Below are 57671 nucleotides of genomic sequence, written 5' to 3'. Positions count from 1 at the left end.
TGCGCGGGCGTTGTTCGGTCAGCACGAATTCGCCGCCGGTGAAGTCCTTGGCGGGTTGCGACAGCAAGATCGCCATTTGCAATGGAAAGACGTGCTCGCCATACAAATCCTGATGCAGGCAGTTGTAGTCGCCGACACCGTATTTGAGCAGCAGCGGTGTTGCGCGCAACTGACCGGCGGCATGACAGCGATCGAGGTATTCCTGATGCGTTTTCGGGTAGCGCACGTCGATGCCCATGGCGTCGTTCCATCGATTGGCGATTCCGGCTAGCCGTGGATACATCGCCGTTCGGAGCGTCTGAATGATGTTCGGCAGCGGGTATGCGAAATATTTGTATTCACCGCTTCCGAATCCATGCCGGCCCATCACGACGCGACTTCTGAAATGGCGGTCGTCGCCGTACATCGACGCCAGTGCTGCGCATTCGTCGGCGCTCAGCAAGCCAGAAATTGTGGCGGCGCCGAATCGATCGAGGTCCGCAGCAAGGCGAGACTCGTCCAGCGCATCCCACCGATCATGCAGGGACGACGTTGTGGCAAGGGCAATCGCGTGACTCATCCAGGCATCCTTCGAATCGTTGAACGTCATCGTCACTCTACAAATCGCATCGACGCATCACACTCCGAATATTGCGCAACGACACATCGTGCACACAGCAACAAGTCGAAATTCACGCATCATTCCCGCTAAGCGTAAGGCTCGCGAAACTGCAAACATGACGCCGCACGCCTTCATAGATGATTTACTTTGCGGAATGAACAAGCGCCACAACGGTTTGCGTGTAAACATTCCGTTGGACTGCGATGTATTTCTGCAACGGCAGTGAAACCGCGTCATCGCCGCTCAGCTTTTTGTCGCGCGACATGCGATAGGTTCCTCTCACAGCGTCACCCAAAGAGGAGCTTCCATGAAACGCCACGCTTTGATGCGTAAAGCCGCGACACGCTGCGGCACCCTGGTTTTAGGCGCGTTCGTTCTCACGGCCGGATCGTTCGCGCTGATGACGACACCCGCGCATGCCGACGTTTCGATCGGCGTTTCCATCACAGTGGGTTCGCCGCCACCGCCGCTGCCCGTGTACGAACAACCGCCGATTCCTGCCGTCGGCTATATCTGGACGCCGGGTTATTGGGCGTGGGATGGCGAAGAATATTATTGGGTGCCCGGCACCTGGGTGCTCGCGCCGTTCACCGGTGCGTTGTGGACACCGGGCTACTGGGGCTGGAGCGATGAAGGCGTTTACGTCTTCCATCAAGGTTACTGGGGCGACCACGTCGGCTTCTACGGTGGCGTCAACTACGGTTACGGCTACGGCGGCGAAGGCTACGAAGGTGGCCATTGGGGCAACGGCGGCTTCTACTACAACCGCTCCGTCAACAACATCACCAATGTGCATGTCACCAACGTGTACAACCAGACGGTGATCAACAACACCACGATCAATCGCACCAGTTACAACGGCGGCAACGGCGGCATCAGCAGGCAGCCGACGCCGCAGGAAGCATCGTATTCGCGCGAGCAGCACACGCCGCCTGTGGCCTCGCAGCAAGAACACATGCAGATGGCTCGCCAGAATCCCGCGATGCGCGCATCGGTGAATCACGGTGTTCCGACCATCGCGGCAACCGCACGTCCCGCTTCGTTCTCCGGCGCCGGCGTGGTGGCTGCGCATAACGCTCCGGCGTCGGCCGCCGAGCTGACGGCGCGCCCTGCTCCGCACGGTGGACAGCCTGCGCAAAACCCAGGATTGCGCTCCTCGGGATTCGCGCCGCACCCCAATGCGGAACCTGGACGTGAACCGAATCGCTCAACCAATGGCGGAGCACCTGAAAACAACGGCGTGATGCATGCGCCTCGTCCGGAATCGCGTCCGGAAGCCACGCCTGCCGAACGCAATGCGCCGTCCGAGCAACCACGCCCGATGGAACAGCCGCGCCCGTCGGAGCAACCGCGTCCAATGGAACAGCCGCGTCCGGAAGAACAACCTCGCCCAGCGGAACAACCGCGTCCGGCGGAGCAATACCATCCGATGCCGCAGCCGCGTCCGTCGGAACAACCTCGCCCGATGGAGCAACCGCATCCGGCGCCCGCGGCGCATCCTCAAGAACGACGCCCGCCACCGCCTCAACACGAGCAAAAGAAGGATGAGCAACATCCTCCCGGCGGTTGAGGAATCCGCGTAAAACAAAACCCCGGCAGTACAAACTGCCGGGGTTTTGCATTGGGAGGTCGCGATCGTGTTTGCGAAACTCGGCTACATCGTCTCGCGCGGCTTCACCAACAACGCCAGCATCGTCAGCACGGCCGCCGCCGACAAATAATAACCCACGTACGCCAGGCCGTAGGTTTTGGCCAACCACGTCGCGAGATACGGCGCCAGCGACGCGCCGAAAATACCGGCCATGTTGAACGCCAGCGATGCGCCTGTGTAGCGCACGGCGGTCGGAAACATTTGCGCCAACACCGTACCCAGCGGACCGTAGGTGATCCCGACCACGCACATGCCCACCACCATAAACAGCATGCCGCTGTGTTCAAGCAACGGCGCGTAAGCAATGCCGAACGCAAAAATCAGCACGGTGGCGACCATCATCACCGCGTGACCGCCGCGGCGATCCGCCAACCATGCGGAGACCGGAATCAGTGCGGCGAAGAACAGCACGCCAACCATCTGCACGATCAAAAACGAATCGCGCACATAGCCCAATTTGGACGTCGCCCAACTCAGCGCGAACACGGTCATCAAATAAAAGATGACGAAGGTCGCCAACGCAGCGAACGTTCCCGCAATCAGCATCCGCGTGTGATGCGCAAACACGCTGAGCATCGGCACCTTGACGCGTTCATGCATCGCCATGGCGCGCGCAAACGCCGGCGTTTCGGTTAGGCGAAGACGCATCCACAAGCCGACGATCACCAACACGGAACTGGCGACAAAGGGCACGCGCCATCCCCACGCAAAGAAGGCGGTATCGCTCATGCCATGATCGAGCGCCACAAACAAACTGGTCGCGAGCAGGAAGCCAAGCGGTGCGCCGAGCTGCGGAAACATGCCGTACCACGCGCGCTTGCCCGGCGGCGCGTTTTCGGTCGCCAACAGCACGGCGCCGCCCCATTCGCCGCCGAGACCCAACCCTTGACCAAGCCGGCACAGCGCCAACAGCGTCGGCGCCATTAAACCGATCTGCGCGTACGTAGGCAGCAAACCGATCACCACCGTGGACAAACCCATAGTGAGCAACGCCGCGACTAGCGTCGCCTTGCGCCCGATGCGATCGCCGAAGTGTCCGAAGATCGCCGAACCGATCGGCCGCGCGATAAACGCCAGCGCAAAGGTGGCGAACGATTGCAACGTCGCCGACGCCGGGTCGCTCGCCGGAAAGAACAACTTGGGAAACACCAGCACCGCCGCGGTGGCGTAGATATAAAAATCGAAGAACTCGATCGTCGTGCCGATCAGGCTTGCGAACAAAACTCGGCCGGGGGTATTGGCCGGAGTGGTTACAGCATCACGCATGTTGGGCTTTCCCCGCAGGAGGAAGCCCGATTCTGCCAGATATCTATTCGCGCTTGGCGCTTACTAGGGATGCCTGACGATCCTGCAGGAAACGGCGCACAGCGGCGTCACGGGTGAGACCGATCGCCATTTCATACGCGTGATGCGCGTCGTCGCACTTCCCCATGCGTGCAAGCAAGGCGGCGCGTGCCGCCCAGTAGGGTTGATAATCGGCCAGACGTTTATCTGAGGACAACGCATCGACGATATCCAGCGCCGCCCGCGGCCCCTCCAACTCCGCGATCGCCAAAGCGCGATTGAGCGCCACCACCGGCGATCCGGTTAGCGCATACAACGCGCCGTAAAGTTCGACTTCCGGCGTCCAATCGATACGGCCCGAACGACAACGTTCGATGTGCGCCGATTGCAAAGCCGCTTCCAACTGATATCGGCCAATGCGCCCGCACGCGCTTGCACGCTGCAGCAACGCTTCGGCTTCATCGATCATGTCGACGTCCCACTGCGACGTGTCCTGCTCCGCCAACGGCACGTATTCACCCTGCGCATTGCGCCGCGCGCGACGTCGCGCTTCGGCGTAAAGCATGCAGGCAAGCAAGCCGAATGTCTCGGGCTCTTTCGGCAGCCACTCCGTCAACAAGCGTGCGAGAAAAATCGCTTCGTCGACCAGATCGCGGCGAATCACATCCGCATCGTCCGGGTCGCCCCAGCCCTCCGCATAGGTGGCGTAGATCGCATCGAGCACGGCGTCCAATCGCTCGCTCCACGCCTCGCGCTCGGGGATCGCGAAGGGAATGCCAGCCTGCCGTATTTTCTGTTTCGCGCGGCCGAGCCGTTTGCACATCGCATCGGGCGACACCAGAAACGCCGAAGCGACGGTTTTCGCATCCAGTCCAAGCACCGTTTGCAGCATCAACGGTGCGCGGATATTCACGTCGATGGCGGGATGCGTGCACGCAAAGAGCAGCGCGAGACGGCGGTCAGGAAGCACATCGTCGTCCGTGACATCGACGCATTCGGCATGCGCATCCGCCATGTTCTGCAACTGCACCGTAGCGGCTTCGCCGGAGCGACGCCGGCGCGCGCCATCGATGCCTTTGCGGCGCGCGACCGTCATCAACCAAGCTTCCGGATTGCCGGGGCATCCATGCACCGACCAATCCGCCAGCGCGGCGGCGAAGGCTTCCGACAACGCATCTTCGGCTGCCGACACGTCGTGCATGTCGGCAGCGAGATACGCCAGCAGCTTGCCGTAACTGCGGCGCGCGACGTCGCCCGCCGTCGCTTGCGCGGGCGCGTGATCGATCACGCCGTTTCGTACTCCGTCACCGGCCATACGGGGCGCACTTCGATCGTGCCGTGACTGGCGCCGGGGCAACGCGCGGCCCAACTAAGCGCCGCATCCAGATCGGGCACATCGACCAAGTAATAGCCGCCGAGCTGTTCCTTGGAATCCACATAAGGCCCATCCAGCACCTGCGATTTGCCTTCGACCACGTGCACCGTCGTGGCGGTACCCACGTTTTGCAGACGATTGGAACCCACCCAGACGCCGGCGGCTTTCAAGGCTTCCGTATAGGCGCTGTAGGCGGCGACGCCGCGCACCTGCTCGTCCCTCGACATGCGGCCCCAGCCGCTTTCGTCCGCGTAAAGCATAAATAGGTATTGCATAAGGATTCTCCGTTGTGGGAGGCGGAACCAAGCGCCGCCATATCTGTGACGCGCGGACCATCGCAAATCGGACATCCATCGAGAGGATAGCCACTCTGCTTTACCGGAGCATGCGCGCAACATGCAACCAAGGGATTGCGCAATGCGCAAAGCATGCCTAATATGCAACCTGGAGGTTGCCCATGAACACATCGACAGATCGCATCGAACGACAGATCCATATCAAAGCCCCGCGCTCGAAAGTGTGGCGTGTACTGGCCGACGCCGAGTCCTTTGGCAACTGGTTCGGCGTCGCCCTGAAGGGCAAACGTTTCGTAGCCGGCGAACCGTGCGAAGGAAACATCACCTACCCCGGCTACGAACATTTGCTGTGGCAAGTCGTGGTCGAACGCGTCGAGCCCGAACGCCTGCTGTCGTTCCGCTGGCATCCGTACGCCATCGACACCGAGCACGACTATTCGAAAGAGCCACTCACGCTGGTGCAATTCGAGTTGGAAGAAACCGGCGACGGCACGCTGCTGCGCTTGGTGGAATCGGGTTTCGACAAAATTCCGCCCGAGCGACGAATGGATGCGTTTCGCATGAACAGCAAAGGCTGGGATGCCCAGATGGTGAATATCGACAACTATGTCGCCGCGCACTAATCCAACGACCCGAAACGCAAATCCGAAACATCCATGGCTGCGCAAAGCCGTACCGGTTTTCGCGGCGCTTGGCGACGAAACGCGATTGCGGATCGTCGCCCTGCTCTGCGCGGGCGGCGCATTGTCCATTGCGCAATTGACCGCCGATACGGATATCACGCGTCAAGCGGTCACCAAGCATTTGCAAGTGCTGGCGGATGCCGGGTTGGTGCGCGATATCCGGCAAGGACGCGAACGGCTTTGGGAGTTCGAGCCGTCGCGGCTGGACGAAGCGCGCCGCTCGCTCGACACGATTGCGCAGCAGTGGGATCAGGCGCTTTCGCGGTTAAAAGCGTCGTTGGAAAAATAAGATCTGCTGGGACCCGCAAAAGATATCCAGCGATCCGCCATGCATAGTTCCGTCGCCCCGGCGAAAGCCGGGGCCCAGCGACTTTAGGCCCCAAAGACGAAAGACACCGGGCCCCGGCCTTCGCCGGGGCTTCGGTGTCATATCGATTGCTTCGCTGATGAAGTTATCGCGCTTACGCACGTCCACTCGCTACTATCCGATCAACGCAAACGCGATTCGATCGAGACCCTCATGCTCAAGGCGATCACGACGGCACGTCCTTTTGTCGGTTGGCTGACGGTAGCGCTTTTTCTGATCTTCGGCTCCCAATGGTTGGTCGGTCTCAGCAGCCCACTACTGGCGTCCGCCCTGTTCGCGTGGTTGTTCATCGTGATCGTATGGGTCGCCTTCGGCGTCGTGCACGAAGCGGAAACGCTGGCGGAAATGCTGGGCGAGCCGCTCGGCACCCTGGTGCTAACGCTGTCCATCGTGGTGATCGAAGTCGTGTTGATTTCAGCGGTAATGCTGAGTTCGCCGGGCAGCTCGACCTTGGCGCGCGACACCATGTACGCGGTGCTGATGATCGTGCTCAACGGTGTGGTCGGACTTGGTTTGTTGATGGGTGGCATTCGTCACTACGAGCAGGCGTACAACTTGAAAGGCGCGTCGGCGTATCTGTCGGTGATCATTCCGTTGACGATCATCGCGCTGGTGTTGCCGGACTTCACCACATCCACGCATGACGGCTCGCTGGCCCCGCCGCAGGCGATTGCATTCTCGCTACTCACCATCGCGCTGTACGGCGCTTTCCTATGGCTGCAAACCGGGCGGCATCGCGGCTATTTCGTGGCGACCGATGCGCAGCCGGCCGAGCCCGCGGACGCAACGCTTCACCCTGCCGTGCGAATCGACAAGAAAAAACTGCTGCTGCATTTCGCACTGCTGCTGGTCAACATTCTGCCGATCGTGATTCTTTCAAAAAGCATGGCGAAGATTCTCGACTACGGCATCGCCGCCACCGGCGCACCGACCGCGCTCGGCGGTATCGTCATCGCCATTCTGGTGTTCGCGCCGGAAGGCATTTCCGCCTTGAATGCGGCGCGCGCCGACCGTCTGACGCGCGCGATCAATCTATGTCTTGGCGCAGTAACATCCACGCTCGGATTGACCGTACCTGCCGTGCTTGCGATCGGTCTTTACACTGGTCATCCCGTGTTGCTGGGCGTACCGCCGTCAGGCATCGTGATGCTGATGGCGACCTTGCTGCTCAGCGCGATGACGTTCTCCAACGCGCGCACCACGATGCTGGAAGGCGCTGTGCACCTGTCGCTGTTCGTCGTGTTCGTCGTGCTTGTATTCAGCCCTTGAACGCGAGATCAATTGCGGTAGAACACGTAGACGGCGCTATACGGCACACGAAATTCCATGCCGACTTGGCCGGCATCGCAGCCATTGGTTGGCGCCCTGCCGCCCTCGGTGCGCATGCGGACGATGTAGCGGACATTCGCCATCATGCCGTTGCCGTAATGCGATTTGGCGCGAAGGACGAGCCACGGAATCGCCCCCGAATCGGGCGATGAAGATGCCTCCAGCGGCTCGCCCACCACAACGCTACCGTCGACCGCTTTCCAGCTCGGCCCGGCATAATGTTGGCCAAGCACGCGGCCCTGTGCATCGCTGATCGTCGCGTCGGGCGCCTTTAGCGTCCACACGTAATTGCCGCGAGCGCGTTGGCAGGTGTAAATCTGCACCCCTTTACCGAATGCCTCGATCCCGGCCGATCTATTTGCATGGGGGCCTTGCGCGTGCGCAATCCCAACAAACGCGGCCATTGCAACAACGGCAGGTCGGGCGAGTTTATGCATGGTCTTCTCCATGTCGGATGGGGTGGACTTTCTGACCATTCGTCGAAGGCAGTCGTACTCAGCGTGGCAAGATGCCAAGCGCTTTGTCCAGTTTCCGTGATGCAGCAATAGCTCGCCGGCGATGGACTAAAACACGCTAACGGCGCTGTATGTCGCTTTCGCGACGCGTTCGGCAAAAACGCATGAACCGTTCCCGAAACGCGATGAGCTCGTGAATCAACCTGCACGGTATTTGTCATACACTCCAAACCCGGCGTTCCGCGATGACGTGCCAGACAGCAAGTCTTTGCGATCGGTCGCTTTCGCCACATCCATCTTCGCAAGCATTCGAAGCTGGCCCGATGCATGCGACAACCGCTGCATAGTGAGGAGGGTATATCGATGACTCGCACCTCTCGCATTCCGTTACATCGGCTACTGATCATGACCACCTTCGCGGCCATGGTCGTCGCCGCGCCGCTGTCCGCTCAAGCGCAATACCGCCGCGACTATTACCGCGGACGCCCGGTTCCTCATCGGCCGTATCGACCCGAGCCGCGTCGCGGCAACGATGGCGGCGCACTGATCGCCGGCGCACTGCTTGGCGTTATTGCGGGCGCGGCAATCGCCAACTCGTCCGCCTCCGCCGCCGCACCGCCGCCGGGCGTGGTCTACACCCAAGCGCCACCGCCGCCTCCACCTCCGGGCGTGGTCTATTACCAGAACGGTTATCCGCCGCCGCCACCGCCGCCCGGCTATTGATGCCTGCGCGACCGCTTCAGGCCGTCGTCGATCCGCCCTCATGAATTGGAGCTTCCCGTCATGAAAAACGCCATTCGTACCGCTGCCGTACCGTTCGTGCTGTCGCTCGCCCTGTTGGCCGGCGCCGCTGTCGCGCAAAGCACCGCACCGGCTTCGTCCGGATCGTCGTCCGCTGCACCTGCCGCAAGCAAAACGCGCGCGGAGCGCAAGGCCGACATGGTGGAACAGCAGATCACCGATCTGCACACCAAACTGGAAATCACCGACGCGCAATCCAGCGAATGGAATGCGTACGCCGACGTGATGCGCAACAACGCGCGCAGGGCTTCCGAAGCGTTCCAGCAACGCGCGCAGAAAATGTCATCGATGAACGCCGATGACGTAATGAAATCCTACGCGCAACTCGCACAGATGCATGCCGAAGACATGCAAAAACTATCGGACGCATGGAGTGCGTTGTACGCGAAGTTGTCGCCGGAACAGAAAGAGAATGCCGACGCTCTGTTCGAGCAAAAGGCGATGAAGCCGCATGGCAAACACAGCATGCCCAAATCCAGCAAACCGGCGCCCGGCTCATCGTCAGCCGGCGCATCGGGCACCTGAGTCCAACGCACATCCACAAAGGCCGGCGATGCGGTCCACGCATCCCGGCCTTTTTTATGTGCGCTGTTTGAGGCGCCCGCTTCGCCCCCTACCCGTTGCCCGGCGGGTGGATTAAGCTGAAATCGCCTGGTTCCCCGCATTCTGCCGGGCGCACATCGACAATCGCACGCTCGCTAAGGAGGAAGATATGGCTTTCTCTGCTCGTGTATCTCGTGACGTGATCGCCCAAATCAATGTCACGCCGTTGGTCGACGTACTGCTGGTCTTGCTGATCATTTTCATGATCACCTCGCCGGTCGTCATGCATAAGGCGACGATGGATTTGCCGCAAAATGACTCAAAATTCACCGACCCGTCCATACCGATCCACCTGGCGATTCGCGCCGATGGCGCGATGTACTGGAATGACGCTCCGGTCAGCCGGGATCAGCTCACGATGCAATTGAGCATCCTGGCGACGCGGTCTGCACAGCCGGCTTTGGAGATCGATGCGGCCGACGGCGTGGCTTACGACGCTGTAGCCAAAGTACTCGCTCAAGCCAAGGCCCAGGGCCTGACTCGTATCGATATGCTGGGTACGCGCTAGACGTGCAAGGGCGCCGGCTATGGCGCCCTTGTTTTGCCCGCCATGGAAGGGGCGACCGCCTTGTATAATCTCACCATGCAAAATCGCACCGATTCGAACGCCGCCTCATTGCTCGATGCAGTGAGGCGCGATGGGTTTTCGTTTGTCACCGCGGACGTGATGCAGCCGTTGTTGCGATCCGTGGGCGGACTGTCCGACTGGCATGCTTTTACAGCTAGTTGGAATGAACTAGGCCCGGACCCTTACCTGGCCGCGAAAGGACGTTTTCGCCGTCGCCGCCACGCGACTTACATTGCAACGGCATCGAGCAAAATCGAGTTAGCGCCGCATCAGCCGCATTACCAATCGTTGCAATACAACGCATTGCAAGGCGATATGGAGCGATGGTTCGAACCCATCGTTCCGGCGATTGCAACGGGCGAAAGCCTGCGAACGATACTTTTGTTCTGCAACGGTTTTTTCAGTACGTTGGCGCCCGGCGTTGCTCAATGGCATGTGGAAGTGCATCAGTTTCGCATCGAAGCAAGCATAGACGCGGCAGGCGAACCCACGCCAGAAGGCAGTCATCGCGATGGCGTGGATTTCGTGCTGGTGTTGTTGATAGACCGTCACAACATCGCCAGCGGCACCACCACCATCGACACGCCGGATGGAAAGCCGCTAGGCGATTTCACGCTGACCCATCCGTTCGACGCGGCGTTGATCCACGATCCGCGCGTGTTCCATGGCGTCACGGCCGTGACGCCGTTGACGCCTTCCGAGCCGGCACATCGCGATGTGTTGGTGGTGACGTTTCGCGCGAAGCCGTAAATCCAGCGTGCAACGCGCCGTTATTTACGACTCGCCTTCCACGCCGCCAACCGCTCCTTGATGTACCGATCATAGTCGTAATCGGTGACGAGCTGCGGCTCCGGACGATGCGTACCGTCCGCGGCATCGGGCACCGGCAAGCGCGAAACCAGATCCGCATAAACCTCTTGCAAATGCGACGGCTTGTTGGCGGAAGGATTGATGCCTTTCGATTGCGGCACAACCACGCCTGACAGCGGATCGTCGGTACGAGGCGTCGTGAGACTCAACGCAGCACCCACATCGGGCGCCGCGGCATCGCGCGCGGTCAAGGCCGGAATGCCCCAGCGCAACTCCACCGTTTTCAAGATCGAGGTGTGATCGAAGGGCGTAGATCCGGATGCGCGTACGACCGAACCCGCCGGAATCAGCGGAGAGATCAGCAACGTCGGCACACGCGGTCCGAAGCGCGTGAAATCGAATCCAAATTCCCCGGCGGTGCTATCGGGCGGCACGGCGTTGGTCGGCGGCGGAACGTGGTCGTAGCAACCGCCATGCTCGTCGTACGTCACGATCAATAACGTTTGATTCCACTGCGGGCCGTTGCGTAACGCGTAGTAGACGTCGTGGATAAATTGTTCGCCAAGCGACACGTCGTAGTTGGGATGCTGGCTGTTGCCTTTCGAACCCCAGCTCGGCTCCAGAAATGAGAATGACGGCAACGTACCGTTCGCGGCGTCGGCCTGGAAATCTTTGAACTCGCCGAAATACGTATCCGCCAAATTGGTGATATCGGTAAACGTATGACGCGTTAGCGGATCGACGTCGTAACCGTAGATTTTCCAGCTGACGTTCTGTTTGCCGAGCGCGCCATAAATACTCGGCGCGGTGAACGTTTTTGTCTTGTCGTCCATATGACCTTGCGACGTTCCTGCATTGACGAACGCGCGATTGGGCAAGGTTTCAGTAGGCGCCGAGCCGAACCAGTGATCGCACACCGCAAAACCGCGCGCCAGCGCGCTGAGCACGGGCAGCGTTTCCGGCGTATGCATGCCCATGATGTCGTTGGCGACGGTTCCCGGCAGAATCGAATAGCTCTTGTCTTTCGATTCCCAACTCAAGGTGTACGCAAAATTGCTGATAAAACCCTGATTGGTGGCGACGGGCGGTGTCGGCGCGGTGTTGCTGCCAAACAATTGCGCATTGGTCGCGGTGTAGCCTTCGCCGGGATCGGCGCCAGGCATGAAATACGTGCTAGTGGTGCCGGCTTGAATTTTATAAACCGGCACGGGCGCGTTGTTCGTGCCCATGTTCGATTCTTTGCCGGTCAACCCTTCGAACGGCTGCCCCGTGGGCGACACATTGCCTGCGTCGGTGTAGAGAAAACCCAGCATGTGATCAAAGGAGCGGTTCTCCAGCATCAACACGACAATGTGGTTGATCGCAGAGAGCGAGTTGCTGGAAGTCGGCATAACGGGCGGCCTCGAGTAGGGAGGAATGCGCCATTGCGCCATATCGAACATTCAGCTGACGTGTTCGTCTACACGCGAATGGCGATTTCTACCTTAAGGAATCCTCATGACAGTTTTTCGCAATGGCGTCGCGTTGTTCAGGGAGCATCCAAATACGGCGCGAGATGACTCGCCAGCCACGTCATGAAAACCTGCACGCGTGCCGATAGATTGCGTCGCCGCGCGTAAAGCAGCGAAGCAGGCATGGGTTCCGCACGATACTGCGGCAACACTTCCACCAAGCGTCCCGCTTGAATCAAATGCAAAACGCCTGAACGCGGCACCTGGATGATGCCTAGTCCCGCAACGCACCCCGCTTCGTACGCTTCCACGCTATTGACGGTGAGCACGCCTTGCATGGGCGCGTAACGGCATTCGGAACCTTCCATATATTCGAAGCCCGCTGGACGCTGCCCGAGCGTCGATACGTAATGGATCAACTGATGATCGGCGAGATCCTCCAACGTCTGCGGCATGCCGTGTTGCTGCAGATACGCGGGGCTCGCGCAATTGACGATGCGGAACTGCCCAAGCGGACGCACGATCAAGCTGGAGTCGGCTAGCGTGCCGACGCGCACCACGCAATCGAAACCTTCCGCCACGACATCCACGCGGCGATCCGAGCTGCTCAATTCGATTTGAATGTGCGGATGCTCACGCAAGAACTGCGGCAAATGCGGCACGACATGCCGAGCCATGCCGGTGTTCATATCCACGCGCACACGACCGCTCAACGCCTGCGGCGCTTGCTGGAACATGCTGTTCAACTCATCCAGATCCGCCAGCACGTCTTTGCAGCGTTCGTAGAAACGCTGGCCGTCGTGCGTCATCTGTACGCTGCGTGTGGTTCGATGCAGCAACTGTGTGCCGAGCTGCGCCTCCAGCTGCTGGACGGCCGTGGACGCGCTGGCCTTCGGCAGCCCCAGGCTGTCGGCAGCCTTGGTGAAGCTGGCCAGTTCCGCAACCCGTACGAAGGTATGCATGGCTTCGATCTGATTCATCGTCCGCCCTCGATTATTCGGATTTTATGAACACATAACTCATGATCGGACGATTTATGCGGCAAGTACAGACCAATATCCTGAGCGCCGTTGGTTCCCATTCCCTGCACTGAGGAGACACCCATGAGCACGACGACCCCTATCGCCCTGATTACCGGCGGCAGCCGCGGTCTGGGCAGGAGCATGGCCCTGAAGCTGGCCGAACACGGCAACGACGTGGTGCTGACCTACCGCTCCAATAAGGCCGAAGCAGAGGCCGTGGTCGAAGCCATCACGAAACAGGGCCGTCGCGCGGCCGCTTTGCAGCTCGACGTCGGCAAGGCTTCCACCTTCGCCGCGTTCGCCGACCAGTTGCGTTCCGTATTGAAGAACCATTGGCAGCGCGACCGCTTCGACTATCTGGTCAACAACGCGGGCATCGGCGTGCACGCCAACTTTGCGGAGACCACCGAAGCGCAATTCGACGAATTGGTGAACATCCATCTCAAGGGCGCGTTCTTTCTCACACAAACCTTGCTGCCGTTGATCGCCGATGGCGGACGCATCGTGAACATCTCCAGCGGCCTGGCGCGCTTCGCCCTGCCCGGCTACGCAGCGTACGCAGCGATGAAGGGCGCGATTGAAGTACTGACGCGTTATCTCGCCAAGGAACTCGGCCCGCGCCGCATTGCCGTCAACACGCTTGCGCCGGGCGCCATCGAGACCGATTTCGGCGGCGGCGTGGTGCGCGACAACGCGGATGTGAATGCCTTCGTCGCTTCGCAAACCGCACTGGGACGCGTGGGTTTGCCGGACGATGTCGGAGGCGCCATCGCCATGTTGTTGTCCAAAGACAGCGGCTGGATCAACGCGCAGCGTATCGAAGCATCCGGCGGCATGTTCATCTGAACGTAACAAACCAGCATATCTTCCTCTCACTTCTGGGAGAGGAAGACATGTGCATATGGGTGTACCTTCTCTTCTTCGACAATAGGGAGAGAGTCGTGGTCCGGTATAGCCCCAACCATCCCGTTCCCAGTCGCGAACAAGCGCTGCATGCGCTGTATGAGGCTGCGGAACTCGAACATTGCTTGATGTGCACCTATCTCTATGCGGCGTTTTCGTTGAAATCGTCGGTGGAAGAAGGCGTCACAGCGGAGCAGCTCGAAGCGATCACGCGTTGGAAGCGCAGCATTCTGCAGGTGGCGATCGAAGAGATGGGTCACCTGATGTCGGTGTGGAACATCACCGTCGCATTAGGCGGCGCGCCACGCGTGGGACGCTCCAATTTTCCGCTGGATCCTGGCTATTTGCCTGCGGGCGTGGTGGTGAAACTCGCGCCGTTCAATATGGCGACGTTGCAGCACTTCATTTTTTTGGAGCGCCCCGCCGACTCCTCCGAACCCGATGGCGCAGGCTTCGAACCCGAGCGTCAATTCGTACGCGGCGCGAGTGGCCCACGTCTCACGCCGATGGGCTTGAATTACGACACCGTCGGCGAGTTCTATCAAACGCTCGGCAATGGTTTGCGCTTACTGGTCGAAGCGCACGGCGAAGATGGCGCGATGTGCGGCAACGCGGCGTTGCAGTTGTCGAGCGCGGAAGTGTCGCTGCCCGGCGCACACAAAGTGATTTGCCTGAAGACTGCGCTGGCCGCGTTCGAATCCATCATCACGCAGGGCGAAGGCGCGCAGGAAAACACAGAAAATTCGCACTACCAGCGTTTCGCGGCAATACGTTCGGAATACCAGGCGCTGCTTGCTGCCGATCCGTCGTTCAGGCCGGCTTTTCCCGCCGCAACCAATCCGGTGCTGCGTCGACCGCCACGTCCCGAAGGCCGCGTGTGGCTGGAAGATCCCGACGCCATCGCGACGGTGGATCTGGCCAACAGCGCTTACGGTTTGATGCAGCGCTTGCTCGCATACACGTATGCGGTGCCGACATCGGATCCGGACAAAATGCTTTCGCTCGATTTGGCGATTGGCTTGATGCATGCGCTATCGCCCTTGGCCGAGCGCGCCGCGCGATTGCCGGCCGGACCGTCGAATCCGGATTGTCATGCCGGCGTTTCGTTTATCACCTTGCGCGACACGGCGGCGCTTCCACCCGGGCCTGGCGCGCGACGCTTTTTCCGCGAACGTCTGCAGCAGTTGGCGGAAGCGGCGGTGCGTTTGAGCGAATCGGGCGATCCGCGCACGAAGGCTGCGGCGTCGATACTTTCCAGTCTTCAACAGCGTGCGGACCAAGAGTTCGATCTCTCTCGGCCTGCACCGTGGGCCGCCGCGCCCGCCGCGCCTGTCGCCACGACAGCCGCAGCAACCGCAGCGGCGCCGCCCTCTTCCGTGCAAGACGGCGTCGAAGTCGTCGAAGGCGAAAAGCTCACGTTGATGTTCGAAACCAAGCGCTGCATTCACGCGCGCTTTTGCGTGACTGGCGCGCCGAAGGTCTTCCTCGCCAACGTGCAAGGCGCGTGGATATTTCCCGACGCGATGGAGGTCGATCGATTGGTCGAGATCGCGCACGCCTGCCCATCGGGCGCAATTCGCTACGCGCGTCGCGACGGGCATGCTGACGAGCCCACGCCGCCGGTCAATCTCGCCTCGACGCGCGAAGCGGGCCCGTACGCCTTCCGCGGCGATCTGCGCCTCAACGGCAAGCCCATCGGATTCCGCGCCACGCTGTGCCGCTGCGGCGCGTCGAAGAACAAGCCGTTCTGCGACAGCTCCCATCACGACATCGGCTTCGACGCCAGCGGCGAGCCACCGACCGGAACCGCCATCGATGCCCTGGCCGTGCGCGACGGCCCACTACAGGTCGACCCGCAGCTCAATGGGCCACTGCGCGTGCGCGGCAATCTGGAGATCATCAGCGGCACCGGCCGCATGGTGGCGCGGGTTACCAGCGCCTACCTGTGCCGCTGCGGGCACAGCCAAAACAAGCCGTTTTGCGACGGGAGCCACGCCAAGGTCGGGTTTATCGCCGACGGGACCTAACTTGGCGATTCGCTCCCTGCGGAAGCGCATGGTCCCTCTAGCCGTTTAGAATGGCGTCTTTGTTTCGACGTGAGGGTTCTGCGTGATCATCCATCCCAAGGTTCGCGGTTTTATCTGCATCACGGCGCATCCGGTCGGCTGCGAGAAAAACGTGATCGATCAGATCGGCGTCACCCAGGCCAAAGGCACGTCCGCGTCTGGGCCCAAGCGCGTGCTGGTGATCGGCGCATCCACGGGCTACGGGCTGGCGACGCGCGTGACGGCCGCCTTCGGCTACGGCGCCGCGACGCTGGGCGTGTTCTTCGAGAAGCCCTCCAGCGAAGCCAAGCCCGGCACGGCCGGCTGGTACAACTCCGCCGCGTTCGACAAGCTAGCCAAGCAGGCTGGTCTGTATTCGCGCTCGATCAATGGCGACGCGTTCTCCAACGAAACGCGCGCACGCGCCATCGACATCATCAAAAACGAAATGGGCGGCCCGATCGATCTGGTGATCTATTCGCTCGCCTCGCCCGTGCGCAAGATGCCCGATACTGGCGAAGTGGTGCGTTCCACGTTGAAGACCATCGGCCAGCCGTTCACCGCATCGTCGGTGGATACCAACAAAGACTCCGTGGTGCAGGTGACTGTTGAGCCGGCCAACGATCAGGAAATCAAAGACACCGTCGCTGTCATGGGCGGCGAAGACTGGGCGCTGTGGATCGATGCGCTAAGCAAGGCCGGGGTGCTGGCGCAAAATGCAGCCACCGTCGCGTACAGCTACGTGGGCACGGAAATCACCTGGCCGATCTACTGGCACGGCACGATTGGTCAAGCCAAACAGCATCTGGACAACACCGCGCAGGAACTCAATCAGCATTACGCCGCGCAAGGTTTGCATGCGTACGTGGGCGTGATGAAATCCGTGGTGACGCAAGCCAGCTCAGCCATTCCGGTGATTCCGCTGTACGTCTCCATGGCGTTCCGCATCATGAAGGAAAAAGGCCTGCACGAAGGCACCATCGAACAGGCCAATCGTCTGTTCCACGACTTCCTCTATCGCAACGACGGCACGCCACCGACCACCGACGAGGAAGGCCGTTTGCGTCTCGACGATTGGGAATTGCGCGACGACGTGCAGCAGGCGTGCAAGGCGCTGTGGCCGCAAGTCACCACGGACAATCTGTGGGAGCTGACCGATTACGCCGGCTACAAGCAGGAGTTTCTGCGTTTGTTCGGATTCGATCGCAAAGATGTCGACTACAACGCCGATGTGAATCCGGATGTGAGTTTCGACGTCGTGCAGCTCTGATCGCTCAGCACCGAACAGATAATAAAAACGGCGCCTCGCGGCGCCGTTTTTATTTGCATCACCGCATGATGCCGGTGTGGCCGAGCGAGAAGCGCCCCGGCTGCGGCCAAACGGCCAAACCGTGCGGCTCCATGCCGACCTTGATGATCTTCACCTTGCCGGTCGCCGTATCGAACGCGTACACCACGTCGTCAAATCGACCCGACAGCCACAACCATTTACCGTCCGCTGTGACATTGCCCATATCGGGGCTGCCGCCGCCTGGAATCGGCCAATTGGCGACCACTTTGCGCGTTGCGAAATCGATCACCGACACGCTGCCCGGACCATTACGCGGGCCGTGCACTTTGTTCGAACCGCGATTGGCGACATACAACTTGGTGGCGTCGCGGCTCGGATACAAACCGTGCGTACCCACGCCCGTCTTAAGGAAGCCGATCTGCTTGAAGCTATCGCCGTCGATCAAGTAAACGCCGTCGGCCATCATGTCGGCCACGTAAAACACCTTGCCATCCGGCGACACACGAATGTCTTGCGGCATGCCGCGCTTGCTCAGCGCCAAATAGCCCATCACTTTGCGATTCAGCATATCGATCTTCACCAGCTTGCCGGTGAACTCGCAGGTAAAGATGGCGTACTTGCCGTCGATCGAGAAATCCGCGTGGTTGATGCCTTTACATTCCGGCGCCGACAGACGGGACTTCAACGCCATGGTATGCGGATCGCGGAAGTCCAAACGCGCGAACGCTTCGGCGACCACAATGGCTTCTTTACCGTCCGGCGTGAAGTACATGTTGTACGGATCGTCGACCGGATCGGCGTTGCCCGGCTTGCCGGTCATCGGATCGATCGGCGTAAGGCTGCCATCTTTGCGACCTTCGGCATTATTGGTGACCCACAGCGTTTTCAGATCCCACGACGGCACCACGTGCTGCGGGCTACGACCGACCGGAAATTTGTCGACCACTTTGAACGTGGTCGGATCGATCACATACACATCGTCGGAGCGAAGATTGGGTACGTAGATGCGCTGCAACGCACCGGCCACCGCCGGGCTGAACATGTTCGCACCCGCATTGCTGTACATGTCGTTCGCGTTGGATACCGGCGGCATACCGGGAACGGTCTGCACCGTTTGCGCGACGGCGGCAGCGGTAATGCAGAATCCGGCCAGCACCACGCCGGCACGCAAGGCAAGACGCCCAAAACGATCACATTTCACGGCAAATTCCCGTATTTATAGTTGAAGGTTTAAAAGAAAAACGATCTGTTCCAACGGTTCGATCAACGCCCCGCAGTTTCTTTCCGGATGGCGTCGACAGTGCGCGAAACTATAGCATCCACGCCGATCTGCCCAAGCTCCGCCGATGAACGCCGCGGATCGCCGCCGTATACGCCGTCGGCCTCGCTGGGCTTGGCCGCATTGCGCAGCTGATTCAAGCGCACCATCTGCGGTGCAACAGCCAGTTGCAACGATGTATCGGCCACGCCTGCATGCGTGCCGATTTCGTCATCGCGAATACCATGCTGACGCAGGATCTGCGCATAGCCATCCGATTCTGTGCCGTAGTACTCCGGCGGCAGAATCGCTTTGGCATTTTTGCCGGCCCAGGTTTTGTTGAGGTGCGCCACCACCAGCTTCAAATCTTTCTGGTAACCGCCGTGATCGCCCAGAAACACGATGTTGCGAAACCCGTGTACGGCGAAACTGTTGGCCGCCGACTCCAGCAGTTTTTCGAACACGTCGTCGGGAATGGTGATCGTGCCGGGAAAGCGCATATGCGAGGTCGGCGGCGCGTAACCGCCTTCGGGCACATACGACACGACCGGCGCGACCAATGCGTTGCCAAGTTTCTCCGCAATTTTTTCGGCGAGAACTTCAGCGCGCACATTGTGCTTGCCCACGGCGATGTAAGGCCCGCTCTGCTCGGTACCGCCGATGGGAATGATCACCGTGGTTTTGCCGGCGCGAATCTGATCGCGCAATTCCGTCCACGTGTAATTTTGCAATTGCGCCGTTTGGGGCGTTTGCGCAAATGCCGTCTGCGCGGCGATAACCAAAACGGCGGCCGCGATAAAACGTCGGTAGGCGTGGCGCATCATCATGGGCTAGGCGATAGGGAGAAAGATGGCGGCATATGGTTGCACGCCATCTTCGCGTTCGCATCACCCGACCATCATTTGCCCGCGTTTTGCCTCATTCGCTCTCTTGGGGAATGGCCCGGCGGAATATTTCCTCCCAATAGGCCATGCGCTCCGAATACGCCTCGCGCACGGATTCCGGTTGATCGTTCTGCAAGCTGCGCACGTGCGTCATCGGTAAGGTGGCAGACGCCATCTGCCGCCACATGTCAGCTGCCGTTCTCAAATGGGAATGGGAGGACAGCAACGCGGCGATAACCTGTTGGTCCACCATTTGTTGCGCACTCAATGTCATCAAACCTTCAAGCGCGATATCGGTACGCTCGGAAAGGAACGCGACGGCCTCACCCCAATTGTTGAAGCTGACTTCCATAGACGGCTCCTTGGTGGTTTGCGGGCACGGTTAAAAGCCTAGCACCAAGGTATGTACTGCTCTGTCTTCGGAATGTTTACGCCCCGCAAACGATTTTTGCGGATTTTGTGAACGCCTTGTGCCCCGCGCGAAAGAAGTTTGACACGCGGCGCATGACTCAACCCGGAAAGCCGGAATCCGGCACGTACAAACGTACGGAATTCCGGCATAGGGTTTCGCCAACCGGTCGTTTTTTACGCGACTTCGGGCTGCCGCACCGGCTCCCACGCATGTTCGGGATAAAACCTTTGCATCATTCGTTCCACATACGTGACCAAGTTGGCGCGCCCAACCACCGCATCGCGCAGCGGCGTATCGAAGAAAGGTGTAAGGATCGCCGCAAGCACACCGAATGCCATCGCATCGACGGCGCTCGGCCGATCGCCCATCAAATACGGCTTTTCGCCGAGCAGCGTGCTAACGGCGTCGATTGAACGCACGCCGAGCACCGCGATTTCCGCGGCCGAGTGCCGGCCGATGCCGTGACCGCGCAATTCGCCGTCTTTGCGCGCCTGCATCTGGCGACGCAAGGCCTCGCGCTCGGCTTGCGGGGCGAAATCGGCAAATCGTGCCGGCCCTTTGGCGAAGTTCTCCGGCACGATCCAGCGAAACCACACCATCGCGAAATACAGGTGGTCTTCAAGCAAGCGCTCGATCGTCCACGATTCGGCGCGCTGCTGCGCCGTCAAACCTTCGTCCAGATCGACACCGTATTTGCGTTCGATATGTGCGCGAATAAACGTGGAATCGGGAACCACAACGCCCTCGTCCTCGATATACGGCACTTTGCCCTTGGGCGCCTGTGGAGGAATGGTGGATTCCCGCGCATACGACAAACCCGCCATCTTCAACTGCACTTCGGTTTTGATGACGAACGGGCTGGTATCTGGCAGGCCAAAACCAGGGCGGCTGGCGTACAGCGTGATATTCGACGTGGGCATGTCCCTAGATCCACACACAGAGAGGTAGGCGTAGCCTGTTGCCCCTCTACTGACAACGTCATGTCAGCAGCCGGCGCTAGCCTTACGTAAAAAGTTGCGTTGCGCCATCGCAGGAAATCGCTGCATACTAGGCGATCGCGCGCGGCGGCAGCCATCGCGCAAGATCCATCCCTACCGCTTGGCACGCATCGAACGTGTCTTTCATCGAAGCGGCATAGCGTGGGTCGCAAGACTCGGGCGGCAGATTGGCCTCTTGCCACGCGATCATGTCCAACATGCGAGAGGACCACTCGTAAAGCTGGTCCGCGCGCTCGGCAAAGTGGCGATGAAGCCAGACGCGCAACGGCGCATGTAGCGAGTAACCATAACGCTCCACCGTGCGCCGCACGAACCCGTCCACCTCGCCCGCAATGCCGCGAAACCATTCGGTATGGCCGCCGGCCGCCTCCGACACCAGCAAAGGCGCCGAGGCGCGATGCTCCGGCCAGCGTTCGATCAGCAACCGCTCAAGACGCCTCGCATCGCGCAAACGTCCAGTCTGGACCAGCATGCCGCGCTCCAGATCGAACAGCGCGAAAAAGCGTGGATGAAAGCTGCGGAAGCGCTGAACGGGATCGTGGGTGAAGCCGACTTTGGTCAGATCCTCGCCAAAACATGGCAGCACGTAAACGAACGTTCGTCCCCGATGCGCCAGGCGCGCGATATCGAAGAACTCGTGTTGGTCATGTTCTTGCAAGCGAATCCCTTGGTTCCAGGCATGTGGATAGTCAATACGAGCGGTCACGACGTCACATTGTCTCTGCGCAAGTCCCTCGCGAGCGTCACATTGAGGGAATTCTCACCTAAATGGCTGCCTGAACCGCATTCGGTCGGAGCATCTGCCCCCTCATAAGGTCGTCGGGCCACCCCTTAACGCCAGCGGCAAGCCAACCTCGTAATATCCGCCGAATGCCGTATCCGCCGGGGGCATACAGGCAAGCATAAATACGCTCACCATGACGAATGTCGGCAAAAGCCGTGGCAAAGCTCAATCCGAAACAGGCCAGCAGTCCTATTGCGCCATGTTGCCAGGATATGATCTCGTCGCAGTGCTAAAGGCTGCGATGTTATTTGCACGAACACCAATAGGGGGAAGCTCGAATGTTGAGCGTGATTGAATTTCTAGAAAAAATGGGCAGCGATGCCCAGTGGCTCAACGCATCTCAGGAAGACGTCCAGCTCGCGCTGGAAGCAGAGAATATCGACGAGTCGGTGCGTTCGGCCATCATCAATCGGGATGCGGAGGCTTTATATGCCTTACTGCATTCGTCCACATTGATGAGCACCATGATCCCGGGAGCGCCCGACGAAGAGGAAGAAGAGGACGAAGAGGAAGAACCCAACGAAAAACCGAGTGGCGTTCGTCACTCGTTGGCTTCTTCATCGCTTTCTCGCGCGTAAGCAATCATGTGCGCTCCCGGCCAAAAACGCCGGAATCCGCAATGGCGAGTTCTTTTGCTCTTCCTGTCGTTATGCACAGGAAGAGCGCTCGCTACTGCGCCTGCCTATAACAATCCAGCCGACGCACTCGCTCACGCCGACGCGATTAAGACGTCGGACAACGCCGCATTCGTCGAGCTGCTGGCGCGCCTGGACACCAATGTGGCGACGCTGTCGCCAATTCAAAAATGGCAGCTTCGCTACCTCGAAGCCTGGCAAACCGGCTACTCGGGCGAATTCGCGAAAGCCCGGACGATGTTGGAAACGATCATTCGCGATACGCCTGACGAAGCTGTCCGGATGCACGCGTCCGCGGCATTGGTCAACATTCTTGGATACGGACACAACTACGAGGATGCGTACACGCGTGTGGACCAGGCGTTGGACCAGCTGCCGAAGGTCTCCGATATTCAGGCACGTTTTCATCTGCTTGGCGAAGCGTCGCAATTGCTGGCGGGCGCTGGGCAATACGACTTGGCCGCCAGTTATGCCGACCAAATCATTCGCGACTATCCCGGCGGCAGAAATCAATGCGTCGGCATGTATTTGAAATCGCACGCCAATTTCCTCGGCGGACACTTGCAAGGATGGAACTCGCATGCCCAAGACGCCATTCGCGCATGCGTCCAATTCGATGAGAATCTTTTTGCCGATGCTGCGCGCCGCGATATCGCAAGCCTATCCATTCGACAGGGGCGCATTGAGGACGCTATTACGTTGCTCGAACAAAGCTACTCCCATGTCGTCGGCTATCGCTACCCTGAATTGACAGCCGAATACGACGCGCTGCTCGCCGAGGCCTATTGGCAAAAGAACGAAACCGCGCAAGCGGAAGACTATGCAATAAGGACGGTCGAACTCTCTCTCAAAGACCAGTTCGCCGAACCGTTGGCGACCGCTTACCAATTGCTCTATCAAATCGCTCGCCAGCGCGGCGATCTACGCGAAGCGCTCGCCTACCACGAAAAATTCATGACGGCGGACAAGGAACGTCTCGACGAAATTCGCGAAAAAGCGCTGGCATACCAGTTCGTCAAGCAGCAAGTCGAAGCCAAGAAAATCGAGCTCGACGAGATGGGCAAGAAAAACCAGATCCTGCAGTTGCAGCAAGCGCTCGATCACAAAGCCGTCGTGACGAGCCGCCTGTACATCGTGTTGCTGCTGACCGTCGTCGCATCGGTCGTGTTCTGGTTGTTCCGTCTAAAACGTTCGCAGTTGCGCTTTATGCGACTGGCGCGACGCGATGGTCTTACTGGCATTTTCAACCGCCAGCATTTTGTGGACGAAGCCGAGCAGTCGCTGCGCTATGCCGCCAAATCCGGGCGCGTGGCTTGCCTTATCCTGATCGATCTGGACCACTTCAAAAGCATCAACGACACCTTCGGCCATATCACCGGCGACCAGGTGCTCAAGCGCACGGTTGCGACCTGTCAAAAGTATCTGCATTCGTGCGATGTATTCGGCCGAATTGGCGGCGAAGAATTCGGCATACTTCTGCCCGAATGCGCCCTGATTCAAGCGCTCGAACGCGCAGAACAGATTCGCCAGGCTATTGCGGCAAAGCCCGATGACGGATCGGAATACGTGCCGGTTTCCGGAAGTTTCGGCATCGCCTCAACGACGCACCATGGATACGACTTGCGTCGTCTGTTCATCGCTGCGGACGGCGCGCTCTATCGCGCCAAGAACGAGGGACGCAATCGTGTCGTCGTCAGCATCAACGAACACGCCGGCGCTTCTCCCACCATCCACCCAGCCGGCGAGACCATGGTCGGCACGTCCCTGTACGCCGACTCGACCGAGTAACGCACTTCCATCATGCCAGGCACGCTAACCTGCGACGTGCGCACTCTCCATCACAGGCCCGCCGACTTTCCGAACCCATAATGCGCATCACCGGCAACAAGCTGCGGAAAACCTTGGCTTATGGAGTCATGCTCCTTGGATTTGCTTTGCGCGCTGCAAGCGCCGGCACACCTGCGCAAGAAGAGACGGCGCAGCTTTTCGTTCGCGCCGACGATATCGAGGTGGTCGATAACGCAGCCTTCGCGAAGTTGTTGATTCAAATTGAAAGCCGAGAGGCGAGTCTTTCGGACGCGCAACGATGGCACCTGCGTTACCTGGAAGCCTGGCAGTCGGGCTATCTCGGACAGATCGACAAAGCCAAACCGATGCTCGAATTGGTGATCGCGCAAGCGCCCGACATCGACTTGAAGGAACAGGCCAGAGGCACGCTGATCAACGTCCTCGGCATTGGTCATCACTACGAGGAAGCTTTCAGGTATCTCGACCAGGCGCTGGACGCATTGCCGCGCGTCACGGTTTTACGCACGCGGCTGCGCATTCTCTTTGATGCCTCGCAATTATTGACCGAAGCGGCCCAATACGACCTCGCCAGCAACTACGCCGACCAGATTCTGACCACCAAAGGCGCGGGGTATTACCGCTGTTTGGGCATCGAAGTAAAACTCGCTGCCGAATTCGGCAGCGGAAAGCAAACCAGCACGCTCATACCGCAGGTCAACGACGGTGTTAGCCAATGCCAAGCGGATCATGATCTGCTGTCGGCCGACACCATCCAACTCTACCGGGCGAAGATCGATCTTCAACAAGGCAACGTCGAAGACGCCATCGCCTTGCTGCAGGATCACTATGCGGAAGTACAGCACGTCGGGTACGTGAACCTTATATCGCAATTCCAGGCGCTGCTCGCCGAGGCTTACTGGAGACAGGGAGACGGACGGCAAGCCGAGAAGTTTGCCCAGATAACCGTGGATACGGCGGGAAAAAGCGGTTTCTCCGAACCGCTGATCAAAGCCTATCAATTGCTTTATCAGATCGCGCGGCAGAAAGGCGACATGCGCGAAGCGATCGCCTATCACGAAAAATATATCCTCGCCGACAACAGTCATTTGGACGATCTGCGCGAGAAAGCCTACGCGTATCAAATCGTCAAGCAGCAAGTGGAAGCCAAGAAAGCGGAACTGGATGCGCTCGACAGGCGAAACCAGATTCTGCAATTGCAGCAGTCGCTGGATCGCAAGGCGATGGTTACGAGCCGTCTCTACATTGCATTGCTGCTAACCGTACTGGCTTCGATCGCGTTCTGGCTCTACCGCCTCAAGCGCTCCCAATTGCGCTTTATGCAGCTCGCACGACGGGACGGCCTTACCGGCATATTCAATCGCCAGCATTTTGTCTCCGAGGCGGAGCAATCGCTGCGCTATGCGCGCAAGTCTCAGCGCGTCGCCTGCCTGGTCTTGTTCGATCTGGATCATTTCAAAAACATCAACGATGCGTATGGTCACGCCTCCGGCGACAACGTGCTCAAGCGCGCGGTAGCGATTTGCCACAAGCATCTGCATTCTTTCGATGTATTCGGTCGCCTCGGCGGCGAGGAATTCGGCGTGCTGCTTGCGGAAGCGACCTTGGTCCAGGCGCTGGAACGCGCGGAAGGGATTCGCCTGGCCATTCAGGCGAGCGAATATCATGAAACGGAGCGCGTGCCCGTCTCCGCCAGTTTCGGCATTGCCTGCACGGCCGATTACGGGTACGACCTGCGCGGCTTGCTTATCGCAGCGGATAGCGCGCTCTATCGTGCCAAGCGCGAAGGCAGAAACCGCGTCGTCGTCAGCGTAAACGAATGCCCTCGCGCTACATCTGTGCGCCGCGACGCGAGTGAACAAGGCGCCATGGGTGCATCGCCTAACGCAAATCCGACCAAGTAGTTTTTTATTCGACATCGAGCGTACTCACCGACGGCGAGTACGCTCGATAACGCAAACTATTTGCCCGCGTCCTGTCCTTTGCTTAGATCGATCATCGGAATAGAACCCGCCCCCACCACTTGGGGAAGGATGCCGTTCCAGTGCTGCAAGCCATAGAAATGGCTGTACTCGGGATTGTTCTTCAGCGCCTGGCCCACGGTTTCGATGGCTTTCGCTTGCGCTTGCGCCTGCAGCACCGTCGCCTGCGCTTCGCCGTTGGCGCGTTCCACGGCGGCGGTCGCTTCGGCATTGGCCGTCACTGTCTTCTGCTCGCCTTCGTAGCGCTTTTGCGCCACGGTGTTTTCGGCCTGCACCGCCAGGTTCTTGGCGCGAACGGCTTCTTCGATCGACTGATCGAACACCGGTGAGTAATGAATGCCAACGAGCTGCACGTCGATGACATTGACGCCGAACAATCGCTGCAACGCTTCGCTGATGTCCTTGCGCATCTGCGCCGTGATCTGCGCTCGCTGATCGGAAATAGTCAGCGTGTTGTATTGCGCAAACGCCGCCAGCGCGCGATCACGCACCACCGGCAAAATGGTCGCCTCGATATCCACCGCGCCGGCGCGCCCCACGTGATAGAGCAGATTCATCACCGAGGAACTCGGTATCTGGTAAATCAGGCTGACGTCGATGGTGACCTTTTGATTGTCGTTGGTGTAAACGTCCAAACCATTCAACGTATAAACCGAACGACTCGTCTGCAACCGGTCCACCGTTTCGAAAAACGGCACTCTGAAATGAACGCCGGTTGACAACGGCGCCGACGTCATGGGCGTGCCGCCCATCCATCGCGTTCCCACTTCTTCGCTGGGCGATACGACGAACATGCTGTTGAGAAACAACACGACGAGAATTACGACAGCAACCAAACCACCAATACGGAAACGACCGAAAAGATCGCGCGGATCTTTGGGCGGCAGATTAAGCATGGAAAACCCCTTTCCCTGACGTGGGCGACATATTCGCGCAAGGTTGTTCCGTTTTCGAGTGACTTCAACGGTCACCCCATTTTGTTTGCGAAGATTTTACGCCGGTGGCGCCGCCCGCCTGTATCGCCGCATCGCGCATCGCGATCGGGCATGCCAGACTGCCCGCATGCTGCTAAGAGCCGCCACTCCGGAAGACGCATTGGGCGTAGCCCGTGTGCATGTGCGCGCATGGCAAACCGGTTATCGGGAACTGCTTCCCCACGAATACCTCGCGAATCTTCACCCGGAAGAACGCGCGCAGCGGTACGACTTCGCCAACGACGATCCTCGTCGCCCCAAAACCATCGTGGCGATCGACGACGACGCCGTGCGCGGTTTTGCCACGATCGCTCCGGCACATGATAGCGATACCACCGACGATGGCGAGCTTTGCGCGCTTTATGTCGATCCCGACCGGTGGGGACAAGGCATCGGCATCGCGCTGATCTCAGCTGCGCGCAACCGGCTGATCGAGCTGGACTACCATTACGCGCGCTTATGGCTGCTAGTCGGCAATGCGCGCGCCGCACGGTTTTATCGCGCGGACGGATGGGCGCCCGATGGCATCGTTCGCACTGAAACGATCTGGGGTGTCAGCGTCGACGAACTTCGCTACCGGCGATCGCTGTAACCGTAAGCGACATTGCGTAATGCGTCAGGTGACGTAGCGAGTCACGTCGGTGCATTTCAACGGTTCGCCGTGCTGCGCTCGCTTGCTCCCTAGCGCTCCTTGCCGCCTCATTCAAAACAAGCACTTCCGCGCGTTATCGCTATGCACTCTAGGTTAAAGCCCCCTCACGCGACGCAAGGTTTAATGGCCATTCGTTGGCGCGCTTCCTGCTTACCACTTTAAGACCATGCAGGCCGCACTAACTCGCGCGCTCGCCCGGTCGTTCGAATAGCAATCAAACGCTCAGGAGGGGGCGGTGGGACGTCGCGAAGACACCGGCATCGAAATGGTATCCAAGTTCCCATGGCAAGCAGGCATAGCTCTTGGCGCGGCAGGCTACGTCGCCATGCGTTACGGCCTTGGCTGGTGCATGGAAACTTTCGGCGGCCCGATCGGCCAGTCGCTGGGAACCACCGTAACCAACGGCGCCTACGCGCCGATCGCCTGGTTGTTGCTGATCGCCTGCTGGCTCGCCGCGCTCATTTCCTATCTCGACAGTCGCCGCCGTCGTCGCTTGCTCGCGTCGCAAAGCGGGCTTGGCAGCTTGAGCGCTATGGACTGGCGTCAATTCGAAACGCTGGTCGGCGAGGCGTTCCGTCGCCAGGGCTACAAAGTGAAGGAAGTCGGTTTCAGCGGCGCCGATGGCGGCATCGATCTGATTCTTCAGAAAGACGGGGCCACGACCCTCGTGCAATGCAAACGATGGCGAACCAAGTGGGTGGACGTGCGCCTGGTGCGCGAAATGTACGGCTTGCTGGTGCATCACCGCGCAGACGCCTTGAAGATTGTCGCGATCGGCCATTACACAGACGACGCGCAACGCTTCGTATCCGGCAAACCGATCGAACTGATTTCCGGCCACGCCTTGTTGGCCATGGTGCGCGAATCGCAGTCCATTACGCCGCGCGCCGTAGAAACCCGCAAGCGCGCCTGATAATCCCCTCGCGCCGATTGCGCATTAAGCGATCAAATAATCGCGTGCGGCACGAACCGCGACGTATCCCGAGTAATCAGCGTGGCATCTTCGCGAATGCCCATCCCCGCCGGCGTATCGCCGACAACCCAGCTTCCGATCAACGGATATCCGCCTTCGAAACGTGGCAGTGGATGAAACGCCTGCCGAATCACGGGGCACTTCGTGTATCGCCCAGGCGAGCTGATGGATTCGCCATCAGGCAATGTCATGTGCACGTTCGCACCTTCGCGCGAAAGCAGTGGCTTGCGCACCCAACCGGGCGGCAACGGTGTATCTGGCTCAGCATCGAAAAATGCGGGCAAGAGGTTCGGATGATCGGGGTAGCGCTGCCATAGCAACGGCAGAATCCCTTTGTTGCTCAAGATCGCTTTCCATGGCGGCTCGATCAACTGCAAGCCGGAACTCGGCAGATACGGACCGTACGTGTCAGAGAACAAATGTTCGAGCGGATACAGTTTAAAAAGCGAACCGATCACTTTGTTGTCGAGAGCGGTGAACGTTCCCTTGGTCGACAAACCGATATCTTCGATAGCGACCATGTCGCCTCGCACGCCCGCTTGCACGGCGCAATCGCGCAAATATTCGATCGTGCCTTGATCTTCCAGGCTGTTGCGGACGGCCGCGAAATAGAAAGGCTTGCGCAACGACTTTCCCAGCGCCGCGAACGCCAAGATCAGCAATTCCTGGAGCTGGTTGTATTGATCGGCATGCTTGGCAAGCACGCCGCGTTGCTGCTGTTCTTCCAGCCATATCCACTGAAAAAACGCGGCCTCGTAGACGGACGTCGGCGTGTCGTAATTGAGCTCGTAGAGTTTGGCCGGACCGCGACCGTCGTAGACCAGGTCCATACGTCCGTATAAATGCGGCTGCCGATTTCGCCAAGAATCGGCGATCCAATCCCAATAACGCACCGGAATGGACAGCTTCGTCATCAACGCTTCGCTGGCGACGATGTCGTCGATCAACGACATGGCAAGGTGATGAAGCTCGTCCGTCGGCGTTTCGATATCACGCTCGATCTGTTCAAGCGTGAAGGCGTAATACGCGGACTCATCCCAATACGGCTCGCCGTTGATGGAATGAAAACGAAAGCCGTATCGCGCGGCGGTCACCTGCCAATCGGCGCGCGGCTCCACGGCAATGCGTTTCACGCGTCGCGCGCCCTATTCGCCATGGCCGCCTTCGCCGCCCTCACCTTCGCCGCCGCCGAAACCACCGCGACTGACGGTGTCCCCCTCACCGACCGTCGTGTCGGACGGCGAGGAACGCCACCCGCCCGAACCGCCGGCATAGACCGAACCATAATGCGGCGAATAATTGGTGTCGTCGCGTCGACGAAAAACCGGACCGGCCGGGAAGAACGATGCGACACCGTTGCGGACGACACGACCGATCAAAAATCCATTCATCGCCGGATACCAAACGGGTCCGTTCGGCGCGGTGTCATCTTCCTGGCAGGTATCGTTGTCGTAGCTTTCGGCGCATTGCTCGCGCGTCGAATAACGCGGTGCGCTTTTGGGCGCATCCGCCATCGCCTGGTTATAGGCGGTTTCGCAACTCGGTTTCGGCACGCCTGCTTCGGCGCAATTGTCGAGCGTGGTAAAGGCTTGTTGGCTCTTTTGCGTTTCATCGCACGCGCTGATAAGCAGCGGTGTCAAACCCATTACAAAAAGCGATGCCGTCCTGGATCGTTTCATGCCGCCCCCCCGGGCATTGGTAGCCGGCCCATAATAATGGAAAACGGAAATTGCCGAACCTGCTCGGCTTTCCTGCGAGATAATGCGGATAACCTTTCAGGAGGCAGGCCCCATGCTCCAGCCCCAGAATTTGATGCAGTCGTTCGAACGCGTTACCGATTATTGGTCGCCCAAAGTTATCGGCCGCGTCAACGACCAATTACTCAAGGTCGCCAAGTTGAAAGGTCACTTGGTATGGCACGCCCATCAGGACGAGGACGAGCTTTTCTACGTCGTCAAAGGCGAGATGCGCATCGAATTGGAAGACCAGGTCGTTCCACTGCGCGAAGGCGACTTTTTTACGGTGCCGCGTGGCATCCGACATAATCCGGTCGCCGACGAAGAATGCTGGATCGTTTTGATCGAATCGGCATCGACCAAGCACACCGGCGATGAGTTAACGCCGCAAACCCGCAGTCTGGAAGAGCAACTGTCTTAGGCGGACTGCACGCCACCGCCGGCGCGCTTGGCCGCGTACATCCGTTCGTCGGCAAGAATGGACAGGCTGTCCGGTGTTTGCGCATCGTCGGGAAACATCGCCAAACCGATGCTGGCGCCAATCTGGATGGTGCTTCCCGCCACCGGAACCGGCGCTTCCAGCAACTGCTTCAAATTACGGGCGACTTCGGAAGCTTCGCGGCGCGTGATGGGGCCTTCCAATACCACGGAAAATTCGTCGCCGCCTGTGCGCGCCAACGTATCCACACGACGAAGCCTCGCGGTAAACAGATACGCCACTTGCTTCAACACTTCATCGCCGGCGTGATGGCCCAGCGTATCGTTCACCTGCTTGAATCCGTCCAGATCGATCGCCAGCATCGCAGTTGGCACACCGTGTTGGCGCGCGCGCTCCATCGCGCCGCTGATGCGATCCTGAAACAGGCGACGATTCGGCAAACCGGTCAAAGCGTCGTGATGCGCAAGATGCTGGTTGCGTTTCAGCTGTGTCTCCAGCAACAACAGAATCATGCCCACCGCCACCAGATACTTGGGCAGATTCCATACCTCGTCACCGACCTGGACGTTGGGGAAAAATATTCCGAACACCATGCCGAGCGGAAACACCATCGACCACGCCAGCAAGCCCAACACCGTCACCACGAAGCCGCCGGTTTTCCGCTGATTGGAAAATGCAAATTGCAGACAGCAAATGAAATAAGCGACGAAAAGCGGCAGCGTAATCATCAGGTCTGGGCCGTGCGCGGAGAATTGCCAACCGAGCAACACGACGGAAAGCGCGATATTGATGCCGACAGTGATCCATCGGCTCGCCGGCCGCTTCTCGCGCGGCGTCGCCAGCACAACCAGTAACGGCACCCAGGCAAAAAGACTGGCGGCGCCAATCATCACCGGCTGCGGTATGTTAGGTATCGTCGCCAACGCGATGTATAACGTGTAAATCGTCGACATCGCAGCGAACAGCGCGCGACATCCCCATTGCCCGAGCCGGGCATCCATCGAACAACTGAAGAGTTCCGCGCACCACACCAGCGCGGAGGTTCCGACAATGTCGGCAACGATGCCGGCGGTGCCCGGCACATCGAGAAACGAATACGCCGCGAAATGCAGTTCGATGCAAATCCAGCCTGCCAGCCACATGCGCGTCATCATGCCGCCGGCCGGTCGCGACACCGTCACAAACGCATAAATCAGCAACCCAACAGCTAGCAGATCAGGGAGCTCTTTGAACGACATTCATCCGGTCCACGTTTGTGAATTACCCACCACGACTCTCTTGACGCAATGAGCTGAAAGAAAACGTTGATCAACCTCCTCATCTATCCATGAACGGCCTTGGTTTCATCGATACCGCCAACCTACTCGTATCCATGAAACCCAACAGCACAACGCCCGTTTTGCATCGCCTCGATACATCGACCGTGTTCTGAAAATCGAACTTTGGCGAAGTATTTAGGATCGATCATGAGATCGGCAGCCGCGCGCATTTCTTTAATGCGTGTTGGACTGCCGAATTGGAACTCGTCCTTGAACAAACCGGGTGTTGCCTCATCCACGAATTAATAGATCGCTCTCTTCGAATCCGCATCAATGCGTCGAGACCTGACTTCATAGTGTGATGACGATGATCTTACCGTGCTTTTGAAAATACTTTGCACGGGATGTATTTCCGCCATGTGATCTCAAACCGCCACATTTAATAGATGAGTTCGAACGTTTGTTTGCGTTCAAATATCAAAATACGGCGCATTGGCAAATCGAATTAAAGCGAGTTTCGCCTCCTATAAATCCTTGTCCCTCTTGGACTTATGGGAAGCCGCTTAAATTTGGATCGATACAAAACGCTATGTGGCCCCGGCTTTCATCTGCCTGACGACGCGGATCAACTGGAAATCCATTCCATGCGATCGCAGGTTTGGCGATTTAGTAAACGATGGAGTTCTGAAGAATTCACAACGGAGACAAATCGTCGCCCTGCGAATGAATCGAGGCGCGGCATCGCTTAAAAGCGCGATGCTGATATTCGATGCGTATATCTCGTGGAATATCTCGGCGCCTATTAATCGCCGACAATTTTCTTAGCGACACGTGGCCAGCACGCAACGCGCATATTTTCGCCGCCATAAAAAATGCCGAGGGGATTGCTCCCCTCGGCATTCACTGCACAACACAGTGTCTTGCGGTCAGTTCGACTCGGTGAACTGCACGTACGGCGACGAGCCGCCCGTGGCGGTGCACGAACCGAGATTCAGGTTGTTGCTTTCGCCGGTGCTGCCGTCGTTGGCCACGCACGTCGGCGCGGTGGTGGAGCCGTAGCTCGCGCCGATCTTCACCTTGATCGACGAACCACTGTTGAACTGCGCTTCCGAACCGCCAGCATTACCGACGACGTTGAACTCCGACTGCTTCCAGACCTTGGCAAGGTAAACCACGCTGTCTTTGCCGCTCGCGGTGTACGCTTGCGTGCCGTAGGTAAGCGTCACGGTGTCGTTGCCGCCGCTGGTCGCCGAACCCGTCAGCTTCATGCTGGCCAAGGACGTTGCCGGAACATCGGGAGCCGTCGCCGCGGAGCTATTGCGATAGCAGTCGCCCGAACCATCGCTACCCCAACCGCTGGGGCAGCTGCTGCCGCCATAGCCGATCAGCCAATACTGCATAAATACGGCGGCTTCGCCCTGCACTTCGTAATCGGGCGCATACACGAATTGCTGCCAAACCGTGCAACCGGAATGGCTGTGGCAAGCCGTGGTGGTTGATGTGAATTGCGAATTGATCTGCAGCGAATATTCGTTCGGGCCGAGAATGCCGCCGCCGCCATAAGCGGCTACACCCACGCCTTTCTCGGAGGTCACACCGGTCACCGTCGGGAAACTGCCGACCGTCTGCTTGATCAGCGCCGGCGCCGACAACACGTAGTCGTTGCCGTTGCCCGCGTTTTCCGAGTCGCCCATCTTGACTTTGCGCGGCAGGGAATGCGCACGCGGCACCAGATTGGTACATGCCACTTGTTCCCAGATGATGCTCGGATACGTAGCGTGATAGCAGCCTTCCGTAGGCGTCGCGATTTGCGCCATGTTGTCGCGCCACGCTTCGCGCGCGAGCGATTCCATGGGACCAACCTGCTCATCGGTGGCTTGCGAGCCGAAGTCGGTCGGCGGTGCGGCAAAAGCGGCGGGCACGCACGTAGCACTGACAAGCGCAGCCAAAAGAGCGAACTTCAATTTTGCTTGCATTGCAAATCTCCCCAGTATGCAAAGAGCTATGAGTTATCGACTTTGGACCATCCAAAAGCCGGGTCACGCCAGAAACAATTCGCATCCATGCAAACCACTCCCCCCCATACCGTTGCGGTTCGCTTGCCTGTTTTCGCAGCGCAACGTAGGCGCGCCAAAACCACCGCATTTCAACCTAAGACGTATCGCTGCGCCGATTCCCTACCTCTGTTTTTGCTCGGATCGCAGCACGGCGATCTCAAGCGATTTTTTTGGCGCAACAACGCCTCACGGCTTTGCCGTCACAGGCAAAGCCGAATAAGAACCGAGCGATAACGATGCCCCGTCCCCTAAAACCGTTTGTCCATGCGACTCCCAAAATCCAATTCGTCGATGACTCCGCGACCGCTGTCTTCCGAATTGCTCGGCCAGCTCACGTGAGAATGCGGATGAACATGTCTAAAGCTTGTGAGGAAAAACGCAGCAAGTAATTGCGAAAATATCCAGCGACTTAAATGAAACACTGCGACGATCTTCGCGTTTTCGACCGTCATCGAACGCAGGAAAAATCCTTCCATTAGCAGTCTCGCCCGTCGGCTGCCGAGCAGTTTCCGTGCAAGCGCGCTAGGCTGGTCGCGTCGGACAACCGGGGGGAAGACGACATGTTGGAAGCATTCAAAACCGGCACGCCGGTGGAAGTTTGGCAATCGCTGGTCCAGCAAGCTTATGAACGCACGGGAGTACGGCTCGACGAATCGAGCGAGAGTTACTTGGTGTTTGTGTTGCTGCGATATCAAGCCGATACGACGCTGCTCGCACGCACTCAAGGCATCGATTGGATGGAATCGCTAGCGCTGGCTGGGAGTGCGCGCGCCGATGCGCTGCGCGATGTGGGCGATCGATGTTTGCTGGTAGCCGGACTGTTTCCCGGACAGATCGAACGACGTCGTGTCAGCGTGGATTATTTCATTACGATCGGACGAAACGCTTATCAAGGCGTTGCAGATCTGACACGGCAAGCGTACGCGGCGATGTATGCGCAATTGGCTTATCACTACGGCGAACTTGTAAGTACTTTGCTTGCCGTGCGCATGCTGTCGACGATGCCCATCCTGATCAAACCTGCTCGTTAATTGCGCCATGCCTTCGCCGCGTTGTCCGCGCGCTGTCCGGACAGCGCGGACAACCGTCCGCGGACAGTTCATGGAGATCAGCGTTCTTGCAAAAAATGGCTTAGCGGCGCGGTTTTTCAGAGGTTTCAAAGCTTGGCACGAGGTTTGCCCTATCTATCTCGAAAGCTTCAAAACCTCACTCACGGAGAACCGCCATGAAATTCGAAACCCTGATGCTCAGCAGCCTGTTCGCCACCTGCGTAGTTATCTGCGTCACGACGCTTGGTGCGATGTTGGTTTGAGCTCCTCTGAAGGAACTCAAACCGCCACGTGAGAATCGTCAACGACCGCAAGCATGATCAAGCCTTGGAACGATCCTTGATACGCGTATCGTCCGCAATCCAGTTCGTCTCCCAGGTCTTGCCGTTGTCCGCCGAAAATGCTTGTTCAAAATGAATGCTATCGTCACTGCGCGGCTCGATCACGAAACGCACGACAATCGGTTTGCCGTTCAAGTCTTCTTTGTCGTAAAACACGCCGCGCCCATTGGCAAAGGCGCCGATAGTGGGGACGCCAAGCTCGCCGCTATTGGCGTTCACCACGTTGAGGCTCCATTGATGGGTCGTCGGGTTATACAAGCGGAACGACGCAAGTTTCACACGACGGCTCGCGTTCCTCATATCCAGTTCCACCAGATTGGCCTCGCCGCCCCATACTTTGCGTACGACCGTAATACCGTCGAATTGCGCCCAGGCTTTCGAACCGGTCAGCGGATGCGCAAGCAACGACACATGGGTTTTCCATGTACCGAACTCGAAATCGAATTCATGCCCATTATTGGGCGCGCCACTCGCCGATTGCGCGGCAACCGAACCGAGACAACCCGACGACACCAACGCACCGAGCGCGCACCCGATCCAACGCTTTCCGGCTTTGGCCATAAGGTTTCTCCTGAATAGATGAAAACGCATTCGGAGGGGAAACTAGGCCAAAAAGTGGCTTAAAAAAATAGCCACTCTTTAAAGACATGATATGACTGCTTGGTGGTTCTTCGAAGCGCACGCGACTAGGAAAGCCGCTTCTCCGCCAATCTGATATGCCGCGTTTTACCTAGCAGACTGTGCACAAGCCGTACTTCGCCTGCCGGCCAAACGACAGGTTCCATGTTCTCGAAAGGCATCGTCGCTTTTTCGTAAGCCATGGTCATATGCGGCGTAAACGAATCGTGCGTGTGTTGACCCAACCCGCACGCGCGCAGGTGCGTAGCCAGCTGTTTGTGCATGGCGTGCAACGCATCGTTGCCTTCGGTCGCCGCTAACACCAGCGGACCTCTGACGGCGCGATGGCTGAAGCTGCCAATCTGATCAAACCGAACGGCAAAAGACTCGCAGACCAAACGCGAGAGCGCTTCAGTCGCATTGGCAACCAACCCAGGCGGTAGGCCGACGTAATCGCCAAGATGAAACGCTGTGACGTGCAAGCGATCGGCCTCCACTGCACCCGCGCCGAGACGACGATCGGCAAGATAGGTGTCGGCTACCGCAGCCAACTGATCGGCGTGTCGTCCATCGGGAAAGATGGCTAGAAACAGTCGGTCAGTGGGCTCGCTTGTTTCGAATCCTGGCAAAGATCCCTGGCTAGACATGCTGCAAGCTTCCTGTTGAACGATTAGCCCGACCATTTTAACGAAAGCGTGCATGGTGCGAATCAAGAAAACGCAACTCGATCCGATAGCGCCCCTGTCTTTATAGCGACGCGGGAATGCCGGACCCGCCGGCGATTCAGGTCAACGTTTGTGGAAACGCAAATGCCTCGAACAGCCGCAAAGCGGCAGGCTTCATAAACAGCGTCATATTGGAAATCTCATCGCCGTCGAGCGTAAGCACGTGAATGGAATGCGCCACCCAAGGCGCATCGGCTCGGGCGCGGAAATACATGGCGAAGGCAGGCTGTCGGTTGGCCGCCGTAGGAACGAGGCGAAAGCCGTCGTAATACTGCCAAGCCCATGCGAAGAAAGCGCGGATGTCCGAGCGACCCGCATACCATTGCGAAAAAGGCGGCATGGTGTAAGTCGCATCATCTTTAAGCAGCGCCACGAAACCATCGAGATTTCGTGCTTCCCAGGCATTCAAATAGCGACTGAGAAGTTCTCGTTGCGCAGGACTCGGCGAAGGCGACTTCGATGGACGGCCGTCCGGATAGTGTCTGGCGAGCGCCTCACGCGCGCGCTGTCTGGCGCTGTTGATCGCAGCGGCCGAACTGCCAAGCAGTTCGGCCGCCTCCAGCGTCGACCAACCAAGCACTTCGCACAACAACAGTGCGGCGCGCTGGCGCGGCGGCAATTGCTGGATGACTGTGACAAAGGCAAGTTGCACGACTTCATCGCCGGCATAACGCGCCTCCGGTCCCGGCGACTCATCGACAATGCCGTCGAGATAGGCGTCCGGATACGGTTCAAGCCAGGCGATATCGGTTCGCGCCGTGCCATCAGGCATATCCACAGCGGCAGGCGCCTGCTGATCGGGCAACAAGCGCCGCTTGCTCTTGTCGCTGGCGAGCGCATTGAGGCACGCATTCGTTGCAATTTGATACAGCCACGCGCGCAGCGATCCACGCCCTTCGAATTGGCCAAAGCTACGCCATGCGCGCAGATAGGTTTCTTGCACAAGATCTTCAGCCTCATGCACCGAACCCAGCATGCAGTAACAGTGCCGTTTAAGCTCTTGGCGGAAAGGTTCGGTGAGCTGTTCGAACGTCGCGTTCATGGACTTCAGTCTGACGTATCAAGGAATGACTTCAAGCCCGGCGCCCGAAACGACAAACGCGCTCCCTTTCGAGCGATCCTGATTCATCGACAGCTCGATGACCGCGCTCGCCACGCCAGCGGCGCTGGGCGCGGGTCCCATGCCCTGAATAAAGTCCGCTTCGGGAATGCCAAGGTAATGCGAATAACCTGCAATGGCATGCTTTCCAAGTTCGGTGTCCGGCATGATGCGCGGCGCGAGCGCAATAAATCGAACGCCGAGACCACGTCGATCGGACTCTTTCTGGCTGTAGTTGGCGATAAACATCTGCGTACGCTTGGCGCCGGCATAGCCACCCGAAATGGGCGATCCGCCGACCGCCGCGCCACTGGAAATTAGGATCACCGTAGCGCCTGGGGACAACGGCCCGGATAGTGCCGCCTTGCAGAAGTGGAAGGCGATCTTCACGTCCGCTTCCCAATTCACCGCAAAGGTTTTCCAGTCTAATTCGTGCAGCGGAGCAACCGGCGGAAACGCGCCCGCGCACAACACCAGGATGTCCGGGCGGACCACGCCGAACACGTTTGCCGGCGCCTGCTCATCCGAGGCATCCAGCGCCAGCACTTCCACGCCCGGGCACGCCTCGCTCAATTGGCGAAGCGATCCTTCATTGCGCGCCACGGCAAGTACGCGCGCGCCGCTCTCCAAGCCTGCCTGAACGACACGCCGCCCTACGCCACGACTGCCGCCAATCACAACGATGTTCTTACCTGTCAACGTGGACATACGATTCTCCTTCGGGTTGGCCTTCTATAAGGTGTGACCGAGCAGGAGGGAGAAATTCATCGGTGTCCGCTCGGTGACAAGTCACCCAAATCAACCGTAAAGAAGCCACCATTAGTCCCTATCACCCCGCCATTCGCCCCTGAGCCACGTCAATCCATCCCAATGCACTTAGCTCCATAGCGCCTGATAAGGGAGTATTCGGGTCAACCACCCAAGGGAATGTCATCGTGCACAGCCGCGATCCGCTCACAGCTTCAACGGCCGCTTCTCGCTCGCAACCGAGCATCCTGCCGGTCGTCGCCATCGCCCTGCTCGTCGGCGTCGCCCACATGCTCACCAACGGGCAATACGGATTTCATCGGGACGAATGGCAATTCCTTAGCGATGCGCAGCATCTGGATTGGGGATTTGTGCCCTACCCGCCATTGACCGCCGCGCTGGAACATCTGGGCCTCTCGATGTTTGGTCTGTCGCTGGTGGGGCTGCGCCTGTTTTCCGTGATGGCGCAGGTGCTGGTGATTATCGTGAGTGGCCTAATGGTGCGCGATCTCGGAGGCGGTCGACTGGCGCAGATATTTACGGCCATCGCGGTCGCGCTGTCGCCTGTGCCGATGTTTGAAGCGACGGAATTTCAGTATTCCTCGTTCGATCTCTTGTGGTGGGTGTTGATCGCCTGGTGCGTGATTCGTTTGCTGCGCGACGACGAGCCGCGCTGGTGGGTGGCGATTGGGATATTTGCGGGTCTCGGTTTGCAAACCAAGTATTCGATGGCGTTCGAACTCACTGGCGTGTTGGTGGGCGTGCTGCTTACCGACGCACGGCGATATGTCGCAAATCGCTGGTTTTGGATCGGCGGTGTTATCGCGCTGCTCCTGTTTGCGCCCAATCTCGTTTGGCTCGTCAGGCACGACTTCATTTCCTATCATTTTCTGCAATCGATCCACGCACGCGATGTCGGCGAGGGACGCGCGGATGGCTTTGTGCGCGATCAGTTTCTGGTGAATGCCAACCTGTTCGCCGCGCCGGTATGGCTGGCAGGTTTGATCGCCTACGCCAAGGAGCGCCGCTATCGCATGCTTGCGTGGATGTACCTGGTGCCGCTGTTGATATTCCTGTTTGCGCAGGGACGCTTTTATTACGTTTGCGGCGCTTATCCGATGCTGTTGGCGATGGGCGCCGTCGTAGGAGAACGTTGGTTGAGAAACATGCGCCCCGCATGGCGGGTCGGCATCGCCACGCTGATGTTTACCGGTGTTTTCGCCATCGGCGTCTACGCGGCGCTCAATATCGTACCCATCGCATCAAGCGGCCCAATGCGCGAATTTGCGCTGCGACACAATGGCGATCTCCGCGAAGAAATCGGTTGGAACGAACTCGTCGCGCACGTCGCTGCCATTCGCGATGCGTTGCCCGCCGACCAACAAGCAAAGCTTGGCATCGTTGTGGCGAACTACGGCGAATACGGCTCCATCGCCCTGCTCGGTCCGAAATATCACTTACCCATGCCGATCACCACCATCAACTCGGGATGGCTGCGCGGCTATCCGAACACGCCGATCACCACCTTTATCGTGTTGGGAAATTCGCGGGAGCGCGCCGATGAACTCTTCTTCGATTGCCGTCTCGCCGGTCATTCGACCAATGCATGGGGTGTCGTCAATGAGGAGAGCCGGGATCATCCCGACATCTTTGTGTGCGGTGCTACGCGTAGGCCGCCCAGTGAGCTTTGGAAGCACGGGCCAGACTTTGGATAAGTCGTCGTATACTTCGATAATTTCGTCAGCCTAATGACAGCTTTCGATCAGTCGGCGACGGCGCAAAATCACTGGCCCAAACACCCATCGCACGCAAGTTCTTACTCGTTGCAGAAGCCTGCATACGCGGTGCTAGCATGAGTCGTCGATCACAGTTGTGACGGCAATCTGGTAACACCGTATACCGGAGCGTGTCATGGGGGGAAAGGCTGATTCGCGCGTGCCGGCGATCGTGTTGGGCCGTGGCCCGACCGCGCTCGGCATTTTGCGTTGCCTAACGATGGTGGGCATTCCGACCTATGTCGCGTGTCCGGCATCAGATCATGTCACGCACTCGCGTTGGTATCGCCCCACGCCAGGACAGCGTGTGTGGGATGGATCGCTAGGACCGCACGCATACGACCTATTGCGCGATATGCCGCTCGAAAAAGCCGTATTGATTGCCGGCGCCGACGATGCGGCCATGTGGCTTTCGGATCTCCCTGGCACCGATCTGGCGTCGCGCTATGTGCTCAGCACAAGCACGCGCGAAACGCAGGAAATCCTCCAAGACAAATCGCGTTTTTCCGCGTTTCTGAAAACCGTGAATGTCCCGCACCCGCGCACTTATCACATCGAAAGCGATGCCGATATCGACGCGATACCGTTTGACGACCTCGACCGTGTTTTCATCAAACCGGTGAACTCGCAAAAATTCAGCGACGTCACCGGCGTCAAAGGCATTTGGGTCACGCGCAAAGACGAACTGCGCGATGCCTGGCGCCCTCTGCACGCGCAGGGCTTCCGCCTGATGGCGCAGGAATACGTGCCCGGCGCGGCGTCGGATCATTATTTTGTCGACGGCTTTATCGATGGAAGCGGCGAAGTCACCGGTTTGTTTGCGCGCCAACGCATTCGCATCTCGCCGCCGGATTTCGGCAACAGTTCGTATTGCCGCAGCATTGAACTCGAACAGCTGCAAACGCCAATCGATGATGTCACGCGGCTTTTAAAGAAGTTAAAGTATCGCGGTATTTTCAGCGCCGAATTCAAACGCGATAAGCGCGATGGCGTGTACCGCATCCTTGAAGTCAATACGCGCGCATGGACCTATGTGGAGTTTGCGGCGCGTTGCGGCGTCAATGTGTGCGAAATGGCGTATCAGGATGCGCTCGGCTTACCGGTGCATCATGCAACGCTCGATTACAAAGTCGGCGCCGGCTGCGTCGACTTCTATCGAGACATCAACACCGTTCGGGTGCAAAGCGCGCAAGCGCGCGGACCGCTGCTGAACATTCTATTCCAGTGGGCCGGCGCGTATTTCCACTCGTTCCGTTTGGACGATCCCATACCGGGCCTGCACTTCGCCACGCAAGTTTTGGCACGGCGACGAAGCAGCCGCGCGCCCGGCCAATCCATCAATCCGGTACAAAATTCAACGCGACCCCGTTAATGCAGTAACGCAACCCAGTCGGCGGCGGACCGTCCGGAAATACATGCCCTAAATGACTGCCGCAACGCGCGCAATGCACCTCGGTGCGCGTCATGCCGTAGCTGGTATCGACCGTGGTTCCCGTGCTTCCGGAAACGGGATCGTTAAAACTAGGCCATCCGGTGCCGCTTTCGAACTTGGTCTGGCCCACAAACAACATCTGTCCGCATCCCGCACACGCGAAACCGCCCGCGCGCGTTTCGTGCAGCAACGCGCAGCTACCCGGTCGCTCCGTACCATGACCGCGCATCACGGCATATTGCTCCGGCGTCAGCAAGGCGCGCCATTCGGCATCGGTGTGCGTCACTTCAAAATGCGTCGATTCATTGCTTGCGTTGGACATGGCGAGTTACCTGAGAAGTCGTGTGTTGCTTTCCGAATTAAAGCACCAAACGAAACCGCGCGCTCTAGCGCACGTCAAAATCGGCAACAAGTGCGTATGGAAAGCTACGTGCGCCTCCTTTAACGGATTTTTCCAAATCCGCGAAACTGCCGGAGCGCCGCTCTGAAGTAGCCCGCATCGGCTTCGGTCGCTGCGGCGTCAGTACGCGCGAGCGCCGGAAGCGCTGTCCAAGGCAAAGTTGGATGCTGGTGGTGCAAACGGTGCAGGTGATGATTCATCAACACGGGCCGCCAGATCGCCGGTGCACGAAAATTGCGCGCTCGCTGCTGCTCGTCAAGCGTAACGTCGTAATGCGGCAGGTTATCCGCCAATGAGAGCCAAAGTCCGCGCAAAAACATCGTTACGGCAAACACCGGCCACCATGCCCCGTAAAGATAGAAGGCGAAGGCGTAGAGCGCGATTGAGAGCATCCAGTCGCGGCGCATACGCACGCGCCGCTCCTGATTGCCGGCAAAACCGACAAACAACCGCTGGATTTCTCGATCCATCGGCTCTTCGCTGCGAAGCCTATGCGCGACGAGCCGACGCACCCAATTAACCGGCAGAAACGCGAGCAAAGGCATCGCAAGTTCCGCCAGATACAGACCGCCCGACAAATGCGCGTAATAACCGATGCGCGCCAGAACGCGATGCGTCGCGCCATCGTGCACGTCCGGTCGATCGTAGTGTTCGCGCGTATAGCGGTGATGCATCAAGTGACCAAAGCGCAAAGCGTCGAACGGCAATAGAAAGGCGATAGCCAACGCTCGCCCAAGCCATTCGTTGAGCCACCGCTGCGGCAACAACTTTCCATGAATCGATTCATGGATCAGCCCCCAGTGCGTCGGCGTCAACACCACCAGTGGCGCCGCGATCCAAAGTGCAGACACACCCCACTGCCGCAACATCAATGGCCACGCGACAAACTGCACCAGCACAGCCGTCACGACAATTCCAAACAGCGCCAAATTCGCGCGCATGTCGATGGGCGCGCACCGTAACGACCGCCGCGCCGCCCCCGTTTGGATGCCATCCGCCCCTACCGCTGCCTCCAGATCCATCTTTTCCTCAAAATATGGAATTGTCGACGCATAACCTAGCAGAGCCTTTTTACAACCTAATGTGCGCGCCCGGCATTCAGGCCAAAACACCACTACTAACCCGAGCCCACATGTGAGCGCCTGTCCAAGCTGCCGAATATCAGCAACAGAGACTTCCCGCGCCCTACCTGCACCCTGCCCTCTGTTTATGCCCTAGTCCCGACTATCGCAACAACTGAAAAACGTCGATTGAGATGTCCACTAAAACCGGCACGGCTAGAGCCGCACACACAGCGACCCAAAGTCGCGTTCCCTTTGGAACAAGCGCCAAGACAAGGAACGCGATTGAACACGTATACAGACCTACGGCTTTTGACTGATCAGGCTCCACCCACCGCTTTCCGTAGAGCACATAACCCACCGCAAAACAGGCAATCATCAGCCGCAATGGCCAATTAAGGTTCCACGCCCGCGCTGCTCTCATACTGCCCTCTCAAACATTCGAACTATTGTTCCGCATCCACTTTGGGTCGAAAGCGACCCCTCTTCTCTCAATCATGAAAGTGAACGCGTTGCGCATACCACCACCTTCCCCAGACCGCGGTGACTACGGCGAACAACACACAAAAAACGATGGCGGGGATACGTGCGTTCTCAAGGTCAGTCCGCGTTAAAAGCGCGAACACTTGAAAGCCCGCCCCGCCAATGAGAACTACGAATCCCATTCGCCAAGCAGTTAGTTTCTGCCGGTAGATACCTATAGCTAGCGGCAACATCACTGCGCCGTACACCGCTGCGGCGTATCTCATCCAGATTTCTGGGTAGTAAGTGGAAATGGATCCACCAGGGTACCCTTGGTAGGACTGGACACCCGTAATTGCCGAGGCGAGGCTCATGAAACCCAGCAGAAAAAGCGCGCCAGAAACGACCAGAATGACTTTGGGTGGCGAACGCTTTTGAGTTAAGGAAAACAGCGGTTGCGCCTGAACCGTTGTTGCAACTGTAGTCGATGCCTCTATCGCCTTACGAATGACAGCAGACAGCCACGCTGGATCATTGCGGGAGAACCAACCTCCCAGCCAAACCAATCCGAGCCCAAACACCAACATGGCGAGACTTGCAAAAGGCATTGCCTTTGCTTGGGGCGAACGCATGGCAGCAACCAAAGCCAGCGCTGTGAACAGCGTACAAAAGCTCAGCCAGAATCCCATGAACATCCTCACCAACCAGTGAAGCGTGTACCTCCCTCTCAACACCACGTTGCCATTAATCACCTCGAAGCGTCCAACGAAGAATGGCTTAAAAGAATTGCCCACCATAGGGATTACCCGCTGGAGAGAGACACGGGATTCGGTCACTCTTCCGCTCGCTACTTCTTCCGTCACAGAGAAGAATCCCCAGCGGCGCGTGGCGGCCTTCAATCGCTCAATCGATTCGGTCATTCCGAATGTGCTTTCGAACTCGACAGGGTCAGAGCCAATCCAAATTCTCCTGAACCATTCAAGCATTCGTTTCCCCTATTTTTAATTCGATACCCAGCGAAACTCTACCGCCTGATCGATTGAATTGTCTTTCTTAAAGGTCTTTACGCGCGCGGCACGACGTGAGTGTTGGTGCCGACTCGCAAGCAGACATTGCAAGTGATGCAACAGTTCGCTTGGGATCGAACGCAGACACTTACTCATTTCAATGTGAATTGTGCAAAAAAAATCAATTCCGACTCAGCGAAGGCACCCATGTGAATACCAGTAGCAACGCTCCGCGCTCTGGTTTTGAGAACAACCCAATGGCAGTTTCTTTGTCTCGACAGTCCCATACTGCCAAACCGCGCGCCGTCGACGATGTCGAGTCGGATTTTTGGATGCCGAAGCGTTCCTGGATATATCGCTTCACGTCGCCCAGCTTGGCGAGGGGCATTTGAATTTCGATGGTTTGAATATACGCGAGCTCCGTCACTCTAACGTGAGCCGTGACGGAGCTATCCAAATAAACGACGGGCACATCTGACCAGAATGCCTGCCCCACGTGATCGCTTTGGCTATGGAAATGCTTGGCTACCTCGCCAACACGGACATCGCTGCCGAGAGACAGTGGTCCGACCGTCGCACCATGACAGCTTGCGCCGAAACAGGCGATCAGCAGCATCCATCCAAGCGCCCATCGCGATATATAACCAACTCTGTGCACATTGATGGCAAGACGCGTAGCTAACGACATGCCTTCGGGGCACTCTGGCGTAGGCGCCAAGGCAAGTCAGTCCATCTCTCTTTAGTGCCCACGGGTCCCAACAGACATACCTCCCTGCCCGCCGGGCATAACGTATTGATCGCGAATCGTCATGTCTGGCGGCGCGTTTCTAGCGAAATTAGTCTGATTGCTCAGACCCAGTCGGCCGTTGGCGTCGTGCGACCAATACCATCTACCGGGTGGCACGGGATTGGCTGATACATATGCAAAGTGAGTGTCGAAGCCGCCAGTACCATTGGGTTGGGACTGCAAGCTCACGTTGATAACGAACTGGCTGGACACCGGCTTGCCCTGTTTGTCGTACGCAGGGGTGTGGATCATTTCTTCCAAATTGGTACGCAGCAGACGTGTCAAATCGGGGGAAAGCCGATCGGCCGGTATGACTTCGGTAATTTTGCCCTGCGCATTGACGTACACGAGCACCGGTTCGAGATTGCCTGAAGCCGTTCCAGGCGTTTGCGGGCCATCGGCAACTGCAATCGAAGTACCTAGCAACGCGACGATCAGGGTAGGAAGCCGTAATGCTCGCATGTCCATTTCCTTGTGACAGTAGGCTTTCGGCTTCTTACTCCGAGTTAATTGCCTAGTCAAGCAACATGCAATCTGCGCTCTTTGGGCCGAAAGCGGACACATACGCCTTTCCATTTTGGCCATCCATTTTCATGCTTAACCGCAGGAAGCGCCGCATTGAATACCGGGCCAGAAACATACTGACGCGGATAATCAAGGCCTTAAATAAGCAGTAGCTGCTTAAAAGGAAAGGGACGGCGATAGCTAAACCCACTTAGGCGTCCCCGTCCCCTACTGCGATCCAGCCAATAGCAATTAGAACCCCACGTAATTTTGGCGTTATTACCCGTGCCGTTCTCAACGTTTGTTCTTGATCATCTAGGGGTTTGTGCGCGGGTATTTAACTCCCTGGCTTGGCGCTTCCCGCACGTCAATGAAATATCGCAGTACCCACATTAACGACGGTGTTGTTGTCGTGATGCGGGTCTCTCGCCTCCGGCTTGCCCGACGTGCGTGGCGTCTCGACGTGCTCTGTCCAGATGCCGTAGACGTGCCCGTCGCGCGCCGCCAGGCCGCTGTAGTCGCCCATAAAGACATTGCGCATGATGAAGGGCTGCTTGGTCCAAGCGTAGTTGACGAATGTATTGCCGTGGTCTGTCGAGCGCGCCAACGTCACCGTAACGGCACGTTCGTGGGGATCGGCGCGGCGATCATAGAAAGACACATAAACATCGCCGTTGATGGGATCGACGGCCAGCGCAGGGAAGAAATGATCGGCGCCATTGTGCATAGGATCGTCGTTGACGCGTATCGCCGGCGTCCAATTATTGCCTTCGTCGACCGATGTGGAGAGAAAAACATCCACGCCTCCATTTCGGTAGTCGGCCCATGTCACGTACAAGCGGCCGTGCGGCGCGTCGGGCGTGGCGCGAGGATCGATCGCCAGCTGCGGGAAACCATTGGCGCGATCCAGGTCCGCGATGCCGTACATGATTGGCGCCGTGGAAATGACGTCGCGCGCTTTGGAGAAAGTGCGGCCGCCGTCTTTGGAGAGCGTAAAAGCGATATGGCTCGTATCCGCCCAAACCGCATAAAACGTGCTGTCCGCACCCACCACGCCCCAGAATCCCTCATTGGCGCCCGTGTCATCGCGCGGCAATCCGGGGTGGTCGTCGATTTCCATCGGTGTCGACCAGCTCAAACCATCATCCGTGGAACGGCTCAAGAGAATTTCCGATCCGGTCAACGTCCAGCGCGTCCAGCCAATATAAAGATTCCCAGCGTGTGGACCGCGACTCTGGTCGGCGACGATGTAAGGCTTGTCTTCCCATAGCGGCGGCGGATGGTCGCCGACATGCTCAATGACGGCGCGCGCCTGACTCTCCCAGGTTTTGCCGCCGTCCAGTGAGCGGCGGATATAGAGACCGCCTGCAGGCGCATTGTGTGCCCAGTAGCCTTCGGTGCCCAATCGATTGAACGCCATAAAACTGGCGATGGCATGACCGTTGTTGTCGTAGGTAACCGAGACATCTCCCGACACTCGCCATTCCGGCGGCGCAACCTTTGGCACATCACTCCATTTGGCGCCAGCGTCATTGCTGAAAGCGATGTGGACATTGTCCTGGTAAATCGCCGTGACGTTGCGGGGATCGAGCTGATTGATCGCAATCCCCGGTTCCGTAAAAAATCCCGGCTTGGTAAGCGTTGTCACCGTTGTCTGAGGCGCCATCGGCTCGGAAGCGGTATCGGCGGCCCAAAGGCTGATCGATGCCGTGGCAGTGGTCAGACACAAAACGCCCAACACAATTCGGCTTGGTTTAACGAAAAGCGCCATAACGTGACCCCCTAAAAAAACCTCTGATACTCAATAAAAAGAGTGCAAAAAAAGACGCCAGTGCATAAACGCACATCACTACGCCCGCCCTTTTTTCGCACTGCTTTTTCGCTCAGTCCAAAGCAGACAGATTTAGCACATCTCAACGCAGCGTTACATCGCAGCCATTTGCGGCATTAGCCAAGTCGCTTTGCAAGATCGCGCCGCAGCCTACAGCAACTGCAATTCCATCAAGTGGCGACGCAATCCGTGCGGCTCTTTGAACCACCATCCACGCATGCCCAACGCTTCGGCCGCCGCCACATTGCGCGCCGAATCATCGATATACAGCGCCGACGAGGGGTCGACCGCGTAACGCTCCAACAGCCGCAGAAAAATGCGCGGATCGGGTTTTATCAAACGCTCCTCGCCGGATACCACAATGCCCTCAAACCACTGCAGAAACGGATAAAGCTGCTGCGCAATGGGAAAGGTTTCCTGCGACCAGTTAGTGAGCGCGAACAAACGCACACCGCGCGCTTTGAGCTCGGCCAACAGCGCGACACTTTCTTCGATGGGACCCAGCAGCGTTTCCTTCCATTGAAGGTGATAAGCATCGATCCACTCGGCATGCTCGGGAAAGCGCCCCCGCAGCAACGCGGTCGCCTCGGCCCATGAGCGCCCCGCATCCTGCTGTTCGTTCCACTCGCTGTTGCATACCTCTCGCAGGAACCATTCCATCTGTTGCTCATCGTCGATCAACGTCCGATAGAGGCGACGCGGATCCCAGCCGATCAGGACATTGCCAAGATCGAAGATGACGGTATTGATACGGTGATTCACTGCGTTGATCCGGAGTTTGCGCGCGCGGGCTGTCGCTGCTGGTTCGTTCTACCGGAGATTATGTCTGTTTGGGGTCGAAAGCGGGCACTCGCTATAAACGTTTACTACCGGCCTAGGGGTTCGGCGCAGGCACCACGCGTAACGTGGCAGCGAACATGGCGCGCGTTTCTTCGTCGGTGATATGCGCGGCGGCGGCCTGTGCCTCCGCATAGTGCTTGGCATGTACGGCAGCGTCTCCTTCTGCACAGGCGACATTGGCCGCAACGGCATGGGCAAACGCCTTTTCCCACGGTGCGCAGTCGGCTCGTTCGAAATGTGGCAATGATTTTCGCAAATAGTGCGCTGCCGGCACGGGGAGCTTGAGCAGTGCATAGACGTGTGCAAGTAACTGCGCCGCATGAGCGTGATTGCTCGGTTCACCAACCATTTTCCAGAAATACATCGCTGCGTGCGCCGCGTGCAGCATTTCTTCATCTTCCTCAGGCGAACGGTGAAGGATTTCTGCAAGTGTCCATGCCCGATTGTTGGCCTGGGAAGCCAAGCGCCTCTGCCAAAGTGCGACATCTTCGGAAGTTGGTTTGTCAGGCACGAGTCGATATCCCATTCTTTTCAATCAGCTATGGATGCCCTTTTTGGTTCGAAAGCCGACATCCACTCCACACGCGATAACACAGGCAAGTCGCCCCGAGCTCAGTGTCCGGCAACGGTCTGATCAATCCACGCCGCATAAAAACTCACGCGCGCTGCCGCAAAGCGCTGACCGCATACTCCCATGCGGAATGAACCGTCCTGCATTTGTCGCACGATACGCTCCACTTCGCTGGGTGTCCCATCCAACCCGTGAGTGACCCCAGCCAGATAGGTTCGACCGGCCACATCGATGGTGACTGGACCGCCGCTATCGCCACCCGCTGTGGCGCCGCTAAGGGTCGGGGCGCCAGTGCTGCAGTCGAATACGTAACGCAGCCATGAACCATCGGTCTGGGTCAGGCGATTCTGGGCGCGCCGTAGTTGAGTGCGATGACTTTCACTATCCGGAGCGCCCGTGAGTTCGGTGCCCGTGGCGCCTGCGCCGTAAACCGTACTCAACATGCCGGGCTTGGCGTTGCCGCGATCGATCGGCATCGGCGCAACATCGGTGACGGGCTCGGTGAGTTCCAGCAGTGCAATGTCGTGCATGGCGGCCATCGCGGCCATGTATTGATGCATAAAGGCGTCGGGCTTGGTTGTTTTTATCTGCTTGAACATCTGCTGCCAAGCGTCCCGCGCAGCGGGGTAATCCGGGTAAACAATAATGCGGCTCACCGCGCGCCGTTTTCCGTTGATGGTCACGAAGTGCTCTTCCGGCATCATCTGCATCATATTCACGGCATGGGCCGCAGTGATCACCCAGCGTGGCGCAATCAACGTGCCATGACCTTCGTCGGGCAGATCGACCAGCGAGGGGATGGTTTGCGGGCTGATGCGGTAGCGTGCATCCGGCTGATCGTGGCGTATCACGATTGCGTAAGCGCTTGTACTTAGCAGAAGAAGTGGAAGAGCGAGACGTAAGATGATCTTCATGCGGTTCCTTCCGTTGTCGTGCTTGGTGAGTTTTAGGCGTTACGCTGGCACGGGCTAGTCATTCCAGTTTTTGTATTGGGTTAGGAAGTCCGCGGTTCTCTGATGCCACGAATCAGCAACCACAAGCCGATAGTGATTTCATAAATACCTGCCAGATCATCAAAATTCGAACCGATCGAATTATCGGGCCAAACAATGGCCACAATGCTTCCGACAAACATAACCGCATAGCTCAATAGGCCGAACCCAGCCAATAACCGAGGGATGTAACGAGATTTCAGAAACAGCCAACTGAAAACGATGCAACCCAACGATAAAAAGATCACACCAAGGTTGTAGCCGGCATCGTGTGTATCGTTGAATAGCCAAACGAGACTCTGTATCTGCTGGCTTGAAAATACCGTCGCATATCGAGGATCGGTCAGCAGCAGCAACATGGTCAGGCTATGGAGCGTAATGACGCCCAACACAGAAGCTTCCGCCACACGCCAGAACGCAGCCAGCAACGCAAGATTTCTACCCACCGGCCGAAGCACGACATACAGCGCGACCGCCATACCGATATCGCCCGCAAATGCCGTCAAATCGCTAACGATTCCGATGCGAAACAACGTCAGGTGATTAAGGATCGATGACGCAGTCTTCGCTGGATCATTGTCAACGATCAGACTGCCGCGACCGCTGAATTCACCAAATACGCCACATGCCATCAACAGCAGATACAGCGCACCAGCCACGCGTGCGGCCACGCGCTGAGATCGATCAATCGCAAAATTCGCCATGCCACTCCCCAAACTACGTCAGGGCGTGACGTAGCATCGATGGTTAAATGACGCTGTGCACGAACTTGAAAGGCACTGGACTAGGCAACGCTAACACTAGCCCAAGCACCTACGAGTGCCAGACGTCACCATGCCATGCGCCTATAAGTAAATTTGACTGCGTTAATGGCTGCTTCGGGTCGAAAGCGGACACCCTTCCTGCCTACGATAGCTTTCCCTAATCTCGCTTCGCAAATGTCCGCCTCAAGTCGAAACCGGGTGGTTGTTTACGGCCTTGTCTTCAGGTTGGTTTCTTTTATGTTGAAAGACAAGCTACGCTCTAGCAGTGATGAACGTTGCTCGCTGTTCAACGTATCGGCATAAGCTTTGACGATCGCATTGATAACCAGAGCTGGATTGTCATGAAAAATGTAATGCCCCGTTCCGACCGCGAGAATACCCTCACGGTTTTTGGCGGCGCTCGCGAATTGCTGGTGACAACGCTCCCAACGCGTTCTTTCAGCCTCGCTCGGGAAAGGAGGATGCTCTGAAACGATATCGATCACCGGAATGGAACGTGGGAATGTAACTTTCCGCATTACATCCGCCATGGACCGGTAGTCGCTCAACAAATAGTACACGCCAGGTCGATGGGCCTTGAAATCATCCATTCGGTTTTTGTAAGTTTTCTCGGTGATGTCCAACTGTTCGGGCGTCAAAAAGCAACTCTCCGTCGCATCGATCAAAACGATCGATTTCACCCTGTCAGGGTGTCTCGCGGCATACAACTCGGCGTAAAGCCCACCTAACGAATGCGCTACTAATATGATGTTTCCATCATAGCCAAGCGCCTTAAGCCCTTTTTCAAGATCGCTAACACCGTTGACGATGCCGTGCCTGTTTCTATCGAATCCGCTCTTTCCGAACCCCGGTCTGTCATAGGCAATCAACGTGGTGTTTGTGACATCCGCCAACGGCACTAAGATTCCGTTCCAAACCGTCGAATCGTCGCCGCCACCCGCTTCAAACAGGATCGGCGTGCCATGCCCTTTCACGATGTGGAAATTTAATTGATTTCCACCTACATCGACCTTGGTGTCGATGGTTTGGCCTATCGCGAAGGACGCGCTCAAATAGGACAAAAAAAGGGTGGCTTGGATGAATCGTTTCGCCAACATGGACGCATCCTTTGTCGACAGGAGCAACACGTCAAATTCGTTCGAGAGGTTAACCTCACGAAAGTACCTATAAAGGGCAATGCGAACATAGATGCATCAGGTGGACAGACGGTTTAACAGTCGTGCCTATTTTCTTTCCTGTTGGTTGGACGAGTACCCGAGCGAGTACTCGGAGCAAGTCATCGCTATTATTGGCGCGCTTCTTGCCACCGTTTTGAACGAGCAGCAGGAGCGCCGCCGCTGAGCCATACCAATGTCTGCTTTGGGTCGAAAGCGGAATTCGCTTAATTGATCGAAAAACCACCCAAAGAACTACTCGGCAGTTTTTGAATCGGGCTCCATAACCGCTTCTGCAAATGCAGTGCGCCCCCTTCAGTGACCCACCTTCAGGGTCCGACCGCACTCAATGGCCGCTTCAGGACGCTCTCAGATCCTACGATCACGTGATCCAGGTCGTAACAGAGAGAAACTTGCCGCCATCGACATATTCGTAACTTCGCCAGCCGCTCATCAGATCGTTATGGTCGTGTATGACGATCTTCGATTCCGGCTGCAGGGAACCATCGCGGAGGATAACCGCCTGACCGTTCTCGATCAGCTGTCCGACCAAGTACATGACGTCGAAGCGACGAGTGTTTGGTTCGCGGCTCAAGGAAGCGATAAAGCATCCTGAAGCATCCCGGTCTGACGATTTGCTTTCCAGAAGAACAGCCGCTCGATCGCCGGCAATAAGAGCAAGTCTTTCGGCCTCGGTGTGATAAGGCTGACCATGGCGCCTACTCAACTCGATCAAGTTGTCCTCGGAAAGCAATATTCGCGCACCCGATCCTCGGACCGAGACACATGGGCGCGCAACGGCAACCGATGCAACGACCGTTTGATATGTGTCCGCATGCGATGGGGCCCCTGAAGTAGCTCCAGCCTGGTGACTGATCAGAAAAATCAATGCAACGATAAGAATTCCGTTTCTCACAAACTCCCCTTTGCGCTTTTAGTTGGGATCAAAGAAGTGAAGCTGGCCCCGTTTTTGGATGGCGGCATCAAGATTTCCATTCCTCGGTGTACGCAAAGCGCGTGGGCCGCAGCGACATATATTGCACGACGCGTGGTCGTAGCGCGCGGTTTGGACTGCTTCCATGCGGCAGTAGGTGATGCCAAATAATCATGTCGCCGCGCTTTGCTGCAACGGGTTTCATCGTCAAGGTACGCCTCGCATAGCTGTGTACGTCCACACCTTCGGGAACGCTTTTCAGCCACTCTTTCAACGTGAGATGAAATCCAGGTACGCAGCTGAAGGCCCCCTGGTCTTCAGCAACATCGGCGAGATACAGAATGCCCTGCACTTCAAAACAGTGCGGCTCGGCGAGCGTGGCGTCCCAGTGCAAATGGGGTCCGGGAAACTGCCAGTGGTCGTGTTCCGGCGGATTGAATCCGACTTGGTCGATGGTTACCCAAAGATCTTCTTGCCCCCACAGTTGGGCATGGGCTTTATGAATACGTGGCGCTCGACGATTAGCTACCAGCGCCGGATGCCGCAGTAGCGGCACCCAGATGGAATGGGCCAGCGATTCGCGATACCAGGACTTCGGGTCATCGCGATCCATTTCTAAGAAATCGTAGACGGCCATCTCTGCCGTTTCCGCCGCCTCCGCGCTGATCGCGTTGCGCAGAATGACGTAGCCATGCTCATGCCAGTGTGCAAGGTCGTCCGCACTCAGGCCTTCGACAAAGCTGAGATTGCCAACTTCGGAGCCGACAGTCTCGCCCGCGAGTGCGCGCCGCAAGCGATTAAGCGAGACTTCTTTAAATTCGTCGCCATTGCGCTCTAATACCCAGGCTTCGAATTGCGCGTAACTCGGCCGCTCCTGGTGCAAATAACGCAGGGTTTCCAGCACATTAAGTCGCAGACCGGCTAGCAATGTCTTCACGACATCCTGCGGTAGCGGAGCAGCAGAGCCCGGGGCGCACTGGCAAGCCCAATACGTACGCAACGCCTCAATACCAAGACTCGTGCCCGTCTCAATCATCTGTGCTCCTTGCTACTTTAAAAATAGCGACTATGTCCGCTGCGGGTCGAAAGCGGACCTAAGCAGAGCGCAGGTCCGCTTGGGCGCATAGTTAGGCGGCACCCCTTCACTTCTTGACCACGGGGTAGCGGACGGTGATTTCGCCAGTCGTATTTGCAATTCCATCAGGAACTAAAGGGATAAAGAGACGAATTTCCTTGGCATCACGCGGAACTGTCAAGGTTTGCTTCAGGACTAAGCTCCCACTCGGAGCGGAGACCTCTTGAGTTACTTGTTTTCCGTCATTCGCCACCGCCCTATTTTTCTCATCCTGCGGAACGAGAACTACAACGCCATGATTGGCAATTTTCAGCGTATAGGTAACGGACGCCGTGATTACCACTACATTTCCGCGAACTAAAGGGGTGCCAGGTGCAGGGTCTATTGTGGTGAGGTGTATGGAATAGCCATCTGCAGAAGGCGCATTGAATGCCCAGGGCAAGCTGTCAGTAGCCTGGGTGGCCGGGATCCAGCACTCTATCAGGGCAACAAGCAGCGTTGTTGCAAGACCAATACGCATACAGGGACTCCTTAATTTTCTTCCGCCTAACTACTGAATATACGGACGCCGACGCCCGGTTATACATGTTGCGACACACGGCATATCCATCGATTCCAATGTATCCGCATACGGTCGAACTTGGACTACAGCGTTCTTCTCCACACGCGATATTGCCAACCCAAGATGTGAAAAAAGCTCGTCAAGAAGAATAGAAAACTTTGCCAAGGGGTTTGATTAGTCTCAAACCGTTTATCCCACGCCTCTTTCCAAATTGCGTGGCGCTTGGCACGGACCATCGCCTTCTCTGAGGAAATCTTCCGCTTTTGTACTCGCCGATCTGCGGCTCGTTTTTGTTGTCTTGTTGGTGACATCGAATTACCCGTCATCCGGCCGCCATGTCTGCTCCGGGTCGAAAGCGGACATCACGCGATCATCCTACAGCGCTACGTCCTTGAGTGCCTTTTTAAGCGCCACCGTATCCGCCCCATCGAATGCCACCAAAATGATCCGCTCAAGAGACGGCGATTTTTCTAAGAACGCAACGCACTCACGGATGGCAACCCGGCACGCATCGGCGATTGAATAAGCAAATGCGCCCGTACTTATCGCGGGAAACGCAATAGAGCCAACATTGTTTTCAATCGCCAAGGTTAGGCAAGAACGATAGCACTGCGCCAACATCTCAGGCTCCCCTTTCAGTCCCCCACGCCAGCGGGGCCCGACTGTATGAATGACGAACTTGCACGGCAGTCGAAATCCAGGAGTGATTCGCGCGTCCCCAACCGGGCACCGAATGCCTGGCCGAATTTCTGGAACGTTGCGACATGCTGCAAGAAGCTCCGGCCCCGCGGCTGCATGAATCGCGCCGTCAACACCGCCACCTCCAAGCATCCATTCATTCGCAGCGTTAACGACTGCATCGACCTCGATACGTGTGATGTCCCCTGTCAAGACTGAGAGCTTTTCCATGTCGCGGAATTTCCTAAATCGAACGCTAGAGAGTCAATGTACGCGTTGGTCCATTCGCTAACGCAATGGTCCGCTTCGGGTCGAAAGCAGACATCCCGAACGTATTGGTCAACAGGAATCGAATCTGAGTAAATCCCATCTGCGAAAAAATTCACATCCCCGCGGCCGTCAAACCAAACTTTGCGGCTTGCGCGTCGATATTTGGATTGATCGCGCGGGCGGCCGCCAGATCGGCAGTGCCCGCGTCTTTTTGGCCATTGCGAATTTTTGCCAAGCCTAGCCCATAGTGCGACCACGCGGATTGGCTGCCTTGCGCGAGCGCCGTCTCGTAAGTGCTAATCGATTCGGAGTACTTGCCTAAGCGCAGTTGCACCATCCCCAAACTCTCGAGGTAGGCGGGAATTTCGCCGTCGCGTTTGATGGCTTTCCGACAGTCGCTCAAAGCATCATCAAGCGACTGATTGTTTAGGCTACGCGCCCAACAGCGCGCATTGAGTGCGCTACCAAGCATTACGTCGTCGCTATGTACACGAATCCAGGCGTCCAGTAATGGCAAGGCCGAGTCGGGTTGATCGAGTGCGAGGTACAGACTAGCGATGTCGTTCGCGTTGGGCGATCCCGCAGGTGTCAGGGCATTCGCCGCATTGACGTCCGCCATCGCGCCAGCCTTATCTTTGTGTGTAAGGCGAACGCTCGCGCGCAACAGCAGCGCATCGACGCTGTTCGAATCCAGGCCTACAGATTTGTCCAAATCGGCCGATGCGGCATCGAGCTCATTTTTGGCGACATAGGCGCGCGCACGTGCGAGAAAGTAAGCGGATCTATCGGGCACCAAGCGAATTGCTTCATCCAAGTCCGCTATAGCCCCGCCAGGATCGCCACGGGACAGAAACGCTTCGCCGCGTAATGCGTAGTCCGCCGCGTTCTGCAATGGCGCTCCTGCACCGCTACCGGCCATCCCTTGATCGCTGCCACCGGTGCTCATCGCGAAAATGGGCCCGCCGCTATAAGTGAAATAGACCTTGTGCTGACTCCTTGCGATATACACGCGATGGGCGAGGAGGAAATCCGCGCCAAGCAGCATGTTAATGTCGTGACTTCCAAGCATTCCATCGATCACGTTCAACTGAGCGTGTCGAATCGTTTCACCACCCATCGAGAAGGAATCGACGGCGACAGTCCACGATTTGACTGCTTTTGAGCCGATGCCTGAGCTGATCTCGCCAGGCTTTGCGTCCGGACCATGCAGGTCGACGCCGATGGTTTTTGCGGCGTCGCGACTCAAAAGCGACATGGAAGCGCCTGAATCGATCAGCGCGCGCAGTTGTTTGCCATTGATCGTTACCGATAGCACCGCTTCATTGTCAGTCGACTCGTCCGAGGACCGCTCTAAATCTACGACGTTGTAGTTACCACCCTTGGACCAGTAAGCCAGCGGTGCCTTGGTGCAGCCATCTGGCCTGAAGAGCGTTACTTTTCCGTGCCCCAGGTCGATTTCCAGGTCGGCGACATAAAGCAAATTAGCGCCGATCAGTCCATAACCCGTATCGCTACCGCCAACCATGAAATCGACATTATTTAGCGTCATGCCAAGAATGCCGAATTTTTTGACGCGCGCGAGCTGCACCCTGGCATCTCCACCGACGCC

The 57671-nt window shown here is 57.8% G+C and carries 58 protein-coding genes (2 of these 58 cut by a window edge); 21 read left to right on the top strand and 37 right to left on the bottom strand.

Annotated features, from left to right (window positions below; genetic code table 11):
• Positions 1 to 559 carry the 5' portion of a 2OG-Fe(II) oxygenase gene (locus L0U79_RS09330; protein ID WP_233841865.1) on the bottom strand. 179 nt of this gene lie to the left of the window's left edge, so only the first 559 of its 738 coding nucleotides appear in the window; its start codon is at positions 557 to 559; the stop codon falls past the left edge of the window.
• Positions 560 to 908: 349 nt separating this feature from the next.
• On the opposite strand from L0U79_RS09330, the gene L0U79_RS09325 reads away from it, so the two are divergent.
• Positions 909 to 2171: a YXWGXW repeat-containing protein gene (locus tag L0U79_RS09325; protein WP_233841863.1), complete on the top strand. Its 1263-nt coding sequence runs from the start codon at positions 909 to 911 to the stop codon at positions 2169 to 2171.
• An 84-nt stretch (positions 2172 to 2255) separates the two neighbouring features.
• Here L0U79_RS09325 and L0U79_RS09320 read toward each other — a convergent pair whose 3' ends face one another.
• Genes L0U79_RS09320 through L0U79_RS09310 form a run of 3 tightly spaced genes read right to left on the bottom strand, consistent with a single transcriptional unit; the run spans position 2256 to position 5186 of the window.
• Positions 2256 to 3518, bottom strand: coding sequence for an MFS transporter (locus L0U79_RS09320; RefSeq protein WP_233841861.1), 1263 nt, complete (start codon positions 3516 to 3518; stop codon positions 2256 to 2258).
• 43 nt (positions 3519 to 3561) lie between these two features.
• The gene (locus L0U79_RS09315; protein WP_233841859.1) at positions 3562 to 4824 is read right to left on the bottom strand and encodes a DUF6596 domain-containing protein; all 1263 of its coding nucleotides are present in this window, start codon (positions 4822 to 4824) and stop codon (positions 3562 to 3564) included.
• The gene (locus L0U79_RS09310) at positions 4821 to 5186 is read right to left on the bottom strand and encodes a YciI family protein (RefSeq protein WP_233841857.1); all 366 of its coding nucleotides are present in this window, start codon (positions 5184 to 5186) and stop codon (positions 4821 to 4823) included. Before L0U79_RS09310 ends, L0U79_RS09315 begins: the two co-directional genes overlap by 4 nt.
• Before the next feature lie 182 nt (positions 5187 to 5368).
• On the opposite strand from L0U79_RS09310, the gene L0U79_RS09305 reads away from it, so the two are divergent.
• The 3 genes from L0U79_RS09305 (at position 5369) to L0U79_RS09295 (ending at position 7526) form a co-directional block, all read left to right on the top strand.
• Positions 5369 to 5830 carry an SRPBCC family protein gene (locus tag L0U79_RS09305; protein WP_233841855.1) on the top strand — a complete coding sequence of 154 codons (462 nt, stop codon included), beginning with the start codon at positions 5369 to 5371 and terminating at the stop codon, positions 5828 to 5830.
• A complete protein-coding gene (locus L0U79_RS09300; RefSeq protein ID WP_233841854.1) occupies positions 5814 to 6179 on the top strand; it encodes a metalloregulator ArsR/SmtB family transcription factor in 366 nt (121 codons plus the stop codon). The genes L0U79_RS09305 and L0U79_RS09300 overlap by 17 nt, the downstream gene beginning before the upstream one ends.
• A gap of 231 nt (positions 6180 to 6410) precedes the next feature.
• Complete coding sequence (locus tag L0U79_RS09295) at positions 6411 to 7526, top strand: calcium:proton antiporter (protein ID WP_233841852.1); 1116 nt, start codon at positions 6411 to 6413, stop codon at positions 7524 to 7526.
• An 8-nt stretch (positions 7527 to 7534) separates the two neighbouring features.
• Here the strand turns inward: L0U79_RS09295 and L0U79_RS09290 are convergent, their stop codons facing one another.
• Positions 7535 to 8023 carry a DUF3455 domain-containing protein gene (locus L0U79_RS09290; RefSeq protein ID WP_233841850.1) on the bottom strand — a complete coding sequence of 163 codons (489 nt, stop codon included), beginning with the start codon at positions 8021 to 8023 and terminating at the stop codon, positions 7535 to 7537.
• 381 nt (positions 8024 to 8404) lie between these two features.
• On the opposite strand from L0U79_RS09290, the gene L0U79_RS19260 reads away from it, so the two are divergent.
• From L0U79_RS19260 to L0U79_RS09270, 4 genes are all read left to right on the top strand, one after another.
• Positions 8405 to 8764, top strand: a complete 360-nt coding sequence (locus L0U79_RS19260; RefSeq protein ID WP_304488651.1) for a hypothetical protein — start codon at positions 8405 to 8407, stop codon at positions 8762 to 8764.
• A gap of 60 nt (positions 8765 to 8824) precedes the next feature.
• Entirely contained in the window at positions 8825 to 9367 is a 543-nt protein-coding gene (locus tag L0U79_RS09280; protein ID WP_233841849.1) for a Spy/CpxP family protein refolding chaperone, read from the top strand.
• 187 nt (positions 9368 to 9554) lie between these two features.
• Positions 9555 to 9953 (top strand): biopolymer transporter ExbD, encoded by a 399-nt coding sequence (locus L0U79_RS09275; protein WP_233841847.1) that lies wholly within the window; start codon positions 9555 to 9557, stop codon positions 9951 to 9953.
• Positions 9954 to 10028: 75 nt separating this feature from the next.
• Positions 10029 to 10763 carry a 2OG-Fe dioxygenase family protein gene (locus tag L0U79_RS09270; protein WP_233841845.1) on the top strand — a complete coding sequence of 245 codons (735 nt, stop codon included), beginning with the start codon at positions 10029 to 10031 and terminating at the stop codon, positions 10761 to 10763.
• A gap of 20 nt (positions 10764 to 10783) precedes the next feature.
• Here L0U79_RS09270 and L0U79_RS09265 read toward each other — a convergent pair whose 3' ends face one another.
• Together L0U79_RS09265 and L0U79_RS09260 are read right to left on the bottom strand one after the other, a co-directional pair.
• Positions 10784 to 12214, bottom strand: a complete 1431-nt coding sequence (locus tag L0U79_RS09265; RefSeq protein ID WP_233841843.1) for an alkaline phosphatase family protein — start codon at positions 12212 to 12214, stop codon at positions 10784 to 10786.
• A 137-nt stretch (positions 12215 to 12351) separates the two neighbouring features.
• Complete coding sequence (locus tag L0U79_RS09260; RefSeq protein WP_233841841.1) at positions 12352 to 13254, bottom strand: LysR family transcriptional regulator; 903 nt, start codon at positions 13252 to 13254, stop codon at positions 12352 to 12354.
• Positions 13255 to 13377: 123 nt separating this feature from the next.
• On the opposite strand from L0U79_RS09260, the gene L0U79_RS09255 reads away from it, so the two are divergent.
• The 3 genes from L0U79_RS09255 to fabV all read left to right on the top strand — a co-directional run bounded on the left by L0U79_RS09255 (position 13378) and on the right by fabV (position 17514).
• Positions 13378 to 14142 (top strand): SDR family oxidoreductase, encoded by a 765-nt coding sequence (locus tag L0U79_RS09255; RefSeq protein ID WP_233841840.1) that lies wholly within the window; start codon positions 13378 to 13380, stop codon positions 14140 to 14142.
• A gap of 95 nt (positions 14143 to 14237) precedes the next feature.
• Positions 14238 to 16226, top strand: a complete 1989-nt coding sequence (locus L0U79_RS09250; RefSeq protein WP_233841838.1) for a ferritin-like domain-containing protein — start codon at positions 14238 to 14240, stop codon at positions 16224 to 16226.
• Between the two features lie 82 nt (positions 16227 to 16308).
• Positions 16309 to 17514, top strand: coding sequence for an enoyl-ACP reductase FabV (gene fabV, locus L0U79_RS09245; RefSeq protein WP_233841836.1), 1206 nt, complete (start codon positions 16309 to 16311; stop codon positions 17512 to 17514).
• Positions 17515 to 17572: 58 nt separating this feature from the next.
• Here the strand turns inward: fabV and L0U79_RS09240 are convergent, their stop codons facing one another.
• The 5 genes from L0U79_RS09240 to L0U79_RS09220 form a co-directional block, all read right to left on the bottom strand.
• Positions 17573 to 18736, bottom strand: a complete 1164-nt coding sequence (locus L0U79_RS09240; protein WP_233841835.1) for a YncE family protein — start codon at positions 18734 to 18736, stop codon at positions 17573 to 17575.
• A gap of 62 nt (positions 18737 to 18798) precedes the next feature.
• Positions 18799 to 19620, bottom strand: a complete 822-nt coding sequence (locus L0U79_RS09235; RefSeq protein WP_233841833.1) for a creatininase family protein — start codon at positions 19618 to 19620, stop codon at positions 18799 to 18801.
• Positions 19621 to 19711: 91 nt separating this feature from the next.
• Positions 19712 to 20029, bottom strand: a complete 318-nt coding sequence (locus tag L0U79_RS09230) for a hypothetical protein (RefSeq protein ID WP_233841831.1) — start codon at positions 20027 to 20029, stop codon at positions 19712 to 19714.
• A 233-nt stretch (positions 20030 to 20262) separates the two neighbouring features.
• Positions 20263 to 21009 carry a glutathione S-transferase family protein gene (locus L0U79_RS09225; RefSeq protein WP_233841829.1) on the bottom strand — a complete coding sequence of 249 codons (747 nt, stop codon included), beginning with the start codon at positions 21007 to 21009 and terminating at the stop codon, positions 20263 to 20265.
• Between the two features lie 127 nt (positions 21010 to 21136).
• Positions 21137 to 21793, bottom strand: coding sequence for a GIY-YIG nuclease family protein (locus tag L0U79_RS09220; protein ID WP_233841827.1), 657 nt, complete (start codon positions 21791 to 21793; stop codon positions 21137 to 21139).
• Positions 21794 to 22149: 356 nt separating this feature from the next.
• Here L0U79_RS09220 and L0U79_RS09215 point away from each other — a divergent pair, with 356 nt between their 5' ends.
• From L0U79_RS09215 to L0U79_RS09205, 3 genes are all read left to right on the top strand, one after another.
• Positions 22150 to 22449 (top strand): hypothetical protein, encoded by a 300-nt coding sequence (locus tag L0U79_RS09215; RefSeq protein WP_233841825.1) that lies wholly within the window; start codon positions 22150 to 22152, stop codon positions 22447 to 22449.
• A 54-nt stretch (positions 22450 to 22503) separates the two neighbouring features.
• Entirely contained in the window at positions 22504 to 24294 is a 1791-nt protein-coding gene (locus tag L0U79_RS09210; RefSeq protein WP_233841823.1) for a GGDEF domain-containing protein, read from the top strand.
• A 128-nt stretch (positions 24295 to 24422) separates the two neighbouring features.
• Complete coding sequence (locus L0U79_RS09205; RefSeq protein WP_233841821.1) at positions 24423 to 26216, top strand: GGDEF domain-containing protein; 1794 nt, start codon at positions 24423 to 24425, stop codon at positions 26214 to 26216.
• A 56-nt stretch (positions 26217 to 26272) separates the two neighbouring features.
• On the opposite strand, the gene L0U79_RS09200 is transcribed toward L0U79_RS09205, so the two are convergent.
• Entirely contained in the window at positions 26273 to 27190 is a 918-nt protein-coding gene (locus L0U79_RS09200; protein ID WP_233841819.1) for a prohibitin family protein, read from the bottom strand.
• Between the two features lie 166 nt (positions 27191 to 27356).
• On the opposite strand from L0U79_RS09200, the gene L0U79_RS09195 reads away from it, so the two are divergent.
• On the top strand, positions 27357 to 27860 hold the full coding sequence (locus L0U79_RS09195) for a GNAT family N-acetyltransferase (RefSeq protein ID WP_233841817.1): 504 nt from the start codon (positions 27357 to 27359) through the stop codon (positions 27858 to 27860).
• Positions 27861 to 28155: 295 nt separating this feature from the next.
• Positions 28156 to 28833: a restriction endonuclease gene (locus L0U79_RS19295; protein WP_233841815.1), complete on the top strand. Its 678-nt coding sequence runs from the start codon at positions 28156 to 28158 to the stop codon at positions 28831 to 28833.
• A gap of 32 nt (positions 28834 to 28865) precedes the next feature.
• On the opposite strand, the gene L0U79_RS09185 is transcribed toward L0U79_RS19295, so the two are convergent.
• A complete protein-coding gene (locus tag L0U79_RS09185) occupies positions 28866 to 30026 on the bottom strand; it encodes a glutathionylspermidine synthase family protein (RefSeq protein WP_233841813.1) in 1161 nt (386 codons plus the stop codon).
• A gap of 12 nt (positions 30027 to 30038) precedes the next feature.
• The gene (locus L0U79_RS09180) at positions 30039 to 30572 is read right to left on the bottom strand and encodes a DUF1190 domain-containing protein (RefSeq protein ID WP_233841811.1); all 534 of its coding nucleotides are present in this window, start codon (positions 30570 to 30572) and stop codon (positions 30039 to 30041) included.
• 112 nt (positions 30573 to 30684) lie between these two features.
• Between L0U79_RS09180 and L0U79_RS09175 the strand changes: the two genes are divergently transcribed.
• Positions 30685 to 31050 carry a cupin domain-containing protein gene (locus tag L0U79_RS09175; RefSeq protein WP_233841810.1) on the top strand — a complete coding sequence of 122 codons (366 nt, stop codon included), beginning with the start codon at positions 30685 to 30687 and terminating at the stop codon, positions 31048 to 31050.
• On the opposite strand, the gene L0U79_RS09170 is transcribed toward L0U79_RS09175, so the two are convergent.
• Together L0U79_RS09170 and L0U79_RS09165 are read right to left on the bottom strand one after the other, a co-directional pair.
• Positions 31047 to 32306: a GGDEF domain-containing protein gene (locus tag L0U79_RS09170; RefSeq protein WP_233841808.1), complete on the bottom strand. Its 1260-nt coding sequence runs from the start codon at positions 32304 to 32306 to the stop codon at positions 31047 to 31049. The two genes, L0U79_RS09175 and L0U79_RS09170, sit on opposite strands and share 4 nt — an antisense overlap.
• Positions 32307 to 33253: 947 nt before the next feature.
• Positions 33254 to 34303: a hypothetical protein gene (locus tag L0U79_RS09165; RefSeq protein WP_233841806.1), complete on the bottom strand. Its 1050-nt coding sequence runs from the start codon at positions 34301 to 34303 to the stop codon at positions 33254 to 33256.
• 641 nt (positions 34304 to 34944) lie between these two features.
• Here L0U79_RS09165 and L0U79_RS09160 point away from each other — a divergent pair.
• Complete coding sequence (locus L0U79_RS09160) at positions 34945 to 35415, top strand: hypothetical protein (protein ID WP_233841805.1); 471 nt, start codon at positions 34945 to 34947, stop codon at positions 35413 to 35415.
• A gap of 70 nt (positions 35416 to 35485) precedes the next feature.
• Positions 35486 to 35728 (top strand): hypothetical protein, encoded by a 243-nt coding sequence (locus L0U79_RS09155; protein WP_233841803.1) that lies wholly within the window; start codon positions 35486 to 35488, stop codon positions 35726 to 35728.
• A gap of 25 nt (positions 35729 to 35753) precedes the next feature.
• Here the strand turns inward: L0U79_RS09155 and L0U79_RS09150 are convergent, their stop codons facing one another.
• From L0U79_RS09150 to L0U79_RS09135, 4 genes are all read right to left on the bottom strand, one after another.
• Positions 35754 to 36335 carry a hypothetical protein gene (locus L0U79_RS09150; protein WP_233841801.1) on the bottom strand — a complete coding sequence of 194 codons (582 nt, stop codon included), beginning with the start codon at positions 36333 to 36335 and terminating at the stop codon, positions 35754 to 35756.
• A gap of 125 nt (positions 36336 to 36460) precedes the next feature.
• Positions 36461 to 37039: a 2'-5' RNA ligase family protein gene (locus L0U79_RS09145; RefSeq protein WP_233841799.1), complete on the bottom strand. Its 579-nt coding sequence runs from the start codon at positions 37037 to 37039 to the stop codon at positions 36461 to 36463.
• 136 nt (positions 37040 to 37175) lie between these two features.
• Positions 37176 to 38159: a sigma-70 family RNA polymerase sigma factor gene (locus tag L0U79_RS09140; protein ID WP_233841797.1), complete on the bottom strand. Its 984-nt coding sequence runs from the start codon at positions 38157 to 38159 to the stop codon at positions 37176 to 37178.
• An 18-nt stretch (positions 38160 to 38177) separates the two neighbouring features.
• Positions 38178 to 38924, bottom strand: a complete 747-nt coding sequence (locus tag L0U79_RS09135; protein WP_233841795.1) for an SDR family oxidoreductase — start codon at positions 38922 to 38924, stop codon at positions 38178 to 38180.
• Between the two features lie 227 nt (positions 38925 to 39151).
• Between L0U79_RS09135 and L0U79_RS09130 the strand changes: the two genes are divergently transcribed.
• Positions 39152 to 40678, top strand: coding sequence for a glycosyltransferase family 39 protein (locus tag L0U79_RS09130; RefSeq protein WP_233841793.1), 1527 nt, complete (start codon positions 39152 to 39154; stop codon positions 40676 to 40678).
• A gap of 196 nt (positions 40679 to 40874) precedes the next feature.
• On the top strand, positions 40875 to 42110 hold the full coding sequence (locus L0U79_RS09125) for a hypothetical protein (protein ID WP_233841791.1): 1236 nt from the start codon (positions 40875 to 40877) through the stop codon (positions 42108 to 42110).
• Here L0U79_RS09125 and msrB read toward each other — a convergent pair.
• The 16 genes from msrB to L0U79_RS09045 all read right to left on the bottom strand — a co-directional run.
• Positions 42076 to 42492, bottom strand: a complete 417-nt coding sequence (gene msrB, locus L0U79_RS09120; protein WP_345778429.1) for a peptide-methionine (R)-S-oxide reductase MsrB — start codon at positions 42490 to 42492, stop codon at positions 42076 to 42078. The genes L0U79_RS09125 and msrB overlap by 35 nt on opposite strands.
• Before the next feature lie 119 nt (positions 42493 to 42611).
• A complete protein-coding gene (locus tag L0U79_RS09115) occupies positions 42612 to 43511 on the bottom strand; it encodes a fatty acid desaturase (protein WP_233841789.1) in 900 nt (299 codons plus the stop codon).
• 611 nt (positions 43512 to 44122) lie between these two features.
• Entirely contained in the window at positions 44123 to 45079 is a 957-nt protein-coding gene (locus tag L0U79_RS09110; RefSeq protein ID WP_233841787.1) for a hypothetical protein, read from the bottom strand.
• 202 nt (positions 45080 to 45281) lie between these two features.
• Positions 45282 to 45716, bottom strand: coding sequence for a hypothetical protein (locus L0U79_RS09105; RefSeq protein WP_233841786.1), 435 nt, complete (start codon positions 45714 to 45716; stop codon positions 45282 to 45284).
• 123 nt (positions 45717 to 45839) lie between these two features.
• The gene (locus L0U79_RS09100) at positions 45840 to 46349 is read right to left on the bottom strand and encodes a hypothetical protein (RefSeq protein ID WP_233841784.1); all 510 of its coding nucleotides are present in this window, start codon (positions 46347 to 46349) and stop codon (positions 45840 to 45842) included.
• 409 nt (positions 46350 to 46758) lie between these two features.
• Entirely contained in the window at positions 46759 to 48162 is a 1404-nt protein-coding gene (locus L0U79_RS09095; RefSeq protein WP_233841782.1) for a sialidase family protein, read from the bottom strand.
• A 210-nt stretch (positions 48163 to 48372) separates the two neighbouring features.
• Positions 48373 to 48984, bottom strand: a complete 612-nt coding sequence (locus L0U79_RS09090) for an HAD family phosphatase (protein WP_233841781.1) — start codon at positions 48982 to 48984, stop codon at positions 48373 to 48375.
• Positions 48985 to 49096: 112 nt separating this feature from the next.
• Positions 49097 to 49573, bottom strand: coding sequence for a hypothetical protein (locus tag L0U79_RS09085; protein WP_233841779.1), 477 nt, complete (start codon positions 49571 to 49573; stop codon positions 49097 to 49099).
• Positions 49574 to 49674: 101 nt separating this feature from the next.
• Entirely contained in the window at positions 49675 to 50547 is an 873-nt protein-coding gene (locus L0U79_RS09080; protein ID WP_233841777.1) for a trypsin-like serine protease, read from the bottom strand.
• Between the two features lie 80 nt (positions 50548 to 50627).
• Positions 50628 to 51329, bottom strand: a complete 702-nt coding sequence (locus L0U79_RS09075) for a DUF4386 domain-containing protein (RefSeq protein WP_233841775.1) — start codon at positions 51327 to 51329, stop codon at positions 50628 to 50630.
• Positions 51330 to 51595: 266 nt separating this feature from the next.
• Positions 51596 to 52486, bottom strand: coding sequence for an alpha/beta hydrolase (locus L0U79_RS09070; protein WP_233841773.1), 891 nt, complete (start codon positions 52484 to 52486; stop codon positions 51596 to 51598).
• A gap of 439 nt (positions 52487 to 52925) precedes the next feature.
• Positions 52926 to 53279, bottom strand: coding sequence for a hypothetical protein (locus tag L0U79_RS09065; protein ID WP_233841771.1), 354 nt, complete (start codon positions 53277 to 53279; stop codon positions 52926 to 52928).
• 247 nt (positions 53280 to 53526) lie between these two features.
• Complete coding sequence (locus tag L0U79_RS09060; protein WP_233841769.1) at positions 53527 to 54381, bottom strand: phytanoyl-CoA dioxygenase family protein; 855 nt, start codon at positions 54379 to 54381, stop codon at positions 53527 to 53529.
• A 238-nt stretch (positions 54382 to 54619) separates the two neighbouring features.
• Complete coding sequence (locus L0U79_RS09055) at positions 54620 to 55072, bottom strand: hypothetical protein (RefSeq protein WP_233841767.1); 453 nt, start codon at positions 55070 to 55072, stop codon at positions 54620 to 54622.
• Between the two features lie 417 nt (positions 55073 to 55489).
• A complete protein-coding gene (locus tag L0U79_RS09050) occupies positions 55490 to 56023 on the bottom strand; it encodes a macro domain-containing protein (RefSeq protein WP_233841765.1) in 534 nt (177 codons plus the stop codon).
• A gap of 151 nt (positions 56024 to 56174) precedes the next feature.
• Positions 56175 to 57671: the 3' portion of an aspartyl protease family protein gene (locus tag L0U79_RS09045; protein WP_233841763.1), read on the bottom strand. 264 nt of this gene lie beyond the right edge of the window; the window shows 1497 of its 1761 coding nt (coding positions 265-1761); its start codon lies beyond the right edge, outside the window — the gene reads right to left on this strand; it ends in the stop codon at positions 56175 to 56177.

Origin of the sequence: Dyella sp. 2HG41-7 (assembly GCF_021390675.1) — a bacterium.
GTDB lineage: Bacteria > Pseudomonadota > Gammaproteobacteria > Xanthomonadales > Rhodanobacteraceae > Dyella_B.
This window is presented reverse-complemented; position numbering and strand designations above follow the sequence as displayed.

What these genes read in the sequence shown, in the direction of transcription:
- L0U79_RS09180 (WP_233841811.1), bottom strand. Translation starts at nt 30,572, where the DNA reads ATGAAACGATCCAGGACGGCATCGCTTTTTGTAATGGGTTTGACACCG.
- L0U79_RS09270 (WP_233841845.1), top strand. Translation starts at nt 10,029, where the DNA reads ATGCAAAATCGCACCGATTCGAACGCCGCCTCATTGCTCGATGCAGTG.
- L0U79_RS09075 (WP_233841775.1), bottom strand. Translation starts at nt 51,329, where the DNA reads ATGGCGAATTTTGCGATTGATCGATCTCAGCGCGTGGCCGCACGCGTG.
- L0U79_RS09170 (WP_233841808.1), bottom strand. Translation starts at nt 32,306, where the DNA reads ATGTCGTTCAAAGAGCTCCCTGATCTGCTAGCTGTTGGGTTGCTGATT.
- L0U79_RS09155 (WP_233841803.1), top strand. Translation starts at nt 35,486, where the DNA reads ATGGAGATCAGCGTTCTTGCAAAAAATGGCTTAGCGGCGCGGTTTTTC.
- L0U79_RS09290 (WP_233841850.1), bottom strand. Translation starts at nt 8,023, where the DNA reads ATGCATAAACTCGCCCGACCTGCCGTTGTTGCAATGGCCGCGTTTGTT.
- L0U79_RS09095 (WP_233841782.1), bottom strand. Translation starts at nt 48,162, where the DNA reads ATGGCGCTTTTCGTTAAACCAAGCCGAATTGTGTTGGGCGTTTTGTGT.
- L0U79_RS09255 (WP_233841840.1), top strand. Translation starts at nt 13,378, where the DNA reads ATGAGCACGACGACCCCTATCGCCCTGATTACCGGCGGCAGCCGCGGT.
- L0U79_RS09275 (WP_233841847.1), top strand. Translation starts at nt 9,555, where the DNA reads ATGGCTTTCTCTGCTCGTGTATCTCGTGACGTGATCGCCCAAATCAAT.
- L0U79_RS09215 (WP_233841825.1), top strand. Translation starts at nt 22,150, where the DNA reads ATGTTGAGCGTGATTGAATTTCTAGAAAAAATGGGCAGCGATGCCCAG.
- L0U79_RS09100 (WP_233841784.1), bottom strand. Translation starts at nt 46,349, where the DNA reads ATGCGAGCATTACGGCTTCCTACCCTGATCGTCGCGTTGCTAGGTACT.
- L0U79_RS09050 (WP_233841765.1), bottom strand. Translation starts at nt 56,023, where the DNA reads ATGGAAAAGCTCTCAGTCTTGACAGGGGACATCACACGTATCGAGGTC.
- L0U79_RS09070 (WP_233841773.1), bottom strand. Translation starts at nt 52,486, where the DNA reads ATGTTGGCGAAACGATTCATCCAAGCCACCCTTTTTTTGTCCTATTTG.
- L0U79_RS09295 (WP_233841852.1), top strand. Translation starts at nt 6,411, where the DNA reads ATGCTCAAGGCGATCACGACGGCACGTCCTTTTGTCGGTTGGCTGACG.
- L0U79_RS19260 (WP_304488651.1), top strand. Translation starts at nt 8,405, where the DNA reads ATGACTCGCACCTCTCGCATTCCGTTACATCGGCTACTGATCATGACC.
- L0U79_RS09110 (WP_233841787.1), bottom strand. Translation starts at nt 45,079, where the DNA reads ATGCTTGAATGGTTCAGGAGAATTTGGATTGGCTCTGACCCTGTCGAG.
- L0U79_RS09310 (WP_233841857.1), bottom strand. Translation starts at nt 5,186, where the DNA reads ATGCAATACCTATTTATGCTTTACGCGGACGAAAGCGGCTGGGGCCGC.
- L0U79_RS09300 (WP_233841854.1), top strand. Translation starts at nt 5,814, where the DNA reads ATGTCGCCGCGCACTAATCCAACGACCCGAAACGCAAATCCGAAACAT.
- L0U79_RS09165 (WP_233841806.1), bottom strand. Translation starts at nt 34,303, where the DNA reads ATGCAAGCAAAATTGAAGTTCGCTCTTTTGGCTGCGCTTGTCAGTGCT.
- L0U79_RS09195 (WP_233841817.1), top strand. Translation starts at nt 27,357, where the DNA reads ATGCTGCTAAGAGCCGCCACTCCGGAAGACGCATTGGGCGTAGCCCGT.
- L0U79_RS09125 (WP_233841791.1), top strand. Translation starts at nt 40,875, where the DNA reads ATGGGGGGAAAGGCTGATTCGCGCGTGCCGGCGATCGTGTTGGGCCGT.
- L0U79_RS09115 (WP_233841789.1), bottom strand. Translation starts at nt 43,511, where the DNA reads ATGCGCGCGAATTTGGCGCTGTTTGGAATTGTCGTGACGGCTGTGCTG.
- L0U79_RS09160 (WP_233841805.1), top strand. Translation starts at nt 34,945, where the DNA reads ATGTTGGAAGCATTCAAAACCGGCACGCCGGTGGAAGTTTGGCAATCG.
- L0U79_RS09260 (WP_233841841.1), bottom strand. Translation starts at nt 13,254, where the DNA reads ATGAATCAGATCGAAGCCATGCATACCTTCGTACGGGTTGCGGAACTG.
- L0U79_RS09200 (WP_233841819.1), bottom strand. Translation starts at nt 27,190, where the DNA reads ATGCTTAATCTGCCGCCCAAAGATCCGCGCGATCTTTTCGGTCGTTTC.
- L0U79_RS09265 (WP_233841843.1), bottom strand. Translation starts at nt 12,214, where the DNA reads ATGCCGACTTCCAGCAACTCGCTCTCTGCGATCAACCACATTGTCGTG.
- L0U79_RS09280 (WP_233841849.1), top strand. Translation starts at nt 8,825, where the DNA reads ATGAAAAACGCCATTCGTACCGCTGCCGTACCGTTCGTGCTGTCGCTC.
- L0U79_RS09080 (WP_233841777.1), bottom strand. Translation starts at nt 50,547, where the DNA reads ATGAAGATCATCTTACGTCTCGCTCTTCCACTTCTTCTGCTAAGTACA.
- L0U79_RS09145 (WP_233841799.1), bottom strand. Translation starts at nt 37,039, where the DNA reads ATGTCTAGCCAGGGATCTTTGCCAGGATTCGAAACAAGCGAGCCCACT.
- L0U79_RS09150 (WP_233841801.1), bottom strand. Translation starts at nt 36,335, where the DNA reads ATGGCCAAAGCCGGAAAGCGTTGGATCGGGTGCGCGCTCGGTGCGTTG.
- L0U79_RS09325 (WP_233841863.1), top strand. Translation starts at nt 909, where the DNA reads ATGAAACGCCACGCTTTGATGCGTAAAGCCGCGACACGCTGCGGCACC.
- L0U79_RS09305 (WP_233841855.1), top strand. Translation starts at nt 5,369, where the DNA reads ATGAACACATCGACAGATCGCATCGAACGACAGATCCATATCAAAGCC.
- L0U79_RS09225 (WP_233841829.1), bottom strand. Translation starts at nt 21,009, where the DNA reads ATGCCCACGTCGAATATCACGCTGTACGCCAGCCGCCCTGGTTTTGGC.
- L0U79_RS09205 (WP_233841821.1), top strand. Translation starts at nt 24,423, where the DNA reads ATGCTCCTTGGATTTGCTTTGCGCGCTGCAAGCGCCGGCACACCTGCG.
- L0U79_RS09230 (WP_233841831.1), bottom strand. Translation starts at nt 20,029, where the DNA reads ATGGAAGTCAGCTTCAACAATTGGGGTGAGGCCGTCGCGTTCCTTTCC.
- L0U79_RS09320 (WP_233841861.1), bottom strand. Translation starts at nt 3,518, where the DNA reads ATGCGTGATGCTGTAACCACTCCGGCCAATACCCCCGGCCGAGTTTTG.
- L0U79_RS09175 (WP_233841810.1), top strand. Translation starts at nt 30,685, where the DNA reads ATGCTCCAGCCCCAGAATTTGATGCAGTCGTTCGAACGCGTTACCGAT.
- L0U79_RS09235 (WP_233841833.1), bottom strand. Translation starts at nt 19,620, where the DNA reads ATGATGATGCGCCACGCCTACCGACGTTTTATCGCGGCCGCCGTTTTG.
- L0U79_RS09105 (WP_233841786.1), bottom strand. Translation starts at nt 45,716, where the DNA reads ATGCTGCTGATCGCCTGTTTCGGCGCAAGCTGTCATGGTGCGACGGTC.
- L0U79_RS09055 (WP_233841767.1), bottom strand. Translation starts at nt 55,072, where the DNA reads ATGCGTATTGGTCTTGCAACAACGCTGCTTGTTGCCCTGATAGAGTGC.
- msrB (WP_345778429.1), bottom strand. Translation starts at nt 42,492, where the DNA reads ATGTCCAACGCAAGCAATGAATCGACGCATTTTGAAGTGACGCACACC.
- L0U79_RS09140 (WP_233841797.1), bottom strand. Translation starts at nt 38,159, where the DNA reads ATGAACGCGACGTTCGAACAGCTCACCGAACCTTTCCGCCAAGAGCTT.
- L0U79_RS09135 (WP_233841795.1), bottom strand. Translation starts at nt 38,924, where the DNA reads ATGTCCACGTTGACAGGTAAGAACATCGTTGTGATTGGCGGCAGTCGT.